Here is a 57,671-nt window from a genome sequence, read left to right as displayed (position 1 = left end):
TTGATTTGCCACAGCAGCTAGAAATGGCAATGGCAAACGCGGCAAAGCATGGTCATCAAGAGCGAGTCACGCCATTCCCAGCGAATATGCTCGATAAACAGCAAACTCTGCCAACGGGCGCGGATGTTTGGTGGATGAGTCAGTTCCTTGATTGTTTCTCGCCAATGGAGATTCTGAGCATATTAAAGCGCGTTCGCTCTCATATGTCAGAAGATGCGACTGTCTATATCCTTGAACTGTTTTGGGATTCACAGAAATACGATGCGGCTTCTTATAGCTTAAACGCGACGTCTCTCTACTTTACCTGCTTGGCCAATGGCAACAGTCGTTTTTACCGCAGTGAAGATTTCTTAGAGATTGTTGAAGAAGCGGGCTTTGAAGTGGTAACGCGTACCGACGATATCGGTCTTGGTCACACGCTTCTAGAATTGAAAGCTGGCGCGCAATAAAAATAACAAACATGGCTTAAATAATGAAAAAACTATCAACTCAAGTGGTGATCATCGGAGCTGGGCCATCAGGGTCTATTGCTGCGTCTTTACTTCATAAAAAAGGCATCGATGTTCGAGTGATTGAAAAGAGCGTATTCCCTCGCTTTTCTATTGGTGAAAGCCTATTACCAGCTTGTATGGAAATGATTGAACAGGCTGGGATGACTGACGCAGTGATCAACGCTAACTTCCAATACAAAGATGGCGCTGCCTTTCGCAAAAATGGTGTTTATACGGCGTTCAATTTTGAAGACAAGTTCTCTTCTGGCCCTGGAACCACGTTTCAGGTTCAGCGAGGTGCCTTTGATAAGGTTTTGGCAGATACGGCTGATGCGCAGGGTGTCTGCATTGATTACCAACATGAGTTAATGGGCATTAATTTCACCGACGACAGCACCATTTTAGATGTACAAGTGCTGGGTGGAGAGCGTTATCAGATAGAAGCTCAATACGTTCTGGATGGCAGTGGTTTTGGTCGAGTGCTACCAAAAATGCTTAACTTGGAAGAGCCGTCATCGCTTCCTCCACGCAAAGCTATTTTTACGCACATTAACGATCATATTGCAGAGGTGGATACCGATCTTGAATATGACCGAAATAAAATTCTTATCTCTGTGCATCCAACCAACCCTGATGTTTGGTATTGGTTGATCCCGTTTAGTAACGGTGTCTCTTCGTTTGGTGTGGTAGGAGAGCCTAAGTTCTTTGAGTCCTATCCAGAAGACAAGATTGCTGCAATTAAACAGCTGGCAGCGGAAGAGCCGGGCTTGGCTGAGATACTGGCAAGCGCCGAGTATCCAAACCCTGCGGGTGAAATTGGTGGCTATTCTGCCAATGTAAAACATTTGGCGACGGATAAGTACGCGTTGCTTGGCAATGCCGGCGAGTTCCTTGACCCGGTGTTCTCGTCAGGCGTGACGATTGCGATGAAGTCGGCACAGTTTGCGGTTGAGTGTGTCGAAAAGCAACTTAACGGTGAGAAGGTAGATTGGGAACGCGATTATGCCGCTCCTTTGATGGTTGGTGTAAACACCTTTAGAACGTATGTTGAGGGGTGGTACTCAGGTACTTTGCAGGATGTGATTTTCTATCAAGATCCAAATCCAAAGATTAAGCAGATGGTGTGCTCAATTCTGGCGGGTTACGCATGGGATCAAGCCAACCCTTATGTGAAAGAGTCTAAGCGCCGATTGGCGACACTGGCTGAGATATGCCGAAACTAGGTAATCGATTTTGTATGTAGCAATACTCTAAATTGCCACGATGGATCGTCATAAATTAAAAACAGCCGCAATGTGCGGCTGTTTTTGTATCTGAAAAATATGGGCGGTCAGCTTAATCGGATTTAAGCCTATTTTAAGTCGATGCTGTTCAATCGTCCCATAAATATAAGTAGATCAATTACGTCTTTGTGAGCATCAAGCAGCGCACGTTTGGTTTGGCTATAAGCTGCAAGTCGGCCGTGCTTTCTGATTGAACATACCTTGGTTTTGTACTTGTAGTCACCATTCTCAGAGAAGACGCGCCACTTAGCGATGTAGCACTCGTCGCGGTGCTCAGGATCACTCTGAGTTGGATTTGGCTTGAATACAATTTTGGGTTCTAAACTATGAGGCAGGCGCGTCATTAGGTAGGGCTCTTTGAGGACTTTGGGCCAAAATTTACCCCAAAGCTGTCTGCCCAGTTCATCTCTTAATTTAATGGTTTTCTTTAGTGCTTTGTCTTCACCCATACGAACAAAACCGACCGACCGATGCAGCACCGTATCTTCGGGAGTATGGATGTGGATCTTAAAAGCGGTTTTACCTTTCGAGATAAAGCGGTAACCGGTAGCACCAATTAGATTATTCTGACTCATAGTTTGCTAAGTGATGATTATGTTATCAATAAGATTACGCCAAATACTGCAAAACCGAAACTAATACCCATGAAAAAAATAAAGCCTTAGCATCTTTGCTAAGGCTTTATTAGAAACTCTGAGACGAGAGTGTCGCTAACTACATGATTTTCTGCATCACATCACCAATTTGAATGCTTCCCGCAAGGCTTGGCTGATCAATCGTGAGTTCCGCTTCGTTTTCGTAAACGCGAGAAACCGTTAGGGTGATGTCGCTTTGAGAAACCTTGTTGCGTGGCAAACCGCGTTGGTCGATAAACGAACCTGTGTGCCACAGTTGCAACTTGTCACCTTGTTGTACGCCATGCATTCGACCTAAATCAATGGTCACAGTGTTACCAAATACCGCTGCCACCTCTGGAAGGGTGATCTTACATGACACTTCCGATTCCAAGTCCAACATAATATTGCGGCTAACACGCAGCATCATACTGCCGTAGGTTGATGCCCAGAAACGAGCACTGCGGGTGTCCACTTCACTGGTCTTAGCAAATGGCCACTTTGCCACTTCACGATAGCTACGGTTGTAAACCTGATGTCCTGTTTTACCATCGAAGACTTGCATCTCTAACGCAAACTGACGATTGATGATGTCGTCTTTCAAAAGCTTGGACTCGATGGTCGCGGTTAAATCGGTAATGTCGCCACCAATGATGTATTGTGCGCCAGTGTCTTGGGCGATCATCTTGATCACCTCTGGTCGACGCTTGTCGATATCGTAATTGGTCGTGCCAACGGAAACAAAGCTGCGAGACTCTTGCGCCAGCTGTCGGTCCACGACATGGCCAAAATCATCACCAATGTTATAGATTCTGCCCATTACAGCTTGCTGAGGGGAGGTCACATCAATGTTGCCGACTAAAAATGTCTTCTTGTATTGGCTCTCATGGCAAGCATTTGCCGAAGGATAGATATCGATCCTTGCGGTGATCATTATATTGCCACTGCGTTTTTTCTCTTTCTCTACCAAGATGTAGCGCACTTCATGATTGGTAAATTGAAACTCTTTCTTGTTTGCGTCGAGGTACGGCGTGAGGTTGGAGATACTACCAATATCAGCACCTGAGAACTGGATCGCTTTATATACCGCGTCTTCCAGAGCATGGACCCTTGCCGTTTCCTCTGACGATACGATGGCTGCGGTACCGGTAACCTCATACCAAGAGGCATGAGCACTGAAGCTTATGGTTATCAGTGAACTTATTGAAAATAAGTAAGAAATTATTTTTTTCATCTATTCGTTACCAGTTGGGTATAAATATTGCTTAACAAATAACTATAAGCTTGAAGCTGACTTAAGTGCGTTTTTCTTAATCTGAACCATTAATGAAAAGCAAAGACTGTTCCAACATTGTAATCCATTGAAAAGAATAATGGTGAGAACATATTGGAACAGGTGGCACTAAAACTATCTGGAGATTAGAGAATGAAAAAATGGCTCGTAGTAATGAGTGTCATGTTACTGACATCATGCGCTTATTCGCCGATCTATAACGGCAAGTCTGAATATTCAGGCAGTCAGTTTATGTTGATGGACAGCCCTCGTCATACCATGGATTTTTTTGTGGAAAGTATGACTGAAGATTTGATCATTTCGAATACAAGTATTTCAGCGAGAACGCCAATAGCAATTACTTCGTTTGTGGACCTGCAGCACATGGACACAACGAACTGGCTAGGCAACTCGGTATCAGAAGGCTTCATTCATCAGTTTCAGCGTCGTGGCTTCAAGGTAGTTGATTTTAAAACTACTGGCTCTATCCAAGTGACTCACCAAGGTGACTTTGCGTTGAGCCGCGATTGGAAAGACTTAGCTCAAGAGCAAGACGTACAGTATGTACTGACAGGCACCATGCTTCGCCAAGAAGGCGGTGTACTAGTAAATGCTCGCGTTGTTGGCATGCAAACTCGAATTGTAGTGGCGACGGCACAAGGCTTCTTACCTGCAGACCGTATTGGCCGTGACCTAGATACTCTCAACAGTATTCGAACTCAAGATGGCGTGATCATTCGTTCCGATCCAACGATCAGTCAGCCTTATACTGTTATTCTTCGCCCTTAGGAGTTCGAGATGAAGAAGTTAATGTTTGTTGTTGCCGCTTTATTGCTTGTTGGCTGTCAGCCATTGCAGAGCATGAGACCTGATGATTTCTTAGTGGCTGTTGGCTATGCGAGTATCAGTGAGCAGAAAGGTCGTAACGACGAAGAGAGACGTATCCGCGCGATGAGAGCCTCTAAGATCGATGCTTATCGTGAGCTTGCTGAACAGGTTTACGGCATGCGAGTAAGCGGTCGAGCAGAACTTGAAGATCAACGGCTTGGTACAGAGCGTACGTCAGGTGCGGTTGATGGTGTTATCCGTGGCGCAGAAGTGGTGCGCAGTTACCCTGTGGGTGATAGCTACGTAACAGAGCTTCAGTTGGATATTCGCAAGATGGATCAGCTACGTAACTACGGTGAAGTTCAGGCAGTACCTGAGAAGAGACAACAAACACTGTTCTAATTTCGGTGTTCGAATTGAATATTCAGTGATATTGGTTGCTACTCGCTTTCCAGATGGCATATCGGCAACCAATAACTAATATGGATGTAAAAGCGGCAAGTATGAAAATACTTGCCGCTTTTTTGTTTATCGATTTTGTCAGGGTGTTCAAAGGCTGATTAGAAATTTTGATAAAGAACAACGACAGAAATAGCCTGAGATACAGACTTAAGTAGGAGTGTTGTTGAAGAGGTAGCTTAACTAGGCTTTTAGGTTGGTTCCCAGCGTGGAAATAGTATGCGTTTGACCACCGGCATTGTAGGTCATGCCAATTTTACCGTGGCTTTGCTGCATCATATTGCTGAGTTTTTTGAAGCTAAGGTGTGCTCGATTCAAGGCTTCGCCATTAACAAGGTTCGCTTGCTGGCAATCGTGCACTATCGACTGGATCTTTGTGACTAACTGAGCAAGTTCAGGATTCTCGGTCAGTTCTGAGATATTGGTATGGGTCGCGATTCGCTGATCGGTTGATCTTAATTGTTCAACAAGGACTACTTTTTCTTTGGCGATTCGCTCAATATCGTTTGATTGTCGGCTCGTAATAGCGGTTTTCTCTGAACTTAGTAATTCAGATAAGGCTTTGGCATTTTGAAGTTGAAAATTAACTAAATCTGCTAGTGCCGCCATAACGTAAACCTATTCATAACCTCGTGTACTTTAAGACAATAACTTCAATGAAAAGTTAGTGTTTTCTTAAAGGCCTTTTAATTCATCTTCGAACTTGATCATGTTGTCAGCCAGTTTCTCTGGATCGACAGTGTATGAACCATTCGCAATTGCTTCTTTGATCGCTGCTACTTTCACAGAATCAAAGCTTGGCTGTGCTGCCATATCTTGGTGGAGCTGACCAATCGCTTTGCCTTGTTGGCTCAGTGAAACCGCATCTTTGCTTGCTGGTGATTTAGTTGATACATCAGAACGTGATGCCTCAGAACTAGAATCAGAGCGTACTGCTGATCGGTTAGTGGTCGTTAGGGTTTGCCCTGAACGAATATTATCAATGCCTGCCATAGTTAAGCCTTTTTCTTCAAAAATGGGAACCTGTACAGTCAATATCGACCAAGGGTTCGAATACTTTAGCAATTTTTAGCTCAATAGTCGAAAAGGGACAAAACACCGCAGCCGTTATATTTGGCGTTAGAGTTGAGGGTGAAATCGCTAACGATACCGTCAATTTAGAAGTAAAGAGTTAAAAGTAAACCGTGACTTCAGACATGCTGGTAACAATCCCTTCAATTATACGCTGTGATTTATCATTTTTCACTCTTACTTGATCACCCATAGAGCCATCGGTAAGCGCAGTTCCTTTGGTGGTAATGGTCATGCCACCTTTTACTGCCTGTATGATAACCTTCTCGTTTCGGCACACGACACAGATATCACCTCTTTCTACAACATCGCCCGGTCTTAGGTTCTTTTTTACCTTAGCGCCGATGACCTGATGTGGAGCTGTGAAACCTTGGCGACGAAACTTGTTAAGAGAAATCATAGCGGTGGTGACATCGTATTGACCGACGATTTCGCCTCTCGCGAGTGAGCGAGTGGTGGTGACAAGAGGCACCGACATCGAAAGGCGCACCGGTACATAAACTCGCCACTCATCAGGAACACATTGCACTAAAACCGTAATACTGCTGCGGGTATTGGTGGTTGTTGAAGCGCTGGTCTCTAAAGGCACTGGGCAGTCTGTCGCTTTGATTCTTGAGTCAACATTTGCTGAATTAACAAAGAGTTCGCCACCTTGTGGCTGCTCAACTGTATCAAGGATATGTTGCTCCGCTGCAGACTGAATCATCTCAATTTGTTCTGGGGTCGCAGCTTGTACAAAAAAACTAAACAATATTGATAAAATGCCGATAAACTTAGCGACAGTTTTAAAAGTAGCTCTACACATTGCTATGGAAAGAGGTGGCAAATTTGTTTTATAATACGTCATTCCGTTTCTCTGGTGGTTCGTAGCCTGCAGTAGACTAACACTTTTTATACAAAAAAGTTTGATATGGAGATGAGCTCATGACGGGTATTCTTGATTCGGTGAATCAGCGTACGCAACTCGTCGGTCAAAACCGATTAGAATTACTAACCTTTCGCCTAATGGGGCGTCAGCGTTACGGCATTAATGTCTTTAAAGTAAAAGAAGTGCTGCAATGCCCTAAGCTGACAAAGATGCCAAACTTGAACCCACTGGTTAAAGGTGTAGCACACATTCGTGGCCAAACGATCTCTGTGATCGACTTGAGCTTAGCGATTGGTGGCCGTCCTACAACGGATATTGAAAAGTGTTTTGTGGTTATCTCTGAGTTTAACCGAACCATTCAAGGTTTCTTGGTAAGTTCAGTTGAGCGCATTATTAACATGCACTGGGAATCGATTCTTCCGCCGCCAGATGGCGCAGGTAGAGCTAACTACCTGACAGCGGTAACCAACATTGATAATGAATTGGTAGAAATTCTTGATGTTGAGAAGATCCTTGCAGAAATTTCTCCTGTTGATGAAACAATGGACAGCAAGATTGCTGAAGATATTGCGAAAGTAGAACAAGAGAAAGAACTGGTTCGCCGCATCTTGATTGCTGATGACTCGACCGTTGCTCGTAAGCAGGTTCAACGTGCTATTGAGTCGATTGGTTTTGAAGTTATCTCGGTGAAGGATGGTAAAGAAGCCTACGAGAAGCTGATACAGATGTCATCAGAAGGCAGTATTTACGATCAGATTTCATTGGTGATTTCTGATATCGAAATGCCAGAAATGGATGGATATACGCTGACTGCTGAGATTCGTCGTCACGCCGAACTTAAAGATTTATACGTAATTTTACACTCATCGTTGAGTGGTGTATTTAACCAAGCGATGGTTGAGCGTGTTGGAGCTAACTCCTTCATCGCTAAATTCAACCCAGATGAGCTTGGTGCAGCTGTAAAAGCTGCGTTAACTAACTAAAAGAGACATTAATGACTGCTATAACAATAAGTGATCAAGAGTATCGCGATTTCAGCCGTTTCTTAGAATCTCAATGTGGCATTGTATTAGGTGACAGCAAGCAGTATTTAGTGCGCAGTCGTCTAAGCCCATTAGTAACGAAGTTTAAGTTAGCTTCTTTGTCTGATTTGTTGAGAGATGTAGTAACAGGTCGAAACCGTGAGCTGCGTGTGGCTGCTGTCGATGCCATGACGACGAACGAGACACTTTGGTTCCGTGATACTTACCCGTTTGCTGTGCTTGCGGATAAGCTTCTACCGGAAATAGCGGCAAATAAACGTCCTATTAAGATTTGGTCTGCGGCAAGCTCTTCAGGCCAAGAAGCATACTCAATGGCAATGACGATTCTTGAAACTCAAGCTCGTAAGCCAGGTATGCTGCCAAATGTATCGATTACCGCAACTGACATCTCAGCAAGTATGTTGGATATGTGCCGTACTGGCGCTTATGACAACCTTGCATTGGGACGTGGACTTTCTCCAGAGCGCCGTCGTACTTTCTTTGAAGATGCGGGCGATGGCCGTATGAAAGTGAAAGATAACGTCAAGCGCATGGTGAACTTCCGCCCTCAGAACCTGATGGACAGCTATGCATTGTTAGGCAAGTTCGACATTATTTTCTGTCGTAACGTGCTGATTTACTTCTCGCCTGATATGAAGTCAAAGGTACTTAACCAGATGGCAAATAGCCTGAACCCTGGTGGGTACTTACTATTGGGCGCGTCTGAATCGTTAACAGGCTTAACCGATCGTTTTGAAATGGTTCGCTGTAATCCAGGCATCATCTACAAATTAAAGTAACGAGCGGCACCGATATTAGGTGTAAGGTTACCGTCTAAATTTAAAACCCAGCCAAGTGCTGGGTTTTCTTTTTCCTGCTTAAGCTATATCTTTAAGTCAGAGTGACATTCCAATTTACTCTATTTTTTGGCTTGTTTATTGCAAGTTTACCCACGAGTAACCTGTAAAAGCATTGATAGACCGCCTTGTTTCAAAAGTTGGTATATATATTGCTTTGGTTATTTCATAACAGTCAGTTCTTGAGTTGAGGTTTACATGGCTATTTCTTTTGACAATGCTTTGGGCATTCACCAGCACACAGTTGGTGTACGTGAGCGTAACGCTGAGGTGCTTTCCACCAATATCGCGCAAGCAAACACGCCTGGGTATAAAGCAAAGGGATTAGACTTTAAGAAATCACTGCAAGCGGCAAGTTCTGGGGCAAGCATTGGTCTTAGCCGTACAGATGGTCGGCACATTTCTGCCTCAACAACGGTGAACGGGGAAACGAAGTATCGCATTCCTACCCAACCTGATACAGGAGATGGCAACACGGTTGATTTGGATTTGGAAAGAAACCTTTTCATGCAAAACCAAATTAGGCATCAAGCCTCTCTCGACTTCTTAGGAAGTAAGTTCAAGAATTTAACTAAAGCGATTAAAGGGGAATAATTAGATGAGTTTATTCAATGTATTCAATGTGACTGGTTCTGCGATGAGTGCTGAATCTGTTCGTCTAAATACGACCTCGAGCAACCTTGCGAACGCGGACAGTGTAAGTAGTTCTGCTGAAGAAACTTACAAGGCTCGTCACGCAGTGTTCGGCGCTGAGTTAAATAAAGCACGCAACAGTGGTCACACTGTGCCTGTGAAAGTATTAGGTATTGTGGAAAGCGATAAGCCGCTAAGCGCGGAGTACAACCCGGATCACCCATTAGCGAACAACGAAGGCTATATCTACAAGCCTAATGTCAACGTTATGGAAGAAATGGCAAACATGATTTCGGCATCACGTGCGTACCAAACAAACGTACAGGTTGCTGACTCGAGTAAACAAATGCTGCTGCGTACGCTGCAGATGGGTCAATAAGGATAAGGAGGTAGCACATGGCTGGAATCAACAACAATGTTGGTCAAAGCGGCTTGTCCTATGTTGACCAGCTGAAGAGTCTTCAAGATGGCGCTAAAAAGCCCGACGAAACAACAGGTAAGCAGGATCTTAAACAAGAAGACTTCTTATCTTTGTTGACTAAGCAACTAGCACAACAAGACCCTTTCAAGCCGGTTAGCAATGACCAGATGATTGCGCAAATGGCTTCATTTGCGACCGTAGATGGCATTGGCAAAATGAATACACAGTTTGAAAGCTTGAATTCATCAATGACCTCTAACCAAGCTCTTCAGGCCTCCTCTTTAGTTGGGCGTGATGTATTGGTTCCTGGTGCGGCAGGTGTAAAACCCGGTGATGGCGGTATGGCGGCAATGGTTAAGCTTCCTCAGGCAATGGACAATGTAATGGTCCGTGTTGAGAACGAAGTTGGCCAATTGGTTCGCACATTTGATATCGGCTCTAAACCATCTGGTGATACACGTGTTGAATGGGACGGAAAAGACGAAGACGGTAACCCATTGCCGGCCGGTAAATACAACGTGAAAGCGTCGGGTTTGCTGGATGGCGAGAACACAGAGTTCCAAGTTTCCAGTTATGCGAACGTGAACAGTGTGCTTCTTGGTAAGGGCGATGGCAACGTACTACTCAATCTGGCTGGTTTCACATCGCCAGTACGACTTGCTGAAGTACTAGAAGTTGGTAAAGCGTAGCTCTTTATTGAGTGACTATGCTAGCTAGATAGATTAGGAGAATAATGGAATGTCATATGTAGCTTTAAGCGGCCTATCCGCTGCACAATTAGACCTGAATACAACCAGTAACAACATTGCGAACGCGAACACATTTGGCTTTAAAGAGTCTCGTGCCGAGTTTGGTGATGTTTACTCAAGCTCGTTGTTCACTAACGCAAAAACGACGGCAGGTGGCGGTGCGCAAGCTAGCCAAGTGGCGCAACAGTTCCACGAAGGTTCAAGTATTTATACGAACAACCCAATGGACTTACGTGTAAGTGGTACAGGTTTCTTTGCAGTATCGAAAGACCGCATGGTGCCAGAGATTAACGAATTAACGCGTAATGGTGCATTTCACCTAAACAAAGACAACTACATGGTTACCGCTAACGATGAGTTTCTTTTAGGTTACGATGTTGATCCAAACTCGGGTGAAGTTCTTTCTTACGCGCCAAAGCCTCTCGACATTCCTGCTGAGTTTGGTAAGCCAAAACAGACAGAAAACATTGAAGTAGGGGTTAACCTTCCTGCAAACGGTGATCTTAAAGACCCGGCTGCATTTAACTTCAAAGATGCTGATACTTATAACCGTGCAACGTCTTCGACGGTATACGATTCTATGGGTCAGTCTTACAAGTTAACGACTTACTACCTCAAAGATCAGACTCAACCAAACACTTGGCAAACGTACTACACCATGTCAGATGAGAACGGTGAAAAGCCGGTCAACATTACTGGTGGTGATGCGACGAATGCACAAGGTCATGTTGGTCACACAATGAAGTTCAACAATGACGGTACGTTAGCAAGCCTAAACAATGGTCAGCCGATTAACTCGGAACCACTGGGTGCTGGCGCGAACCCAATTGACTTGAACGGTGCTGATCCAACTCAAGTGCTTAAGTTTGGTCTAGATTCGTCAACTCAGTTTGCCGCTCCGTTTGAATTGACTAAGTTTGATGAAGATGGCGCGACAACAGGTTTCTTAACAAAAATCGATTTCGATGAGTACGGCAGTGTTCTAGGTACTTATTCAAATGGTGAAAACGTGATGCTTGGCCGTGTAGGCTTGGTTCGTGTACCAAATGAGCAAGGTCTGGATAAGAAAGGCGGTACTCAATGGGATTCTACCAACGACTCTGGTGACAAGATCTGGGGTGAATCGAACAAAGGTTCATTTGGTAGCATCAACAACGGCTCGCTAGAGCAATCGAACATCGATATGACTCAAGAACTGGTTGATTTGATTTCTGCTCAACGTAACTTCCAGGCGAACTCGCGTTCTCTAGAAGTACACAACCAGCTACAACAGAATATTCTTCAGATTCGTTAATCGTTTAAAGCGTTTGAATCATCTGCGAATACCCAATTCAATGTTATTGAATTGGGTATTGTTGTTTGTCTTTTTATTTGCCGCCCCTATTGCCGCCCGGTAATGCCACTGGCAACAATTCTTCCTCAATGATCCTTTGATGATCACCCTTCTTGTTCGTTTTCTATTTAAATTATTGATAAATAACAGTTAAAAATATTGGCACAGTGTTTGCTTTATTAGCCCCAGAAGATGATTTTTGGAGCAAAATTATGGATCGCGCACTGTTTCTTGCCATGAGTGGCGCTAAGCAAAATATGCAAGCTTTGCAGCTACGTGCAAACAACCTTGCCAACGTAAGTACAACGGGTTTCCGTGCTGATTTAGCACAGGCACGTTCAATGCAAGCGTATGGCGAAGGCATGCCTACTCGTGTTTTCAGCATGACAGAGCGTCCGGGTCATAATTTCGCTCAGGGTAGTGTGGTTACTACTGGCCGAGATCTAGACGTTACCATTCAAGGTGATGGTTGGATTTCAGTGATGGACAATACTGGCCGTGAAGGTTTAACACGTAACGGTAACCTAAGGGTTGACCAAAACGGTTTACTAACCAACGCAAGCGGTCACTTAGTGCTTGGTGAAAACGATGCACCAATCACGCTGCCAATCCCAATCAGCAAAGTAGAAATTGGTACAGACGGTACGATTTCGGTGATTCCTCAAGGCGCTCCAGCTGAAGAATTGGCCGTGGTTGATCGTATTAAGCTTGTACGTCCAGACAACCAAAGTTTGTTTAAAGACACGAATGGTCTATTCCGTTCGAAAAACCCAGATCAGGCATACGAAGCAGATGCAGCGGTAACGTTGCTAAAAGGTGCTATCGAAGGCAGTAACGTAAATGCCGTAGGTGAAATGACCAGCCTAATTGACTTACAACGTCAGTTTGAAATGCAGGTCAAAATGATGAGCACAGCAGAGGAAATGGACAAGTCGTCTGATTCACTGCTTCGTATGAGCTAATAGAATTTAAAGGACATTGCTATGCATCCAGCATTATGGGTAAGTAAAACGGGTTTAGACGCCCAACAAACCAATATCTCAACGATTTCGAACAACCTTGCCAACGCCTCAACCATTGGTTTTAAAAAGAGCCGCGCGGTATTTGAAGATCTGTTCTACCAGAATATTAATCAACCGGGTGGTCAATCGTCTCAGAATACTGAGCTGCCAAGTGGTTTGATGCTGGGTGCCGGTTCTAAGGTCGTCGCGACTCAAAAAGTGCACACTCACGGTAACGCACAAACGACATCTAACAGCCTAGACATGATGATTGAAGGCGACGGATTCTTCCAAGTTGAAATGCCAGACGGTGAAACAGGTTACAGCCGCAATGGTCAGTTCACACTGAACGGTGAAGGCGCGATCGTAACGTCGGGCCAAGGTTATCCTCTACAACCAGAAATTGTGATTCCTGAAGACGCGATCTCGGTAACGGTTGGTAACGACGGTGAAGTATCGGTTCGTCTACGTGGCGAGCAAAACAACGTCGTGGTTGGTCAAATTACCATTACTGACTTTGTAAACCCAGGTGGTCTAGAGCCAGTAGGTCAAAACCTTTACTTGCCAACTGGCGCGAGTGGCGACCCACAAGAGGGTGTACCGGGTTTTGATGGCCTGGGTAACATCCGCCAATCGATGCTAGAAACATCGAACGTAAACGTAACCGAAGAGCTGGTAAACATGATTGAAGCTCAGCGTGTATACGAAATGAATTCGAAAGTTATCTCGTCAGTAGACAAGATGATGAGCTTTGTTAACCAACAGCTGTAATTGGTTTATTCGCCGTTTACTTTTTTAATTAATCTATCTGTTTTTGCTAATTGACCCATTTACCACTGCCTGCTGAGAGTATATCGCCATGAAACGTATTTTTTGTTTAGCCCTGTTAGCTTCGATGACTGGTTGTACAGTACTGGATCCAATTGAGACGCCAGCACAAGAGAACGCGACCACAGTGGTTGATGCGGTTGAAGGCGATAAGTCGGCAGAAGAAAGTTCAGGAATTATCGACACGCTTCGTGGGCGAACCGATCCAATTGCTGGTGACCCTGCATGGGCGCCAATCAACCCCAAGCAGAAGCCAGAGCATTATGCAGCGGCAACGGGCTCACTGTTTAATGTGAACCACATTGGCAGCATGTATGACGACTCAAAGCCTCGTGGTATTGGTGACATCATCACTGTAGCGCTAGATGAGAATACTCGAGCGACCAAAAAAGCCAACGCAGACATGTCTAAGTCGAATGATGCATCGATGGAGCCACTGGCTGTTGGTGGTCAAGAGCTGACGATCGATAAGTACAACTTCTCTTACGATCTGAGCAACACCAATACCTTCGCTGGTGATGCATCAGCCAACCAAAGTAACAGCATCAGCGGCTATATCACCGTAGAAGTGATCGAAGTATTAGCCAATGGCAACCTAGTGGTTCGTGGTGAGAAGTGGATGACACTGAACACAGGCGATGAGTATATCCGCCTAAGCGGCACCATCCGTCCTGATGATATTGATTTTGAAAATACCATCGCTTCAAACCGTGTTTCTAACGCACGAATTCAGTACTCGGGCACGGGCGTGCAGAAAGATATGCAAGAGCCTGGATTCTTGGCACGATTCTTTAATGTATCTCTGTAGAGCTTGATAGGACGACGACATACTGACAGCCTCTATCACTGAGCCACATTTAGCTAAGCTATTATAAATTAAAGCAATACAGACAGGTTACTCAATGAAAAAACTGACACTCGTACTATTCGGCATGCTATTTCTTGCCACCAGTGCCCATGCTGCGCGAATCAAAGACGTGGCAAAAGTGGCGGGTGTTCGTAGTAACCAACTTGTAGGTTATGGTTTGGTCACGGGCTTGCCGGGTACTGGTGAGACAACTCCCTTTACCGATCAAACATTTAACGCAATGCTGCAAAATTTTGGCATCCAATTGCCGCCCGGCACTAAGCCAAAAACCAAAAACGTCGCGGCTGTTATTGTGACTGCTGAACTGCCAGCATTCTCTAAGCAAGGCCAAGAAGTTGACGTAACCGTTTCTTCTATCGGTTCAGCAAAAAGCCTTCGTGGTGGTACCTTGCTACAGACCTTCTTGAAAGGTCTAGACGGTCAAGTGTATGCGGTCGCGCAGGGTAACTTGGTGGTAAGTGGCTTTAGTGCACAAGGTAACGACGGTTCTAAGATTGTCGGTAACAACCCTAACGTTGGTATCATCTCTAGCGGTGCGACGGTTGAACAAGAGATCCCAACGCCATTCGGTCGTGGTGACTACATCACCTTCAACCTAATCCAATCAGATTTCACAACGGCTCAGCGTATGGCTGATGCGGTTAATAATTTCCTAGGCCCACAAATGGCTTCAGCGGTAGACGCAACTTCAGTAAAAGTTCGTGCACCGCGTGAAATCAGCCAGCGTGTAGCATTCTTGTCGGCTATCGAAAACATCGAGTTCGACCCTGCTGAAGGCTCTGCAAAAATCATCGTCAACTCTCGTACAGGTACGATTGTGGTTGGTAAGCACGTTCGCCTAAAAGCGGCGGCGGTCACCCACGGTGGTATGACGGTTGCAATTAAAGAAAATCTAAACGTAAGCCAACCGAATGCATTCTCTGGTGGCCAAACGGTAGTGGTCCCTGATTCTGATATCGAAATCACGGAAGGCGATGGTAAGATGTTCAAATTTGAACCTGGCCTAACGCTGGACGATTTGGTACGCGCAGTCAATGAAGTGGGCGCTGCACCTTCTGATTTAATGGCAATCCTTCAAGCACTGAAACAAGCGGGTGCGATTGAAGGCCAATTGATCATTATCTAAGGAATAAAGCATGATTAAGAATAACAATGACATCGGCTTTATTCACGACATCGGTAGTTTAGACCGTCTTCGTCAACAAGCGGTAAACGGTGAAGAAGGCAGCGAGAAAGAAGCATTAACCGCTGCGGCAAAACAGTTTGAATCGATTTTTACCTCGATGTTGTTTAAGTCGATGCGCGATGCGAACTCGAGCTTTAAGTCGGATATGTTGAACAGCCAGAATGAGCAGTTCTATCGTCAGATGCAAGATGACCAAATGGCAAGTGAGTTGAGCGCTTCAGGTTCGTTAGGTCTTGCGGATATGATCGTAGCTCAGCTAAGCGCAGGCCAAGCAAGCGATGCCTCTGAAGAGAAGGTTCGCAGTGAAGGCTTTGATGCTTCATTGCAAAGACCACAATACTCAGGCCGTTCGGAAGAGCGAGCGTCAGACGTTCAATCAGCGCAAGCTATGTCAGCAACAGATATGTCAGCAGCAAAACAGCCAGTATCCTTTGATTCTCCAGAATCGTTTGTGACTTCAATGAAGCCTTACGCTGAAAAAGCGGCAAGTGCGCTTGGTGTGGACTCGTCTCTACTATTGGCACAAGCAGCTCTTGAAACGGGTTGGGGTTCTAAAATGATTAAGAACTCTTTGGGCAACAGTAACAACCTATTCAACATCAAAGCAGACAGAAGTTGGAAGGGTGATAAGGTTGCTACGCAGACGCTTGAGTTCCATGGTAAAACTGCGGTTAAAGAGTCCGCATCTTTCCGTTCTTACTCAAACTTTGAAGATAGCTTTAACGACTATGTGAAGTTCTTGAACGAAAACCCAAGATACGAAACGGCATTGCAGCATCAAGGCAACTCAGAGAATTTCATCAAAGGTATTCACCAAGCAGGTTACGCAACCGACCCTAACTATGCAGACAAGGTCTTGCGAGTGAAAGCCAAGATTGACGAGATGAACTAGCGTTATTGAATGTACTCGGGAGCTTGCCATTGGCAGGCTCTTTTCTTATCTGCCACCTCAAAGTTTGCTGCGAAACCCTTAGTTATCTCCTTACACTTCAATAAATTATTGTCTTTTAGCTCTCTGCTATCCCTATTGGCACATATATTGCTTTTTAAACTAGTAGTTAATCAGTTTATCCTGATTTTGTTAAGTTTTTTGGGGGCATTATGGCGTCGGATCTTCTGAATGTAGGGGCACAAAGTGTTCTTACTGCTCAGAGACAGCTAAACACCACAGGTCATAACATTTCTAACGCCAACACAGAGGGTTATAGCCGCCAATCTGTGATTCAAGGTGTGAATGACCCGCGTCAGTACGGTGGCCAAAGCTACGGTATGGGTGTGCATGTGGAAAATGTTCGCCGCTCTTGGGACCAATTTGCCGTCAACGAACTTAACTTATCGACAACCAATGCCGCCAATAAAGGCGACACAGAAGCGAACCTCGATATGCTGTCGAGTATGCTGTCATCGGTTGCTTCGAAGAAGATTCCAGAAAACCTTAATGAATGGTTTGATTCGGTTAAAACATTAGCCGATACACCGAATGATGTAGGTGCTCGAAAAGTTGTACTAGAAAAGGCTGGACTACTCAGCAAGACGTTAAATGAATTCCATGAAACGGTTCGTCAACAGTCTGATTCTACGAATAAAAAACTAGATATGGGTATCGAGCGAGTTAATCAACTTGCGTACGAGATCCGTGATGTTCAGCGTTTAATGATGCGAACTCCTGGCCCTCATAATGACCTACGAGATCAGCATGAAAAGTTGATTAATGAGCTTTCTGGTTACACCAAAGTTACGGTGACACCACGCTCAAATGCCGAAGGGTTTAATGTCCATATTGGTAATGGCCATACCTTGGTCTCTGGTAGTGAAGCGAGTCAGCTGAAGATGGTTGATGGCTTACCCGATGCACATCAGCGCCGCCTAGCGATTGTTGAAGGTAAGTCTTTAAAACCGATCACCAGCAGTGATATCGACGGAAAAATCGGCGCCATGCTAGACATGCGTGACGAACATATCCCAGCAATCATGGATGAGCTTGGTCGTTTGGCGACCGCGTTTTCATATGAGGTCAATAGTCTTCAAGAACAAGGTTTGGATCTTAACGGCAACGTAGGTAAGGACTTGTTTACCGACGTGAACTCAGAGCTGGTGGCAAAATCTCGTGTCACGGCTAGCGGGCAATCGAAAGCCGATGTTGCGGTATACATTGATGATACTTCTGCCTTAAAAGGCGGTGAGTATGGACTGAAATACGATGGCAGTGATTATGTCGTGACTAAGCCGAACGGTGAGACCGTTAAGATGGCGACCGACTCTAGCGGTAGTGCTTTTTATCTTGATGGCATGCGAGTGGAAGTACGTAACCCTCCTGAACTAGGAGAGAAACTGTTACTGCGTCCAACGCGTAATTTTGCTGCGCAGATTCATATGGAAACCAAAGACCCGAAAGACATTGCTGCGCAAAGTTATGAGGCATCGACCACGTTTGCCAAGGGTACAGCGGGATTTAAAATCCTAGAAGCAGGTCAACTGCGTGAGTTTGAAGTGATTGTCTCACCAAAAGGTGAGCAGTTTGCTGTGACGGATCCGAAGGGTAACATTTTAATGCAGCCTCAACCGTATCCGCCACAAGGGCCAGTGACCATCAACGGTACAACGTTTGAGCTCACACCCGGTGCGGTGGCAAATGATAAGTTTACGGCAAACCTTGTCCCATCAGAAGGTGACAACGGTAACCTGCGTAAGCTACAAGATCTTCAAACAGGAAAGCTGTTGAATGATGGTGAGTCTACGATTTTAGACCTTTACCACAACTTGAATACTAATACAGGCTTGAAGTCTTCAACGGCAAATCGCCTGAGTGATATTGCGACATTAGAAAAACAGTCGGCTCAAGAACGTATTGCTTCTATCTCGGGAGTAAACCTCGATGAAGAAGCGGCAAACATGATGAAATTTCAGCAAGCGTATATGGCTTCTTCACGTATCATGCAAGCAGCCAACGATACGTTTAACACTATTTTGGCTCTGAGATAGGAAGGTATAAATGTTGAATCGTATCTCTAGCTTCCATAATTATCAGTCAGTACAAAACGACTTGCGCCGTCAAGAGAACAAGGTGCATCACAACCAAGCACAACTTGCTTCGGGTAAGAAGTTACAGTCGCCAAGTGATGACCCATTAGCGACGCACTATTTACAGAACATTGGTCAGCAGTCAGAACAGCTTAAACAGTATGTCGATGCGATTACTCTAGTCAGAAACCGTCTTGAGCATCATGAAGTATTGGTTTCTAACACTGAAGGCTTTGCTGATGAAGCAAAACGAACCGTGATGGAAATGATCAACGGTGCGCTTTCTCCGGAAGACCGTTTAGCTAAGAAGCGTGAAATTCAAGAACTGGCGAATAACTTCCTGCATTTAGCCAACTCTCAAGATGAGTCGGGTAACTACACGTTTGCAGGCACTAAGCCGAAAAATCAGCCTTTCTTTCGAGATAACGAAGGGAATGTGACATATCAAGGTGATGACTACCAACGCAAGATGCGTGTGGCAAGCAGCTTTGAAATGGCAATGAATGATCCGGGCAGCAAGATGTTTATGGAAATAGACAACCCGTTCGGTGACTACGAACCTCAGTACGAGCTTGAACCTGCGTCTGAGTTATTGCTCGGGCGTGCGACCAACAGCGATGAAGATGGGTCTACTTATAAAGTGACGTTTGTCGACATGCAGACGGGCAATTTCGCTTATCAGCTTGAAAAAGACGGCGCAGTGGTTGCGGCAGAAGATTTTGATCCTTCGACAGGCATTGTTTATGAAGGGCTGAATATTCAAATCAAAGGCCAAATCACTAAAGGTGATTCGATCACCTTAGAACCACGAGAGATTTTCTCTATCTTTGATACGTTTAAAGAAGCTGCTGAGCAGGCTGAAAACCCGGTATCGGATGCATCAGCAACAGCGAAACTGCACCAAGTAACTGAAGAGTTCCATGCCGCGTTTATTCATTTAACCAAGGCAAGAACCGATGTTGGTGCACGTTTAAGTACGCTGGATATTCAAGAGCAGCAACATGAAGATTTTAAGTTGTCTTTAGCGAAAGCAAAAAGCAACTTTGAAGACTTGGATTACTCGAAAGCGATCATTGAGTTCAATGAAAACTCTCGAGCACTACAAGCTTCTCAGCAAGCGTTTGGCAAAACCAAAGACCTGACCTTGTTTAACTATATTTAATGATCAATCGGTATTTAATGGTGATTTGTCGATCACCATGGCGTTGATTCCTTGCCGTATGTGCTATGCCATACGTGCGAATAACGTCACAGTTTGCCGCTTTTTTGTACGAAGTATGATGTTTCTAAAATAGCGGCAAAAAACGGCAATAAGGAAGGTGAATGTTTTTCACCTTCTAATAGTAGAAAATCATAATTGCGCAGTGTTGTTTGTAAGCTCCTGATTTTTAGATAATTAAAAAATTATTTATATGATATTAAACTTGGCATACAACTTGTATCTGTGTTGGTTATAAATGATTAATACAGATCTTAAACCTTGTATAGGGTTTATCGAGTAATACACGGTCAGTGCTTATCCATATGAGAGTAAAGCTGGCCGCTTCGCAGAAACTTTGCGAACTCATAAGGAGAGCAAAATGGCTATCAATGTAAGCACCAACGTATCTGCTATGACAGCACAGCGTTACCTGAACAAAGCATCTAATGACTTAGCGACTTCTATGGAGCGTTTGTCATCGGGTCACAAGATCAACAGCGCAAAAGATGATGCAGCGGGTTTGCAAATCTCGAACCGCTTGACAGCTCAATCTCGTGGTCTTGATGTAGCAATGCGTAATGCCAATGACGGTATTTCAATTGCTCAAACCGCAGAAGGCGCGATGAACGAATCAACCAACGTATTACAACGTATGCGTGACCTAGCGATTCAATCATCAAACGGCACTAACTCTCCTGCGGAGCGTACGGCACTGAACGAAGAGTCTATGGCACTTCAAGATGAGCTTAACCGTATCGCGGAGACAACGTCTTTTGGTGGCCGTCGTCTATTGAACGGTTCATTTGGTGAAGCATCGTTCCAGATTGGTTCTAATTCTGGTGAAGCGATGATCATGGCTCTGACGAGCATTCGTGCCGATGACTTCCGCATGGGTGGTACAACGTTTGATTCTGAAAACGGCAAAGACAAGAGCTGGGAAGTGCCTGCACAAGCTCGCGATCTTAAGTTCGAATTCAGAACCAAAGCGGGTGAAGACATCGTTTTAGATATCAACACCAAAGCGGGCGATGATATTGAAGAGCTTGCGACTTACATTAATGGTCAGTCTGATCTCGTGAACGCATCGGTTACTGATGATGGTCGCATTCAACTGTTCGTTGCTGAACCTGACCTTGAAGGTGCAATGTCTATCTCTGGTGGTCTAGCGTCTGAGCTAGGTATTAAGAGTGAAGGCCGTGCAACCTCTGTTCAAGATGTTAGCTTAACCAGCGTTGCGGGTTCACAGAACGCAATCAGCGTGATTGATTCTGCAATGAAGTACGTGGATTCACAGCGTGCTGATTTGGGTGCAAAACAGAACCGTCTAAGCCACAGTATTAATAACTTGGCAAACGTACAAGAGAACGTAGACGCTTCAAACAGCCGAATCAAAGATACGGACTTTGCGAAAGAGACGACGCAAATGACCAAATCACAAATTCTGCAACAAGCAGGTACTTCAATACTTGCTCAAGCAAAACAGTTGCCTAACTCTGCGATGTCACTATTGCAATAGTTATTGGTTGAACTTGCTGCTCGTGTTCAGACGTGAGCCATGCAGCAAGGGAAACTGGCAAGCATACTTACTATTGAGTGTTTAGCTCTCTCATCTCTCACCTGCTATCCATTTTTACAGTAAGAATGCAACGGCAAGTCGGAAATGTGTTCATTTCTCGATGATCTCCACACAGGCTCTGACGCGCCAACTAGCCCCGGTTCTCTCAAAGGAAAAGGGGCTTTTTCCTTTCTGTATTTCTTGTTTTTGCTATTTACTTTCCTACGAATTTTCTCGCTCTACCTTTCTCAAATCTCTATTTGACGGTTCTTCTTCACGACAAATAATGTCATCTATTACACAAGATCTGCCTAAGCCAGAGATCTTTGGCGATTGATCATTTCTCCACCTTGAGCCATTTAGACTGCGATTCGTACATTTTTCGAACAGGCTAAGATCTTTTTCCAATTGAAATCTATCGCTGTATTAGAAAATGATGAAAATTAAGTTGTTGATAAGTATTAAATTAATAATTTTTTTGTGGTTTTTTGAAAGTTTTTCTAAAGCTTCTGATTTTCGCGCCGTTATTAAAAGTAACTTTGAGAGAACTACTTGGTTTTCCGAGACGTCGGAAACCGCTATACCGGAAAATCAATTGGAGAAATCACCATGGCAGTGAATGTAAATACAAACGTTTCAGCGATGACAGCGCAACGTTACCTAAACAACGCAAACAGCGCACAACAAACATCAATGGAGCGTCTAGCTTCAGGCTCAAAAATCAACAGCGCAAAAGATGACGCTGCGGGCCTACAAATCTCGAACCGTTTGAACGTTCAGAGCCGCGGCCTTGATGTTGCTGTACGTAACGCGAACGACGGTATCTCAATTGCACAAACTGCTGAAGGTGCAATGAACGAGACAACTAACATCCTGCAACGTATGCGTGATTTGTCTCTACAATCTTCAAACGGCTCAAACTCAAAATCTGAGCGTGTAGCGATTCAAGAAGAAGTAACAGCACTGAACGACGAACTAAACCGTATCGCGGAAACAACGTCTTTTGGTGGTAACAAGCTGCTTAACGGTACTCATGGTACTAAATCATTCCAAATCGGTGCGGACAACGGTGAAGCGGTAATGCTTCAACTGAAAGACATGCGCTCTGATAACGCTCAGATGGGTGGTAAGAGCTACCAAACTGAGAACGCGAAAGATAAAGATTGGAACGTTCAAGCAGGCTCTAACGACCTAAAAATGTCGTTCACTGATAACTTCGGTCAAGCACAAGAAATCGACATCAGCGCAAAAGCGGGTGACGACATCGAAGAGCTAGCAACGTACATCAACGGTCAACAAGACTCTGTTAAAGCGTCTGTAACTGAAGACGGTAAGCTACAAATGTTTACTGGTAACAACAAAGTTGAAGGCGAAGTGGCATTCTCTGGCAGCCTTGCTGGCGAACTAGGCATGCAACCTGGCAAAGACGTAACGGTTGATACTATCGATGTAACATCAGTTGGCGGCGCACAAGAGTCTGTAGCTATTATCGATGCGGCACTTAAGTATGTAGATAGCCACCGTGCTGAGCTAGGTGCTTTCCAAAACCGTTTCGACCACGCTATCAGCAACTTAGACAACATTAACGAGAACGTTAACGCATCTAAGAGCCGTATTAAAGATACCGATTTCGCGAAAGAAACGACTCAGATGACTAAGTCTCAGATCCTTTCTCAAGCTTCAAGCTCGATTCTTGCTCAAGCGAAGCAAGCTCCGAACTCGGCACTTAGCCTACTAGGTTAATCGATTGAAAGGTCACGTTGACTATATGTGTTGATCAGAGGCGTTAACGTTAGGCTTCCACAAATTAGCTCGTGGTGAGAGATGAGCGCTAAACAGACCCAGCTTCGGCTGGGTTTTTTATTGCCTGCAATTTGGAGAAGGGGGGAGTTTTGGTGTTGGTCGTTGATTGGAAAGCGAGATTCCCTATCACGCTCGCTCCTCACTGTAGGGAGTGACGGGAATTGGGAAATGATGGTTTCCTCGCTTACTACATCGAAGCAGTCTTTCGTCACCCCAGAATCGAGTAGAACGAGATATCAGGGATCTCTTCTGACTTTATATTCAACACTACGCTCATTAACTTAAATAATGGGGCAACTTTAGCGAATGTCGCCCTATTAATTGAAGCCCGATCACACTTTCCTTTGTTGTTGAAAAGAATATGAAAAAAAGCGCATTTTTTATTAAAGCTTCTAATTAAGGCGCCGTTAAAGGGATTGAGAGAAATGATATGTACCAATGTAAGGTGAGAGAGACACTGGTGCATAAACAAAATTGACATGTATTTGTGTGAGGTGAGAGTCACATAAGTACATTAAAAAATGCCTAAAGGAGATCAACTATGGCGATTAATGTAAGCACAAATGTGTCTGCAATGACGGCTCAGCGCTACCTAAATAGCGCGGCTGAAGGTACTCAAAAATCAATGGAGCGTTTGTCTTCTGGCTATAAAATCAATAGCGCAAAAGATGATGCTGCAGGCCTACAAATCTCTAACCGCTTAACGTCGCAAAGTCGTGGCCTAGATATGGCTGTGAAAAACGCGAATGACGGTATCTCTATTGCACAGACAGCTGAAGGTGCAATGAATGAGTCAACCAACATTCTGCAACGTATGCGTGACCTTTCTCTTCAATCTTCAAACGGTTCGAACAGCAAATCTGAACGTGTTGCGATCCAAGAAGAAGTCTCTGCTCTAAACACAGAACTTAACCGTATCGCTGAAACGACCTCTTTTGGTGGTAACAAGCTTCTGAACGGTACTTACGGCAGCCAATCTTTCCAAATCGGTGCTGACTCAGGTGAAGCAGTAATGCTATCTATGAGCAACATGCGTACTGACACTCAAGACATGGGTGGTAAGAGCTACGGCGTTACAGAAGGCAAAGATGCTTCTTGGCGTGTAGGTGCGGGTGCTGATTTAACAATCAAATACAACGATAAGTTTGGTGAAGCGCAAGAGCTATCTATCTCTGCTAAAGAAGGCAACGATATCGAAGAGCTAGCAACTTACATCAATGGTCAAAGCCAAGACGTTAAAGCGTCTGTGGGTGAAGGCGGTAAACTGCAACTTTTCGCTTCAAGCCAAAAAGTTGAAGGTGATGTTGAGTTTGGCGGCAGCCTTGCGGGCGAACTAGGTATCGGTGCTGGTAAAGACGTTACCGTTAACGATATCGACGTAACTTCTGTTGCAGGTGCAAACGAAGCAGTATCTATCATTGATGGTGCTCTAAAATCTGTTGATAGCCAACGTGCTTCTCTAGGTGCTTTCCAAAACCGTTTTGACCATGCAATCAGCAACTTAGACAACATCAACGAAAACGTTAATGCGTCTAAGAGCCGTATCAAAGATACCGATTACGCGAAAGAAACAACGGCAATGACGAAGTCTCAAATCCTACAACAGGCGAGTACTTCTATCCTAGCTCAAGCGAAACAATCACCATCAGCAGCTCTAAGCTTATTGGGCTAAACTTACCTCGGTAAGTAGCGGTAAACTCTACTCTGGGTAGAGTTTTACTGTATGGCTCATAAAGGAGGGAGGGAGAGTGTTATGGAAATATCATCCAACGCATCGAACATCCAGCCTTATGGCTCACCTAATGGCATTAAAATTGCAAGCGATGAAGGTAGTAGTGCGTCGAGTCTTTCGCGACTAAAAGAAGCAACATCTTATGACAAGGTAGAGAAATCGAAAGAGCAAGCTACCGAAGCGGCGATTCAATTAGCTCAACATAGACAAGAGTTAAATGATGAAGAGCGAGTCAAAATGGTGGAGAAGGTAAACGAGTTTATCTCCTCTCTCAATAAAGGTGTGGCTTTTAAGGTCGATGAAGAATCTGGGAGAGATGTGGTTACCATTTATGAGACCACAACCGGTGATATTATTCGCCAGATCCCTGATGAAGAAATGCTTGAAATTCTAAGACGCCTAGCAGCCCAAAACTCGAATAGTCGAATATTTGAGGTGAAGGTTTAAGTCGTATTATTGAGGTGATTTAATGAGTTTTGGCCCAATGGGGATTTCGTCTGGCATGGATATCAATTCCATGGTCAGCAAAATTGTTGATTCGGAGCGTGTACCTAAACAGCAACGAATCGACAATGAACGAACGCGAATCGATACCAGCATTAGTGCCTATGGAAGACTCAGAGAATCCCTTGATTCGATGAAAAACCTGATGACAAACTTTCGTCAGGAAAAAGCTTTTGCTGTGCGAACAGTGGAAAGTACCGATGAAGCGCTTGTCTCTGCAACCGCGACTACCGAAGCGATCGCTGGCAAATATGCCATCGATGTGTTGCAGCTTGCCCAAAGCCATAAAGTGGCTTCTGATGTACTGTCAGAGGACATGAAATTTGGCCCAGGTAAGCTGCAGGTTTCGCTTGGTGATGACAGCTTTGACGTGCAAGTTGGCGACAGATCGAGACTTATCGAAGTTGTTCGTGGTATCAACGGTGCAGATAGCAACCCAGGCGTTCGTGCATCTATTATCAACGATGTCGAAGGTCCAAGACTTATTATTGCCTCGAACCAGTCTGGTTCAGATCAGCAGATCAGCATTAATGTTGAGTCAGATGCTGCCAATCCCTTAAAAAAACTCGAATACAAAACGCTTGAAGAACGTGTTAAAGCGCTAGAGAAAGCGCGCGTTGCTGCTCAAGATATTCTAGCTCTAACCCCTGCAGGAAAAGCCGTTGAACTCATCGATGAAGTGATCGCTAGCGATGACCCAAATGCGAATGAAACACTCGATAAAGATGGCAATATCATCCCAGCAGCCCAAACCGATTCTACTTCAGATGTTGACGGAGACTCTAAAAGTCTCAGCTACGGTGAGCAAGCAGCCGCCGACGGCCAAGCCGCCCTAGACGCAGCTCAAGCGGCAAAGTCTGTGATGCCTGAAGATAATATCCCTGGCTGGACTGAAACCGCGTCAGGTACGCTTTTAGATTCTTACTACACACCAGAACTTGAGCTTGATGAAAAAGCGATAGAGAAGGCACCCGATGTGCCGGGGTGGTCAAATGCTGCCTCAGGTACTCTGATCGATTCATACGTGACACCGAAAGAAGCCCAACAAAAGCTTGAGGCGGAACAAGCGCGTATCGAAGAGAAGATTTCACAAGAAAAAGCGGAGTTGGCTGAGAAAGTTCAAAAAGGCGAACTCACCGCAGAGCAAGCCAAGAAAATTGAGCGTGCCAAATTAGAACCCGAAGAGCGCGAGCTCTTAGAGAAGGTCGATAAAGCGCAAGCAGATCTTGAACAAGCACAGCAATCTTTTGATACCTATAGTGGAATGACTGAAGTTCAGGCTGGCCAAGATTCTATGGTTGTCCTAGATGGTGTTGCTCAACTCTCTAGTAATAACAATGTGATTGAAGATGCCATTGAAGGTATTGATATTACGGTGAAAGGAAAAACGCCAAAAGATAAGCCGCCGGCAGAAATTGGTGTGGAGTACGACCGTAATAGTGTTCGCCAAGACATTGAAGCTTTTGTTAATTCTTATAATCAGTTTTACCAAGTGTCTAAAAACTTGGCGGGTGTTGACCCAACGACTGGCCAAAAAGGCCCGCTGTCTGGTGACAGTACCGTGCGTAACGCCGACTCACGATTAAAAGGTGTGTTCTCATCAAGTATCGAAGGTGCGCCAGACAATCTAAAGTCTTTGACTGAATTCGGTATCACCACCACAAGACAAGGCTCGCTAGAAATCAACTACGATATGCTTGACCGTCAACTCAACAATAACTTTGATAAGTTGGGTGAGTTCTTTGGTGGCAACAACGGTTTCGCCAAAAAAGTGGAAGATGCGATTCAAGGTATCACAGGTATCACGGGTTCAATCCGTACTAGAGAAAAGAGCTTGGTCGAGCAAAACTACCGTTTGGTTGATGACCAAAGCGCGCTCGACCGCCGCATGGACAGCCTAGAGAGCCGTACCCACTCTAAGTTCACAGCCATGCAAGATGCGACCAGTAAGATGCAATCTCAGCTGGGCAGTATGATGAATGCGTTGGGCTAATAGATGAATAGCCAGCTACAAGAGCTTTGTGAACTCGATCAACTAATTATCTCTAAACTGGAATTTAGTGAAATTAATGCTGAAGAAATAACGCAGCTTGTCGATAACAGAGAACAGTTATTGCAAAACGTGCTTCAAATAATCGACTCACATCCCGACGTTAAGCAAAGTTCTGAATGGTTTGAAGCCATTACCAGAACCAGAAAATTAGTCGAATTGATGCAGTCTGAGACGAGTCGAGTAGGTAAGACCCTACATAAATACCGTCACGGCGCTAAATCAGTTCAACAATACAAAAAGTTTTTATAGAAGAGGTTTACTATGCGCGGTTCTTTACAGGCATATAAAAAGGTATCAGTGGATAGTCAGCTAACGGCTGCCTCACCGCATAAGATTGTACAAATGCTAATGGCCGGTGCTATCGAGCGTTTGATTCAAGGCAAAGCGGCAATGCAAGCAGGCAACATCCCAGTGAAAGGTGAGCGACTTGGTAAGGCTCTAGATATCATTATTAGCCTACGTAGTTGCTTATCTATGGACGATGGTGGCGATATTGCGAAAAACCTAGATCAACTTTATGAGTTCATGATCACGCAAATTTCTGCGGCAAATCACAAAAATGACCCACAGCCTATTGATGATGTTATCGATATTATTCGCGAAATTAAGAGCGCTTGGGACCAAATTCCGAACGAATATCACAACTTGACGTCCGCTGACGTAGGTATTTAAAGAAAAATTGCAGTTTTAACCAATCTCATATCCCTTAATTGGTTGGTTGCCTTATTTTTTTAATCAAATAAAATAGAAGCCATTAGATAGCCTAATGGCTTTTTTCGTTGCTGATTTCCTAAATTTGTCCACGTAGACCATAATCATTGATACATCTCACTGTTTTATAGACTACGTTGCTCACCGTTTTTCCGCATCGCACCAAAATAAAGGCAATAATTCCTACTTATGCAAGGTTTGGCAAAACTGCTTGTCGTCGACGATAACGCTCAAGAACGTCACAATTTAAGCACAATATTAGAGTTTGTAGGAGAGAGCTGCGAAGTAATCAGCTCTGAACAAGCACGTAAAGTTGACTGGTCACTACAGTGGGCCGGCTGCATTATTGGTACCATTAAAGGTAAAGGCTTCAACGCATTACTGAATGAGAAGCTTGTTCACGCCAATCACATCCCTTTACTGGTGATTGGCAAAAACAATCACCCGGTTGACGAGTTGACTAACTATGTTGGTGAGCTTGAACTTCCTCTTAACTACCCGCAATTAAGTGATGCATTAAGACACTGTAAAGACTTCTTAGGCCGCAAAGGTGTTCAAGTTGTGTCTTCGGCACGCAAGAACACCCTGTTTCGCAGCCTAGTAGGACAAAGTGCTGGCATTCAAGAAGTACGTCACTTAATTGAACAAGTCTCTTCTACGGAAGCGAACGTGCTGATTCTTGGTGAATCTGGTACAGGCAAAGAAGTCGTAGCGCGTAACATTCACTATCACTCTAAACGTCGTTCAGGGCCTTTTGTTCCTGTAAACTGTGGCGCGATTCCACCTGATTTGCTTGAAAGTGAACTGTTTGGTCATGAGAAGGGCGCATTTACTGGGGCGATTACCGCACGTAAAGGCCGTTTTGAATTGGCTGAAGGTGGCACACTGTTTCTTGATGAAATTGGCGATATGCCGATGGCGATGCAAGTTAAGCTGCTACGAGTACTGCAAGAGCGATGCTTTGAGCGTGTAGGTGGCAATAGCACCATACAAGCTGATGTTAGAGTGATTGCGGCAACCCACCGCAACCTTGAAGATATGATCGACGATGATTCGTTCCGTGAAGATCTTTACTACCGCTTAAATGTATTCCCGATTGAAATGCCGGCGCTTCAAGATCGTAAAGAAGATATTCCACTGTTGCTTCAAGAGCTGATGACTCGAATGGAAGCGGAAGGCAGCATGCCTATCTGTTTCACGGCTCGTGCTATCAACTCTTTGATGGAGCATTACTGGCCAGGTAACGTTCGTGAACTAGCGAACCTGGTTGAACGAATGGTTATCTTGTATCCAAACAGCTTGGTTGATGTGAATCACCTGCCAACTAAATATCGATACAGCGATATCCCTGAGTTCCAGCCAGAGTTTAATAGCTTTGGATCTGAAGAGGAGCAAGAGCGTGATGCACTTGCTGACTTATTCTCAGAAGATTTCAGTTTTGATCAGCAAGATGATATTGCCGACAATGCTAATGCGCCTCAAGAGTTACCGCCAGAAGGGGTTAACTTGAAAGAGCTACTCGCGGATATGGAAGTGAATATGATCAATCAAGCGTTGGAAGCGCAGGGCGGCATTGTTGCTCGTGCTGCTGACATGCTTGGAATGCGTAGAACCACTCTGGTTGAAAAAATGCGTAAATATAACTTGCAGCGATAGTGTCCAGTTTTCGATGAAAACGAAAAACTAGCACACACTTTTTAGCTATTTGGTAACTCTAGCTAAGTGAACAGATAAACCATAGTCGAGTTGTTGCTTGCTTAACTATGTGATAAATATAGCAAATAGCCTGACTCGTGTTGTACGTCTCAGGCTGTTTTAGTATTTGAGGCAAATTTTTGACATGCGCGTATCTAACGAACCAGAAAATCAATCACACCTAGATTCTGTTGAACAGCAGGTTGAGCGCTATAAGCAAGTACTCGACGTGATGCCAGCTGGGGTTATCTTGTTAGATACACACGGCGAAGTGAGAGAAGCGAACCCTGAAGCGCATCGTATTCTTGGTGTTGAGTTGGTTGGCGAGAAGTGGTTTTCAGTGATTCAAAGTGCCTTTGACCCAAAAGACGATGACGGTCATGAGATCTCATTGAAGAACGGGCGAAAAGTGCGTTTGGCGATTTCAGCCTCTACCACGGGTCAGCTGATTTTGATTACCGATCTGACCGAGACCCGACTATTGCAGTCTCGCGTGAGTGATCTTCAGCGTTTGTCTTCATTAGGTAGAATGGTGGCCTCGCTTGCCCATCAAGTGCGAACGCCGCTTTCAAGTGCGATGCTGTATGCATCAAACCTTGCCGCGCCAAATCTGCCGCCGGCAACAAAAACGCGTTTTCAATCTAAGCTTATGGATAGATTGCATGACTTAGAGAAGCAAGTGAACGACATGCTGTTGTTTGCCAAAGGTGGTGACAACAAAGTCGTTAAGCCATTTACTGTGGCTGAATTGATCACTGAATTTCACCCTATGGTGGAAGCGGCATTGAAAACTAACCAGATTGATTATTGCCAAGAAGTTGAGGGCGAACAGACTCAAATGTTCGGCAACGCCAATGCTATCGCCTCAGCGTTAAGCAACCTAGTGTTGAACGCGGTTCAAATTGCGGGTAAGGAATCGCAGATCGATGTGTTTTTTAGGCCCGTAAATGGCGAGCTTAAGATATCAGTGCAAGACAGTGGCCCCGGCGTACCGAAAGAGCTTCAAGGTAAAATAATGGAACCCTTCTTTACCACTCGTTCACAAGGTACAGGTCTAGGCTTAGCGGTTGTACAAATGGTATGTCGAGCACATGAAGGCCGACTGGAATTGATATCAGAAGAAGGCGACGGCGCATGCTTTACCATGTGTCTACCGCTTGAAAGAAGTGCTTCTTCTGAAGACTAATAAGTTTTAACTGAATTTACACTGGAGAATCCTATGGCTCAAAGCAAAGTGTTAATCGTCGAAGATGATGAAGGTCTACGCGAAGCCCTTGTCGACACACTCGCGCTTGCTGGCTATGAATGGCTGGAAGCGGATTGTGCGGAAGATGCTCTGGTCAAATTAAAATCGAACTCCGTTGATATTGTCGTATCTGACGTGCAGATGGCGGGCATGGGTGGCTTGGCACTATTGAGAAACATTAAGCAGCATTGGCCAAATTTGCCGGTATTGCTAATGACAGCGTACGCCAACATCGAAGATGCCGTTGCTGCAATGAAAGAGGGCGCTATCGACTATATGGCAAAGCCATTTGCGCCAGAAGTGCTGCTCAACATGGTCAGCCGTTATGCGCCTGTAAAGTCGGATGACAACGGCGACGCTATCGTTGCTGATGAAAAAAGTATCAAGCTAATGATGCTGGCTGATAAAGTTGCGAAAACCGATGCCAACGTCATGGTGTTGGGCCCGAGTGGTTCTGGTAAAGAGGTGATGTCTCGCTACATTCACAATGCTTCTAGCCGAAAAGATGGCCCGTTTGTCGCGATTAACTGCGCGGCGATCCCAGACAACATGTTAGAAGCGACCCTGTTTGGTTATGAAAAAGGCGCATTTACTGGCGCTATTCAAGCTTGCCCGGGGAAATTCGAGCAAGCGCAGGGCGGTACAATTCTGTTGGATGAGATCAGTGAAATGGATCTTAGCCTACAAGCCAAACTACTGCGTGTTTTGCAAGAGCGCGAAGTTGAGCGATTAGGTAGTCGTAAGAGCATCAAATTGGATGTTCGTGTATTAGCGACCAGTAACCGAGACCTTAAACAGTATGTTTCTGAAGGGAATTTCCGTGAGGATTTATACTATCGTTTGAATGTATTCCCAATTTCTTGGCCACCACTGTGTGAGCGAAAAGGTGATATTGAGCCTTTAGCTAAGCACTTAGTTGAGCGTCATTGCACCAAACTTGGTATGCCTGTACCGGTTATGTCAGCGCAAGCGATCAGTAAACTCGTCAATTATCCGTGGCCGGGCAATGTTCGCGAATTAGACAATGTGGTACAGCGTGCGTTAATATTGAGCGAACAAGAGAACATCTCTGGTGAGCACATTCTTCTTGAAGGTGTCGATTGGCAAGACGCAAGCAGCCTACAACAAATCGTTGAAGGCACTGACGTAGCTGCGCCAGAAATCAAGCCGATTGCCGAAGCAAACCCAATCAATAAAATCGCGGCTAGCAGCGAAGGGTTAGGTAATGAGCTTAGAGATCAAGAGTATGCGATCATTCTTGAAACCCTGATTGCATGTAATGGTCGACGCAAAGATATGGCTGAAAAACTGGGTATTAGCCCTCGTACACTGCGTTACAAGTTGGCTAAAATGCGCGATGCTGGAATAGATATCCCAAACTGAGGATAGATTAGTAGTGTCAGCTTTCTGACTAGTGTAATACGATATCTAGTCAATTTAATGTGTGGCACGCTAATTGCTCTGTCAATAATATAGCTAAATAGACAGTCATAATTTTGACTCCTGAGGTAGTAGATGAGAATAGATGGTTTACAAGGCGAAATGCAGGCGATGATGGTCGAAGCTGCCAGCGCGCGTCCCGCAGCAACGGGGCAAGCGGTCGGTGCAGATTTTGGCAACATGCTGACTAATGCCATCAATAATGTGAACTCATTACAAAAGACTTCAGGTGATCTTCAAGCTCGTTTTGATAGTGGCGACCAAAGCGTATCCCTATCGGACGTGATGATTGCTCGTAATAAATCTAGTGTGGCTTTTGAGGCGACGATCCAAATTAGAAATAAATTGGTCGAATCGTACAAAGAGCTGATGAATATGCCGGTATAAGTTGGGTAGTTAAATAGTGGCAGATAATAGTCAAACAACAGATTTAACCGTAAGCGATAGCAACGACCACGCACTGATTGCAGGCTCTGAGCTAGAAGGAGAAGGGCAAAATCCCGATCTAGGTGAACGCAGTTCATCGAAGTTCGATATGGCTGTCGGTGATCTCGATTTACTTCGTCAGGTCGTCTTAGTCCTTTCTATCTCTATCTGTGTAGCGCTGATTGTGATGCTGTTTTTCTGGGTAAAAGAGCCAGAAATGCGTCCATTAGGGGCTTACGAAACAGAAGAATTGATCCCCGTTCTTGATTACTTGGATCTGCAAAAGATCCAGTACACGCTTGAAGGCAATACCATCTCAGTACCGGCGAGTGAGTACAACTCATTAAAGCTTAATATGGTACGAGCGGGTTTGAATAAAGAGCGAAACGCGGGTGATGACATCCTCATGCAAGACATGGGTTTTGGTGTATCACAACGTTTAGAACAAGAACGCCTTAAATTAAGCCGCGAAAGACAACTTGCCAAAGCCATTGAGCAGATGAAACAGGTGCGTAAAGCTCAGGTTTTATTGGCCCTGCCGAAGCAGAGTGTTTTTGTACGTCATAATCAAGAAGCCTCTGCTTCTGTATTCCTAACTCTAAAAACAGGTACTAACCTCAAGCAGCAAGAAGTTGATTCTGTTGTGGATATGGTGGCAAGTGCCGTTCCGGGAATGAAAACCTCACGTATTACGGTGACCGATCAGCATGGCCGATTGTTGAGCTCAGGCTCTCAAGACCCTATGTCAGCGGCGCGTCGTAAAGAACACGAGTTAGAGCGCAATCAAGAACAAGCGCTGCGTGAAAAAATTGACTCCATCCTGATTCCTATTCTTGGGTTTGGTAACTACACCGCTCAGGTTGATATCCAGCTCGATTTCAGTGCTGTGGAGCAAACCAGAAAACGTTTTGATCCGAATACACCGGCGACTCGAAGTGAATACACCTTAGAAGATTACAACAATGGAAATACGGTGGCGGGTATTCCGGGTGCGTTGAGTAACCAGCCTCCAGCGGATGCCTCAATTCCACAAGATGTGGCTCAGATGAAAGACGGCGCGATGACAGGTCAAGGCTCTGTTCACAAAGAAGCGACTCGAAACTTTGAGCTAGACACCACCATCAGTCATGAACGTAAACAGAGCGGCACGGTTAATCGTCAGACGGTTTCTGTTGCGATCAAAGACCGCCAATCCTTGAACCCAGATACGGGTGAAGTGGTTCATACGCCAATCCCGGCGAGCGAAATCAATGCGATTCGCCAAGTACTGATTGGTACGGTGGGCTTTGATGAAACTCGTGGTGATTTGCTCAACGTATTAAGCATGCAGTTTGCACCTCAAGTAACAGATGTTGTTGCTGATGTGCCAATCTGGGAGCATCCAAACTTCAATGATTGGGTTCGTTGGTTTGCAAGTGCCTTGGTTATCATTGTGGTGGTGTTGGTACTTGTTCGCCCTGCAATGAAGAAACTGCTTAACCCAGCAGCAGACAACGATGAACAGATGTACGGACCTGATGGCATGCCAATTGGTGCCGACGGCGAAACCAGCTTAATTGGTGGTGATATTGAAGGTGGTGAGCTGTTTGAATTTGGTTCAAGTATCGACTTACCAAACCTTCATAAAGACGAGGACGTGCTGAAAGCAGTACGTGCACTTGTAGCGAATGAACCAGAGCTAGCAGCTCAAGTAGTTAAGAATTGGATGGTAGATGGCTAACGAAATAGTTCCACAACAAACTGAAGGCGGTGAAGTGCTTGATGTCTCTAGCGTGGATATCGGCTCTATCTCAGGCGATGAGCGCGCTGCGATCTTGTTGCTCAGTTTAAATGAAGAAGATGCTGCTGGTATTATTCGTCACCTAGAGCCAAAGCAGGTTCAGCGTGTGGGTAGTGCGATGGCGCGAGCTACAGACCTATCCCAAGAGAAAGTAGGCGCTGTGCACCGTGCTTTCTTAGATGATATTCAGAAGTACACCAACATTGGTATGGGCAGCGAAGACTTCATGCGTAATGCGTTAGTTGCTGCTCTGGGTGAAGACAAGGCGAATAACCTTGTTGACCAAATCCTTCTCGGCACAGGTTCGAAAGGTTTGGATTCGCTTAAGTGGATGGATCCTCGTCAGGTGGCGAGCATTATCATCAACGAGCACCCTCAAATTCAAACTATTGTGTTGTCGTACCTCGATGCCGATCAATCGGCTGAGATCCTGTCTCAGTTCCCAGAGCGAGTTCGTCTGGATCTGATGATGCGTATTGCCAACCTTGAAGAAGTTCAACCTTCGGCGCTTGCTGAACTGAATGAAATCATGGAGAAACAGTTCGCGGGTCAAGCGGGTGCTCAAGCTGCCAAAATTGGTGGCCTGAAAGCCGCGGCTGAGATCATGAACTACATGGATAACAACGTGGAAGGCGTCTTGATGGATCAAATCCGTGACCAAGACGAAGACATGGCAACACAGATTCAAGATCTGATGTTTGTCTTTGAAAACCTTATTGAAGTTGATGACCAAGGTGTTCAACGACTACTACGTGATGTTCCACAAGATATTCTACAGAAAGCACTTAAAGGTGCAGATGAAGGTCTACGTGAGAAGATCTTCAAGAACATGTCTAAACGTGCTGCCGATATGATGAGAGACGATATTGAGGCGATGCCGCCAGTCAAAGTCTCTGATGTTGAAGCGGCTCAGAAAGAGATTTTGGGTATCGCGAGGAAGATGGCAGACAGTGGCGAAATTATGCTGTCTGGTGGCGCCGACGAGTTCCTTTAATACAGAAATCTCAAAAGCCCCACACTGTTGGGGCTTTTCTTTATCCAATCTCGAACCACAGATTAACTCAGTTTAACTGCTTGAATTCACAATACAGTTAAGCCACTCATAGATAGGTACTGATATGTCAGGTGATAGAAAACGCGGCTTCCTTCGCCCTGAAGAAGATAATACGGTTGCCCAACCTCAGAAATGGGGGCTGCCTGACTACACCTCTGACGTGAGCAAACAAGCCAAAGAAACCGCTTTTAACTACGACCCTAGTTGGATGCCAACGGTTGAAGAAGCCATTGAAGATGAAGAGCTGGTTCTGACTGAAGAGCAAATCGAGCTGATTAAACAAGGCGCTTATCAGGAAGGGCTGCATCAAGGCCAAGAAGCGGGCTTTAAGCAAGGTTATGAAAAAGGTAAAGAAGAAGGTTTTGCCGCAGGTCACGAAGAAGGCAACGAAGCCGGCAAGCTTGAAGGCGTAACCGCGGGTCAAGAGTACATTCAACAGCAGGTGGCCGTCTTCATGGGGCTGGCAAACCAGTTCGCTCAACCATTAGAGTTGATGAACGCTCAGGTGGAGAAGCAATTGGTCGACATGGTGCTTACCATGGTCAAAGAAGTGGTTCATGTTGAAGTGCAAACCAACCCACAAATCATATTAGATACCGTTAAAGAATCGGTAGAGTCGTTGCCGATTTCTGGTCACGCAATCACATTGAAACTCAATCCGGAAGATGTGGCGATCATTCGCTCTGCGTATGGCGAGACTGAATTGGACTGCCGTAATTGGACGCTGGTCGCAGAGCCAGCACTCAACCGTGGTGATGTACAAATTGAAGCGGGTGAGTCGAGCGTTAACTACCGCATGGAAGATCGTGTAAAGAACGTCATTCAAAATTTCTGCGGCGCAAATCGTCACCAAGGTCATGAGTAATGCTTGAGTTAGCGAATCGTCTCAGTCAGTACAAAGTCGAGGGGCTAAAATCGCGACCAATTGCCTCTGGTAAATTAGTACGCGTTGTTGGCTTAACGCTTGAAGCGACCGGCTGTAAAGCGCCAATCGGCAGTTTGTGTTTAGTCGAAACCATGTCTGGTCAGATGGAAGCCGAAGTCGTCGGTTTCTCTGGCGATAACCTATTTTTGATGCCGAGTGAGCAAATCACCGGGATCTTACCTGGCGCTCGCGTCACGCCAATGACTACCGAAAGTGGTATCCCTGTTGGAATGGAACTGCTCGGTCGAGTGATCGACGGCGTAGGTAATCCACTCGACGGTTTAGGTCCAATCTATACAGAGCAACGCGCTTCATTTAATGCGGAGCCAATCAACCCGTTAGCTCGTAAACCGATTTCTGAACCACTCGATGTCGGCTTGAAAGCCATTAATGGTTTGCTAACCGTGGGTAAAGGGCAACGTATCGGTCTGTTTGCTGGCTCTGGTGTCGGTAAATCCGTAACTCTGGGCATGATGACTCGAGGCACAACTGCGCAAGTAGTGGTCGTAGGCCTAATCGGTGAGCGTGGACGAGAAGTTAAAGAATTTATTGAAGAGATTCTTGGTGAAGATGGCCGTAAGCGTTCGGTTGTTGTTGCCGCTCCTGCCGACTCATCACCATTGATGCGCTTAAAAGGCTGTCAAACCGCGTTGGCTGTCGCCGAGTACTTCCGCGACCAAGGCTTAGATGTTCTGCTACTCATGGATTCATTGACCCGTTTTGCTCAAGCTCAGCGTGAAATTGCTCTGTCTGTGGGTGAGCCGCCAGCAACCAAGGGCTATCCGCCATCAGTCTTCGCTAAGCTTCCTGCGCTGGTGGAACGAGCAGGTAACGGCAATGATGAACAAGGTTCTATCACGGCTTTCTTTACCGTGTTAACCGAAGGCGATGACTTACAAGATCCGATTGCGGATGCGTCGCGAGCAATTCTCGATGGTCACGTTGTGTTATCTCGTGAGATGGCCGATGCCGGTCACTACCCAGCGATTGACGTTGAGAAATCCGTCAGTCGTGTTATGCCGCAAATCACCACTGAAGAACATGTCTTGATGTCGAAAGCGGTAAGGCAAGTGCTGTCTATCTGCCGTAAAAACCAAGATTTGGTGTCGATTGGTGCTTACAAGCCAGGAACGGATCCAGCAATCGATAGTGCCTTCACGTTGAAACCAAAACTGGATGAGTACTTGCAGCAGAAGATGAAAGAGACCGTCCCATACGACATGTGCGTCAACATGTTGAAACATGTATTGGGTGGCTAACGGGTGAATAAGGTTAGTCATGGATAACGCATTAGAATTTTTGCTCGATCAAGCCAAAGATCAAGAGAACCAAGCGGTACTTGCGCTCAACAAAGCGAACTCTGAGCTGCAAGGTTACTATGAGCAAGTTGCGCAGATTGAAAAGTATCGACTGGATTATTGTCAGCAGCTCGTTGACCGCGGTAAGGCTGGCTTAACGGCGAGCCAATATGGTCACTTGAATCGCTTCTTAACTCAGTTGGATGAGACATTATCCAAGCAGAGAGAAGCCGAGCACCACTTTAAAAATCAAGTCGACAACTGCCAAAACTACTGGATGGAGTTACGCAAAAAACGTAAATCCTACGAGTGGTTGATGGAGAAAAAGCAGAAAGAGAAAGCAAAGCTGCAAGATCAAAGAGAACAAAAGCAAATGGATGAGTTCTCGACTCTGTTATACAGCCGAAAGAAGATGTGATCCTAAGCCACGAACGACGTAGGCGCTGTTCTTGATATTGTGAGAACCGAACTTATAGGCATGTTTCTTGCTCCGTTTTATATAAAATTGCGCGTTATGCCCACCAAAGGCATGAAAAGCATCCGACTTTCTTTTTGTTGCCTGATTCATGGCAGCAAAGCTAGTAGATAGAGCTTGTATATATGAATGTTAGCCTTTCCTCAAATTCAGCGACCAACAAAACGTCATCGTTGTTGGACTCCGGTTCTGCCTCTTCCAAGGTAGAAGAAACCGGCGACTCTAAAGGTTTCTTTGAGTCCTTTAAAGAAGCGCTTGGCTTTGAAGAAAGTGGCAGTAAAGCCGCAGCAAAAGATACAGAAAGCACTGCGAAACCTGATACTAAACAGACATCTACCGAAGGTGAAGCGTCAGCCGAAGCGAACAAAGGTGATTCCGCTGAATCAAAGGCTACTGACGAAGTGAGCGAAGCGCAAAGCAAGCAAGCAGCTTCAGCAGTAGAAGGCGAGAAAGCTGCTGATAAAACATCAGCAGAGGCTGCGTCTGGATCTGAGGCTCAGCTCAAAGCCAATTCGGGCACTGATAGCACTGTCGCTGATAAGACTGTTGCAGATAAGGCAGATGGTAAAGATGCGCAGGATACGACTAACGAATCTAAAGAACATATTGCTCAATCCCAAACTCAGGGTCCATCAGCGGTAGATGGTGCTACGCAGGCATCGCAAGCCAATGCAGCGATGAGCGAAGGCAATAAATTGCTTGGTCAATTGGATGAGGCAAACAAAACCCTAAATCAAGCGCCAAACGGCAAAGGCTTGCCTCAGCAAGGTCAGGTAGAACAAGCCCAAGGTAATATCACCGGTGCTTCTGTTGCAGGAGTTTCCGTTACGGATAAGGCGACACAACAAGCTAAGGCTGCAAATCAGGAGAAGAGCCTTGAAGTCGATTCTGAAATCGCTGTACTTACCGGAGGTAAGGGTGTTTCTCAGCTAACTGATACTGAAATTCGACAGTTGATGGATAAAGGCGTCACTCCAGAACAAATTGAAGCCAGTATGAGCCGAGAGCTGAGCCAAAAGAATGCAGCTAGTGCGGTTGCTGCCGAGCAGAGCCAAGCATTGTCAGCCGTGGATATTGAACTGGCAAAGCAAGTAGATGCCCATACCAAAGCGCTAAACCAATTGAATGGACAAATCGAATCAGAGCAGTCTGTTGTCGATATCTTGCTTGATAAGCAACAAAGTGGCGCTAAGTTGACGGTTGATGAGCAAGCCGCTTTGGCTAAAGCGACCTCTAACCTAGACCTGTTGAATCAACAGCTCGCTAACGTTCAACAACAAGTAACAGCTTTGCTAAGTCAAGCTCCGGCTGCGAACAGTGCGTCTGGTGAACCCACTGCTATCGATTGGGATAATACGGATTCAAGCGAAACTAAAGCCTTAGCTGCGGCAGCATCAACAGCAGCTGTAGCGACGGCTACACAACAAGTGTCAGCGCAGGCCGCTTCTCAATCAGCAAACAATGCTCTTACGGACAAGGCGGCAATGCTGCACGCCAATAATGCACATGCAGCCCAACAGGCCGCAGCTCAGCAAGCTAATGTGGCTTCACCTCAGCAGCAAGCAACGTTGGATCCAGCTTTAACCGCGCAAGGAATGGCGATGAATGCAACGCCAGCTGCCACAAAAGCAGGCTCGACTGATACGCTTCTTAAAGCGGGCGCCGGTGCAGCAGCACTGTCTGGTTTGGGTAAAGCGGGTGCTAAAGAAGATTCTAAAGATTCGACCTTTGCTCAGCAGATCGCTTCTGCGGCTGGTGCACAAGGTACGGCAACGGTGGGTTCAGCACCTACGCGAGCTGAAATTCAAGCTGCTCAACAAGCGCCCTTACAGCTCACCAAAGAGCTAGCCAATGAGCAAGTGGCTGAAAAAGTACAAATGATGATGTCTAAGAACCTTAAGAACTTGGACATTCGTCTCGACCCACCAGAATTGGGCCAAATGAAAATCCGCATGACCATGAATAATGACGTGGCAAACGTGCACTTTACGGTGAGTAATCAGCAAGCGAGAGATGTGATTGAACAAACCTTACCTCGCTTGAGAGAGATGCTTGCTCAGCAAGGTCTGCAGCTTGCCGATTCGTCTGTTCAACAACAGAACTCCGGTCAGGGACAAGATAGATACAACAATGGTGAGCAACAATCCGGCGCTAACCGCACAAATGATACGCAAGGTGATGAAAACCTTGATAGTGGCAGCAATCTTGAATTGAATGTCGCATCAAAGCGTGATGGAATTAGTTATTATGCCTAATATCAGGCTAAGAACGCTTGGTTAATAGAAAAAAACAGTTAATAAAAAGAACCATCAGTTAATCGCAAGAACAGGAAGTTAGAGTAAGATATGGCCGAAGAACAAGATGCACCTAAAGGGAAGAGCAAGCTCCTTATAATTATTATTGCCGTAGTTGTGTTACTGCTTGGTATAGGTGGTGCGCTGTACTTTTTCTTAGGTTCTGACGATAGCGCCTCTGAATCTCAGTCTCAGCCAGCAACGGCTGTGGTCGCTGCAGAGCCGGTTATGTATGTTAATATTCCTCAGCCCTTCTTGTTTAATGTGACAGGTGACAAAAAAGATCGCCTAGTTCAGATAAAAGCACAGCTCATGGTACGTGGCAGTAAGAATGAAGACCTGGCTCGTTACCACTCTCCACTTGTAGAAAGTACGCTACTGGCCACGTTCGCTTCGGCAACGGTTGATCAATTGCGCTCACCAACAGGCCGCGTGGAACTGCGTAATAAGGCAACAGAAGATATTAAAGCAAGCCTGGCTCAAGCTGTTGGCCAGCCTGTGATTGAAAAAGTGTTATTCACTGACTTCGTAATTCAATAGGTAATTTGTGACCGATTTATTAAGCCAAGACGAAATTGATGCGCTGTTACATGGCGTTGATGATGTTGAAGAAGTTGAAGATGTCTTAGAAACCGAAAATGACAATGCGGTCAATTTCGACTTCTCATCTCAAGATCGAATCGTCCGTGGTCGAATGCCGACCCTTGAACTTATTAACGAGCGCTTCGCACGTCATATGCGTATCAGCTTGTTTAATATGTTACGTAAAACGGCTGAAGTGTCGATCAACGGCGTACAGATGATGAAGTTTGGTGAGTACCAAAACACATTGTATGTACCCACCAGTTTAAACATGGTTCGTTTCCGTCCATTGAAAGGTACGGCACTCATCACCATGGAAGCTCGTCTGGTTTTCATTCTCGTAGAGAACTTTTTTGGCGGTGATGGTCGTTTCCACGCCAAGATTGAAGGTCGTGAATTCACGCCTACTGAAAGACGAATCATTCAGTTACTGCTGAAAATTGTTTTTGAAGATTACAAAGAAGCTTGGTCGCCAGTGATGGGGGTTGAGTTTGAATACTTGGATTCCGAAGTGAACCCAAGTATGGCGAACATTGTGAGCCCAACCGAAGTGATTGTTGTGAGTTCGTTCCACATTGAAGTGGATGGCGGTGGTGGTGACTTCCACGTTGTCATGCCTTACTCCATGGTTGAGCCGATCCGTGAACTGCTTGATGCGGGTGTTCAATCAGACAAGATGGAAACCGATGTTCGTTGGAGTACCGCACTGCGTGATGAGATCATGGATGTGCCCGTCAATTTCCGCGTGAATTTGCTAGAGCAAGATATTTCCCTTCGTGATCTGATGGAGCTGCGCCCTGGTGATGTTATCCCAATGAACATGCCTGAGCACGCAACCATGTTTGTCGAAGAACTGCCGACTTATCGTGTGAAAATGGGCCGTTCTGGTGAGAAGCTTGCAGTACAGATTTCGGAAAAAATTCAAAGACCACATGTGGTTAAAACTGATCTCGCTTTTCTAGGTAAAGACTTATTGTCTGAGCTCGAAAACAGTGATGATGACGACGAATAGTAAAATAGATAAAAGTATAGGAATTGGTAATGGAACCTAGTGAAGATCAAAAGCTAGCAGACGAATGGGCTGCAGCACTTGGTGAAGATCCTTCAGCGCCGTCAATTGATGTTGATGATGTGCTTGCGGCACCACTTGATGAGCTAACCGATTCATCATCTCCGATTTCTGAAGATGAGCGTCGTAAGCTGGATACCATTATGGATATTCCAGTGACTATTTCGATGGAAGTTGGTCGCTCTCAGATCAGTATCCGTAATTTACTTCAGTTGAACCAAGGTTCGGTTGTTGAGCTAGATAGAATTGCTGGTGAGTCACTGGATGTGATGGTAAACGGTACCTTGATTGCTCATGGTGAAGTGGTTGTGGTGAACGACAAGTTTGGTATTCGTTTGACTGACGTTATTAGCCAAACAGAACGAATTAAGAAGCTGCGTTAATGAGCTTTTTGTCTCAAAGACTTGCGGGCTCTTTTCTCGGAATGACAGGTTTGTTACGAGGAATCTTGGGAGTAGGGCTATTAACGGCTCCTTCCATTGCCTTTGCAGCAACACCGCCTTCTCTCGATTTAGCGACCACCTTTGGGTCGCTAATTTTCGTTATAGCCTTCATTTTATTTATTGCTTGGCTACTCAAGCGAATGCAAGTACCTGCGATGTCGAATCAACAAGGTTTGGCGATTGTTAGGCAAATCCCTGTTGGTACTAAAGAGCGTATCGCTATTGTGCAAGCGGGTGATGAACAGTTCTTGGTAGGGATTACCACACAATCGATTCAGCTGATCTCTAAGCTCGATAAACCTCTTACTCAGGAGATGCTGGAAAAAAGTACATTTTCAAGTCAGCTTTCCCAGCTAATAAAAAAAGATGCAAACAAGTAACGGACTTTTGAACTCCTCTTACTTTCACCAAGTCGGAGCTTTCCGAGCGGTGAAAGTGTGGTTGGTTCAGCTTATTCTCCTATGCTCAATCGTATTCAGTGTGTCGGTATTTGCACAAGCTGAAGACGGCACCGTCATTCCTGCGAATACCGCTGGCTCGGAATCGGTCACTATCAGCACGATGGAACAAGACCAAGCCAAATCGACAACCATGACCACGGGCAGCTTGACTGGCAATGGTGGCGGCATACCTGCCTTTACCATGACAACCAATGCCAATGGCGGTGAAGACTACTCGATTAACCTGCAAATTCTCGCGTTAATGACCATGCTTGGCTTCTTGCCGGCGATGGTGATTTTGATGACGTCGTTCACTCGTATTGTAGTCGTGATGTCTATTTTGCGTCAGGCGATGGGTCTACAACAAACACCGTCTAACCAAGTGATTATTGGTATCGCGATATTCTTGACCTTCTTCATCATGTCGCCAGTGATTAATCAAGTTAACGAACAAGCAGTTCAGCCTTATCTTAATGAGCAGATATCGGCGCGACAGGCATTTGATGTTGCCCAAGAACCGATTAAATCCTTCATGCTCAAACAGACTCGAATCAAAGATCTTGAAACCTTTGTTGAGATTTCTGGCGCGGAAGTGACTAACCCTGAAGATGTTTCGATGGCGGTGCTGATTCCAGCATTTATCACCTCAGAATTGAAAACGGCTTTCCAAATCGGCTTTATGCTGTTCTTGCCGTTCCTAATCATCGACTTGGTGGTGGCATCGGTATTGATGGCTATGGGTATGATGATGTTGTCACCGATGATTGTATCGCTGCCGTTTAAGTTGATGCTATTTGTTCTGGTAGATGGCTGGAACTTGATACTCTCCACACTCGCCGGCAGTTTTGCCTTGTAGCTGGGGGAATAATGAATCCTGAAATATTCGTAGAGTTGTTCCAAGACGCCCTTTGGATGGTATTAGTCATGGTTTGCGCCATCATTATTCCTAGCCTGCTGATCGGTTTGGTTGTGGCTGTTTTCCAAGCTGCGACCTCAATCAACGAACAAACACTGAGTTTCCTACCGCGTTTGATCGTAACTTTGTTGGCGTTGATGCTATTCGCACACTGGATGACCCAGATGATGATGGAGTTCTTTTTTGAGCTCATCGAACGCTTGCCGCAAGTTCTGTATTAAACCGATATGGAATACCCAACGAGCCTTGTACTAGAGTGGTTAGCCAATTATTTTTGGCCATACACTCGCATCTCAGCGATGCTGATGGTGATGACGGTAACAGGGGCACGCTTCGTGTCGCCGCGTATTCGTCTGTATTTAGGCTTGGCGATCACTTTTGCGGTGATGCCTGCGATTCCGGCCGTTCCCAAAGAGATTGAACTTCTGTCCTTTCAAGGCTTCCTGACTGTCTTCGAGCAAATTGTGATTGGCGTGGCCATGGGTTTTGTTACCCAGTTCATGATTCAAACCTTTGTTATGCTGGGTCAGATCCTCGGTATGCAATCGAGCTTGGGTTTTGCATCAATGGTCGACCCGGCTAACGGGCAAAATACGCCGGTACTTGGTCAGCTGTTCATGCTGCTAGCGACCATGTTTTTTTTGGCGACCGATGGTCACTTGAAAATGCTGCAGCTGGTGGTGTTTAGTTTTAAGACCTTGCCGATTGGCAGTGGCTCTCTAACCTCTGTGGATTTTCGAGAGCTCGCGTTGTGGCTCGGCATCATGTTCAAAACGGCATTAGCGATGTCATTGTCGGGGATTATTGCGCTGCTAACGATTAACCTTTCTTTTGGTGTAATGACGCGTGCGGCACCTCAATTAAACATCTTTTCTTTGGGTTTTGCATTTGCGCTACTCGTGGGTCTGTTACTTTGTTGGTACATCCTTGGCGGCTTGTATAGTCACTATGAGCTATTCTGGATGCAGGGCGAACAACAGATATGTCGTCTAATCCGGTTAGATTGCTAGGAGACTGAAATGGCAGAGTCAGACGGTCAAGAACGCACAGAAGACGCCACGCCCAAACGCTTGCAACAGGCCAAAGAGAAAGGGCAGGTTGCAAGGTCAAAAGAGCTAGCGTCAGCATCGGTATTAATTGTCGGTGCGATTGCTTTAATGTGGTTTGGCGAATCGATGGCGAAGGCTTTGTTCGAGGCGATGCAACGCCTGTTCTCTTTGAGTCGCGACGAGATCTTTGACACTAACAAACTCCTAGAAATCGCTGGTGGTGCACTGGTGAACCTGCTGTTCCCGCTGTTTTTGATACTGATAACTTTGTTTGTTGCTGCCGTCATCGGCGCTGCGGGTGTCGGTGGGATTAACTTCTCAATGCAAGCGGCGATGCCAAAGGCGTCTAAGCTCAACCCACTCAGTGGTATCAAGCGTATGTTTGGCCTGCAAAGTTGGGTTGAACTGCTCAAGTCTATTCTTAAAGTAGCGCTCGTATCGGGGATGGCGATTTATCTGATTCAAGCCTCTCAGCATGATTTAATGCAGCTGAGCATGGACGTCTATCCACAAAACATCTTCCATGCCTTGGATATCTTGCTCAACTTTATTCTGTTGATCAGTTGTTCTTTGTTGATTGTTGTGGCGATTGATATCCCATTCCAGATTTGGCAACACGCTGATCAGCTGAAGATGACTAAGCAAGAGGTGAAAGACGAATTCAAAGACACCGAGGGTAAGCCTGAGGTGAAAGGTCGAATTCGCATGTTGCAAAGGGAGGCGGCTCAGCGTCGTATGATGGCCGATGTGCCGCAAGCGGACGTGATAGTCACCAACCCAGAGCACTTCTCAGTGGCGCTGCGCTACAAGCAGAATCAAGACAAAGCACCAATTGTGGTTGCTAAAGGTGTCGACCACATGGCGATGAAGATCCGAGAGATTGCGCGTGAAAATGACATCTATATCGTTCCAGCGCCGCCATTGGCGAGGGCGCTTTATCATACCACTGAGCTAGAACAACAAATTCCTGACGGTCTGTTTACAGCAGTTGCACAAGTGCTTGCATATGTTTTCCAGCTTAAACAGTACCGAAAACGAGGTGGTGAGCGACCAAAGCTGCAAGATTCTAATATGCCGATCCCACCTGATTTACGTCATTAGATCAATTGCTTGAGCTCTGCGTGATGAACCCTGATAATAGCGAGCTAGCTAATCTTCCTTTTATAGAGGTGATGGCGATAATTTGACGTGAGATGTTGGTACAGTGTTTGCTGTAGTAGCCTGAACATTATAAGCCCATAGCAAACAGCCCTGACTAAGACCTAATCCACTTGTTCAGAGAGCTACAACATAGCGAAACTGTCTAGATTTATGAAATTCTCCCTGCCTTTTGTGGACAAGCTACCTAAAATCCCTAACCGTGCCATGCCTGCGATTGGTGCACCTGTTATGGTACTTGCAACGCTTGCTATGGTGGTGTTGCCCATTCCAGCTTTCTTGTTGGATATGTTCTTCACCTTCAATATTGCACTGTCTATGGTTGTGCTATTGGTATCGGTTTATACCCGCAGGCCTTTAGATTTCGCTGCATTCCCGACCGTCCTGCTGATTGCGACTCTACTTCGATTGGCCTTGAACGTTGCTTCGACACGTGTGGTATTGCTCCATGGTCACGAAGGTGGCGACGCGGCAGGTAACGTGATTGAAGCCTTCGGTAACGTGGTTATCGGTGGTAACTACGCGGTTGGTTTAGTGGTGTTCTTGATTCTTATGATCATCAACTTCATGGTTGTAACCAAAGGTGCGGGTCGTATCTCGGAAGTAAGCGCGCGTTTCACGTTAGACGCCTTACCGGGTAAACAGATGGCAATCGATGCCGACTTGAACGCAGGTTTGATCGACCAAGACCAAGCGCGTCTGAGACGTTTTGAAGTCACCAAAGAAGCTGACTTCTACGGTTCGATGGACGGTGCTTCTAAGTTTGTTAAAGGCGATGCGATCGCTGGTATCTTAATCTTATTCATCAACATCATTGGTGGCTTGAGCATTGGTATGGCTCAGTTTGATCTTGGTTTTGGTGAAGCAATCGAAATCTACACGCTACTGACTATCGGTGATGGTCTGGTTGCACAAATTCCATCTCTATTACTGTCTATTGCAGCTGCGATGATGGTAACGCGCCAAAATACTGATGAAGATATGGGTGAGCAACTTGTCTTCCAGATGTTCGACAATCCAAAAGCCTTGATGATCACCGCCGCCATCCTTGGCATTATGGGTATTGTTCCGGGTATGCCACATTTCTCGTTCTTGAGCCTTGCCATCGTTGCAGGCGCGGGGGCGTATTACATCGATAAAAAGAACAAGAAGAAGGCGGAAGAGCCTAACCTTCCGGCGACAGTTGAAGCGAATGGAGAAGTAGGCTCTCAGAAGGAGCTCTCTTGGGATGATGTTCAACCTGTCGATATTATTGGTTTAGAAGTGGGTTACCGTTTAATTCCTTTGGTTGATAGAGACCAAGGTGGTGAATTGCTTGAACGCGTTAAAGGTGTGCGTAAAAAGCTGTCTCAAGACTTTGGTTTCTTGATCCCAGCGGTACACATTCGCGATAACCTAGAACTGACACCAAACAGCTACCGTATTACCCTGATGGGTGTTGCTGTGGGTGAAGCTGAGATTAAGCCAGACATGGAGCTCGCGATTAACCCGGGCCAAGTCTATGGCATGATCGATGGCGAGCCGACGATTGACCCTGCCTTTGGCCTTGAAGCGGTTTGGATTCGTGAAGAGCAGCGTGAACACGCACAAGCTCTAGGTTATACCGTTGTAGATTCTTCTACAGTACTGGCGACACACCTTAGCCAGCTGCTAACCAACAACGCATCGCAGCTCATTGGCCACGAAGAAGTTCAGAACTTACTTGAGATGCTCAGCCGCTCAACACCTAAGCTGGTGGAAGGTTTTGTACCGGATCAATTGCAGTTGGGTGTGGTTGTGAAAGTGCTACAGAACCTGCTGAATGAAGCGATTCCAATTCGTGACATTCGAACCATAGTCCAAACTTTGTCGGAGTATTCAGGTAAGAGTCAAGAACCTGACATACTTACTGCGGCGGTTCGCATCTCATTGAAACGATTAATTGTTCAGGAAATCAATGGTATAGAGCCCGAGTTACCAGTGATAACCTTGATTCCTGAGCTGGAACAAATCTTGCATCAAACCATGCAGGCATCCGGCGGAGAATCTGCTGGTATTGAACCTGGTTTAGCCGAACGTTTACAGACCTCTCTCAGCCACGCTACACAAGAGCAAGAGCTGAAAGGTGAGCCCGCGGTACTATTGACCTCTGGCGTGTTGCGTTCGACTCTGGCTAAGTTCGTGAAGAACACGATCCCAAGCTTGCGAGTCTTGTCTTACCAAGAAATACCGGACGAAAAGCAGATACGTATAGTACAAGCTGTTGGTAATTAAGCCGCCTAATTAGAACGGACAATCGAATTGAAAATTAAACGATTTTTTGCAAAAGATATGCGAACGGCTCTGCTCCAAGTTAAAGAAGAACTTGGTTCAGAAGCGGTGATCATGTCTAACAAAAAGGTCGCAGGTGGCGTGGAAATTGTTGCCGCTATTGATGGCGAATCCAGCCCGTCGACAGCGAGCCAGAGATTAAATAAACCTCAGCAGCCTGCACAAAGCCAATATACGCAAATGGCCGCGCCCGCAGCTCCTGCTGGGCGACGTCAACTAGACGATGACAAGGTTAGCCTACAGTCGAATGTTGAAGGTGGACGCTCAATGACTAAGCGCTTTGCGAATATGCTTAAGCAATACAGTCATGGCGCCGATGATGAGCCACAGCATCGTGCAGAAAATGAAGATTCATTGTCAGCATTGCTCAATCGCCAATCAAGCACGGGCCATAAGCCTCATAGTCATCAGACTCAAAGCAATTTGCAGTCTCATGGCCATCAGCAATCTCACGGTAACCAACAGTCTCACGGAAATCTTGATTCTGCATTTGCTCGTGAAACGGGTTTGTCTAAGTTGATTGCTGAAGACCGCAGAGTAGAGCGCCCGACACCTCGCTTGGATCCTACCCGTTATGATCGTGGTCGAGAGAACACTCAGTCCAAAGGTTCTGATACTGAAATGGAAACGATGCGCGAAGAGATGACCTCAATTCGTCGTCTGTTAGAGCATCAAGTTTCTGGGTTGATGTGGCAAGAAGTTGAGCGCCGTGAACCACTGAGAGCCATGCTTATTAAGCGCCTTGAACGTATGGGTGTATCTGCAGAGCTTGCCGATCAAATGGCTTGCTACATTCCTGAAGATACTAAACCTGCACGTGCATGGAAGGCTCTGTTAGCTCTGGTTGCTGACCAAATCTCCGTTACACAAAAAGATATTTTAAAACGCGGCGGTATTGTGGCTCTACTTGGCCCAACCGGCGTGGGTAAAACAACGACTGTTGCAAAGCTAGCTGCACGTGCTGCCATGGAATATGGCGCTGATAACGTCGCACTAGTGACAACTGACACATATCGTATAGGTGCACATGAGCAGTTATCGATCTACGGCCGAATTATGGGTTGTCCTGTAAGAGTTGCTAAAGATTCTAGCGAACTGGCCGATGTAATATATCAGTTACGTAATCGTCGCCTGATTCTGGTCGATACTGCAGGCATGGGACAACGAGATGTTCGCCTATCTGAGCAGTTAGACACATTGATGCAAGAGAGTGGTTCCGTTATCAATAGCTACCTTGTGTTGCCTGCAACCGCGCAACGCAAAGTGCTGCAAGAAACAATTGAACACTTTAGAAGAATCCCGTTGTCGGGATGCATCATGACTAAGCTGGATGAATCCCTAAGTCTAGGTGAATTCATCAGTGTCGTAATACAAAATGCATTACCAGTTGCTTACATAGCAAATGGTCAACGAGTTCCTGAAGATATCGTTATAGCTCAGCCAAAGTACATGATTGCTAAGGCTAATGAGCTATTAGAAAAATCTACAGAGAATGAACCTCATTACTGGAATAGCGATTCTGAAGGGCTCTAGGCGGCGGATAAATATGAATGAAAATATGATACATGACCAAGCTAGCGGCCTCCGTCGCTTAACCAAGCCTTCACTCACAAAAGTTATCGCTGTAACCGGTGGTAAGGGAGGCGTTGGTAAATCTAATGTGACGTTAGGTATGGCTATTTGCATGGCGCGCCAAGGCAAAAAAGTCATGGTGCTAGATGCCGATTTAGGACTAGCGAACGTCGATATCATGCTAGGTATTCGTTCTAAACGAAACCTTGGGCATGTGTTGGCTGGCGAATGTGAACTTAAGGATGCGATTGTCGAAGGGCCGCACGGAATTAAAATTATTCCAGCGACATCGGGCACTCAAAGCATGACTGAACTTTCACACGCACAGCATGCTGGTTTGATTCGCGCATTCGGTTCGCTTGAAGACGAGATGGATATCTTGTTGGTTGATACCGCAGCCGGTATTTCGGACATGGTGATCAGCTTCTCAAGAGCGGCGCAAGACGTGGTTGTCGTGGTATGTGATGAACCTACCTCGATCACGGATGCATATGCTTTGATTAAGCTTTTAAGCAGAGAACACCAAGTTCAGCGATTCAAAGTTGTTGCAAATATGGTCAGAAGCTACCGCGAAGGCCGAGAATTATTTGCAAAGTTGACTTTGGTCACAGAGCGCTTCTTGAATGTGAGCCTCGAACTCGTAGCATGTATTCCTTTAGATGATAAAGTACGTCAATCAGTCAAGAGACAGAAAATCGTAGTCGATGCGTTTCCTCGCTCTCCAGCTGCATTGGCAATCAGCTCTTTGGCTAACAAAGCCTTGACCTGGCCAATACCAAAAACACCGAGCGGACACTTGGAGTTCTTTGTTGAAAGGCTGCTGAATCGTACTGAATTTATAGAGGAACCATTTGGTGAATAAAGCGCTTACTTACGACCAACACGCTAATCACAATAGCCAACAGGCTTTTTTTGAGAAGTACTCTGTGTTGGTTAAACGTATCGCTCATCACTTGTTGGGGCGATTACCGCCTAATGTATTGGTTGATGACTTAATTCAAGCTGGCATGATCGGCTTGATTGAAGCGCAACAAAACTATGATGGTACCAAAGGCGCAAGCTTTGAGACGTATGCTGGTATTCGGATTCGCGGGGCAATGTTGGATGACATTCGCCGTGGGGACTGGGTGCCGAGATCGGTTCATAAGAACAATCGAGAAATCAGCAGTGCAATTGCGGAATTAGAGGGTATCCTCAACCGCGACCCGAGTGATGCCGAAGTGGCAAAACACATGGGGCTCAGTTTAGAGCAGTATCACAGTGCTTTAACTGACATTAATTGCTCAAGACTGGTTGGAATTGAAGATTTAGGCGTCTCAGATGATGTAATATCTCCGAATGAAGACTCTCAAGATAATACGCCTTTTCAAGGGGTTGCTGATGAGTCATTCCGCCAAGCTTTGATCGATTCGATAAAACAACTTCCGGAAAGGGAAGGCCTTGTGCTTTCGCTTTATTACGACGAAGAACTCAATTTAAAAGAGATTGGGGAAGTGTTAGGTGTCAGCGAATCTCGTGTCAGCCAAATACTGAGCCAATCTATGCAGCGTTTACGCACTAAGTTAAGTGCTTGGACACAGAACGACTAACAACACTGATCCTATTCAGTGGAGGCTAATTTGAACAAAAACATGAAAATTCTCATTGTTGATGATTTTTCAACGATGCGCCGAATTGTTAAAAACCTACTTCGCGATTTAGGTTTCAACAACACTCAAGAAGCAGATGATGGCTTGACCGCGTTACCTATGCTGAAAAAAGGCGAATTTGATTTCGTGGTAACTGACTGGAACATGCCAGGCATGCAAGGGATTGACCTGCTTAAACACATTCGCGCAGACGCAGAACTTAAGCACCTTCCAGTGCTTATGATCACAGCTGAAGCGAAGCGTGAGCAGATCATCGAAGCTGCGCAAGCGGGTGTTAATGGTTACATTGTGAAGCCTTTCACTGCTGCAACGCTGAAAGAGAAACTTGATAAGATTTTTGATCGCTTATAAGCATCAATAAATTTAGGCACTTCTAGGTAAACACTGACTGATAAGTTATCTGTTTATCTCGATAGCCTAAGCGCACAAAGTATGCGGAGTAAGGCCGAATTCAGGATGATTTCATTAGAACAAGCAAAAAAATTAGTAGAGCTGCTTGAGAACGATGAGCAGCAAAATGCTGATTCTCTTGTGAGAAGCATTTATGAAGATAACTTTAGTCTTCAAGACAATCCAATGCTTCAAGAAATAGGAAGTCTGACACGCGACCTCCACGACTCTTTGACTCAATTCAATTTCGATGAACGCATCAGCGTTATCGCAAATGACGAAATCCCTGATGCAAGGGATCGCCTTCAGTATGTCATTGATAAAACGGAAGTTGCGGCAAATAAGACGATGGACGCTGTCGATCGCTGTATGCCAATCGCAGACAACCTACACGAGTGTTTACTTCAAGTAAGGCCTCAATGGAATGAACTGATGCATGGCCGCATTGAGCTGGCACAATTTAAAGCTTTATGTCACCGCATTGATGGATTGCTTGTCCAAGTAGAAGGCGACAGTACTGAACTACGCGGACAATTGACTGAAATCTTGATGGCTCAGGATTTCCAAGATTTAACTGGGCAGATAATCAGCAAAGTTATTACCTTGGTGAATGAGGTGGAAGGACGTTTGGTCGAGATTCTCACGGTATTCGGTGCGAATCAAAAAGAGCCAACTCCAGAGTCAGAGAAGAAAGCATCGATTGCGCCTGAAGGTCCAATTATGAACCCAGAAGAGCGCGAAGACGCTGTCGCATCTCAAGATGAAGTCGACGATTTGTTATCCAGTCTTGGATTTTAAAGGTAACGTATGAGCTACGATTTAGACGAAGATATTCTTCAGGACTTTTTAGTCGAAGCAGGAGAGATCCTTGAACTCCTATCAGAACAACTGGTAGAGCTTGAGAATAACCCTGACGACAAAGACCTATTAAATGCTATTTTCCGTGGTTTCCATACAGTAAAAGGTGGTGCTGGTTTCCTAGCATTAACTGAGCTGGTGGATACTTGTCATGGTGCTGAGAATGTGTTCGACATTCTGCGAAACGGCCAACGCAGCGTAACATCAGGTTTGATGGATACCATGCTGCAGGCGCTAGATACAGTCAATGTACAGTTTCGCGCCGTGCAAGATCAGGAACCTTTAGTGCCAGCCGACCAATCTTTATTGGATGAACTTCACCGTCTCTGTAAACCAGAGTCTGCGGATGAAGTGGCACCAGTAGAAGCGCCTGCACCTATTATCCCTGAACCTGTTGTTGCAGCGCCTGAGCCTGTTATTGCTCCGGAACCTACTGCTGAAAGCTCAAACATCAATGCATCTTCAGTCGATGATATCTCTGAAGATGAGTTTGAACGCTTGCTTGATGAGCTTCACGGTAAAGGTGGTTCACCAACAGCGCCTTCTGCACCAACACCGCCGCCAGCACCCGCTGCACCTCAGTCTGTTGCTGACAGTGGTGATATTACTGATGACGAATTTGAAAAGTTATTAGATGAATTGCACGGTGCGGGTAAGAGCCCGACAGCGGCAAGTTCAACGCCTCCTCCACCGCCAACGCCGCCAACGCCGCCAGCAGCACCCGTTTCGGCGATGTCTGAAGGCGATGATCTGATGACTGACGAAGAGTTCGAGAAGTTACTTGACCAACTACATGGCTCAGGTAATGGACCTTCGATTGAAGAATTGGATGCCGCGACTAAGCCAGCAGAAGTTAAGGCAGTAGCACCTCAAGCTGCGCCTAAACCTGCTGCGCCAGTTGCCGTTAAAGCTGAGCCAAAACCGAGCGCTCCAGCAAAAGCTGAAGTTAAAGTGCCGGCTAAGAAGCAACAAGCTGAAGCGACAGTTCGTGTTGATACATCAACACTGGACACCATCATGAACATGGTGGGTGAACTGGTATTGGTGCGTAACCGACTAGTCAGCCTAGGCCTCAACAGCAACGACGAAGAAATGTCGAAAGCTGTCTCTAACTTAGATGTTGTTACTGCAGACCTTCAAGGTGCGGTAATGAAGACTCGTATGCAGCCGATCAAGAAAGTATTTGGTCGCTTCCCACGAGTTGTCCGTGACCTTGCTCGTAGCTTGAAGAAAGACATCGTTCTTGAAATGCGTGGCGAAGAAACGGACCTTGATAAAAACTTAGTAGAAGCACTTGCTGATCCCCTGATTCACTTGGTGAGAAACTCTGTCGATCATGGTATTGAAATGCCAAACGACCGTGTTGCTGCGGGTAAATCACAAACGGGTAAAGTGATTCTGTCTGCCTCTCAAGAAGGTGACCACATTGAACTGGCTATCGTTGATGACGGTGGCGGTATGGACCCTGATAAGCTTCGTGCTATCGCGGTTAAACGTGGCCTGATGGATGAAGATGCAGCGTCTCGCTTATCAAATAAAGAGTGTTTCAACCTGATTTTTGCTCCTGGCTTCTCAAGCAAAGAGCAGATCTCGGATATCTCTGGTCGTGGTGTGGGCATGGACGTTGTGAAAACAGCGATCAACACACTGAACGGCTCTATTGATATTGATTCAGAAATGGGACAGGGCACCAAGATCACCATCAAGGTTCCACTAACCCTAGCGATTCTACCAACCTTGATGGTCGGTGTTGCCGGTCATCCATTTGCATTGCCATTGGCTTCTGTAAACGAGATCTTCCACCTAGATTTAAGCCGCACAAACGTGGTTGATGGCCAGCTGACGATTATCGTTCGCGATAAGTCTATTCCGTTGTTCTACTTGCAAAACTGGCTTGCTCCTAAAGCGGGTATTGTTGAGCTGCGTAAAGGGCACGGCCATGTTGTTATCGTACAACTTGGTAGCCAACGTGTTGGTTTTGTTGTCGATACGCTTATCGGTCAAGAAGAAGTCGTGATCAAGCCGCTTGATAAGCTTCTGCAAGGCACGCCAGGAATGGCAGGTGCGACAATTACAAGTGACGGACACATAGCATTGATTCTAGATGTGCCGGACTTGTTGAAGCAGTACGCAGCTGCGTCAAGAATTTAATTTAAGGATAAATATGGCGATTAAAGTATTAGTCGTTGATGATTCGAGTTTCTTTCGTCGTCGCGTTAGCGAGATCATCAACTCAGAGGCTCGCCTAGAAGTCATTGATGTAGCAGTAAACGGTAAAGAAGCCGTTGAAAAAGCGAAACAGCTAAGACCTGACGTAATCACGATGGATATTGAAATGCCTGTCATGGACGGTATCACTGCCGTTCGTGAAATCATGGCCGCGTCTCCAACGCCTATTTTGATGTTTTCATCGTTAACGCATGATGGAGCGAGAGCAACGTTAGATGCGTTAGATGCAGGTGCTCTCGACTTCCTTCCTAAGAAGTTTGAAGACATTGCACGTAACCGCGACGATGCAGTTGCATTGCTTCAACAGCGTGTGATTCAGATTGCAGCGAAGCGTGCATTTATGCGTCGTGCTCCTATTGCGCCGAGAGCGACTGCGACGACTTCAACATCTACGCTATTGCGCCAGCCGATTTCAACAGCAGCTTCGACTTCGACAGCGAAGCCTGCGGTTGCATCAACGGCGAAATTCAGAGCGTCAGGTAAGAAGTATCAATTAACAGCCATTGGTACTTCGACTGGCGGCCCTGTTGCTCTACAGAAGATTTTGACTCGCATCCCTGCACACTACCCACATCCAATTGTGTTAGTTCAGCATATGCCAGCAACATTCACAGCGGCTTTTGCTAGTCGCTTGAACACCTTGTGTAAGATTGAAGTTCGCGAAGCGCAAGACGGTGATGTGTTAAAACCTGGCGTGGCGTATCTTGCTCCAGGTGGTAAACAGATGATGGTTGATGGCCGCGCAGGGTCTGCACGTCTAAGAATTATCGATGGCGGCGACCGCATGAACTACAAGCCTTGTGTGGATGTCACATTCGGCTCTGCAGCGAAGATCTACGGCGACAAAGTGTTGTCTATGATCCTGACTGGTATGGGCGCAGATGGTCGAGAAGGTTCGCGTATGTTGAAAACTGCGGGCTCGACAATTTGGGCACAAGACGAAGATAGCTGTGTTGTATATGGTATGCCTCAAGCTGTAGCAAAAGCTGGCATTTCTACTGAAGACCTCCCTCTAGACCGTATCGCGGAAAGGATCTTGGTCGAAGTTGGGTTAGCTTAGGTAAATCGAAATGATTGTTTGGAGTGTTGCAAACCAAAAAGGTGGTGTTGGTAAAACGACCACGACCGTGACTCTAGCAGGTTTACTTGCGTTGAAGGGGCACCGTGTTCTGTTGGTTGATACTGACCCACATGCATCACTGACCACCTATCTGGGTTACGATTCAGATACGGTGGAATCGAGCCTGTTTGATCTGTTCCAGCTGCGTGAATTTAACGCGCAGACGGTAAGACCTTTGCTTTTACAAACGGAAGTCGAAGGTATCGATATTATCCCTGCGCATATGTCTTTGGCGACATTAGACCGTGTAATGGGAAATCGAAGCGGCATGGGGTTGATCTTGAAGCGTGCTTTGGCCGCTTTAAAAGATGACTACGACTATGTGTTGATCGATTGCCCGCCAATTCTTGGTGTGATGATGGTCAATGCATTGGCTGCTAGCGATCGTATATTGATTCCGGTACAGACTGAGTTTTTGGCGATGAAGGGCTTAGAGCGCATGATTCGCACTTTGACCATCATGCAGAAGTCTCGCAAAACACCGTTTAAGGTTACGATTGTCCCAACGATGTACGACAAGCGAACCAAAGCCTCACTGCAAACATTAACGCAGCTCAAAGATGATTACCCAAACCAAGTTTGGACGTCTGCTGTGCCGATTGATACCAAGTTTCGAGATGCGAGCCTAAAGCGCTTGCCAGCCTCTCATTTTGCATCGGGTAGCCGTGGTGTATTTGCTTATAAACAGTTGCTTATTTATCTCGAAAGGTTGGCGATAAATGAGCGCGAATAAAGAATCAACATTGGCGCAGCCAAGTCTCTCCAGTGAACAAGCACTGGATGATTATTTTACTGCGCTGTTAGGTGATGAAAGCTTTGAATCTGACGATTTTTTTGTTGACGAGTCGAGCGACGAATCACAATCTGAAGAGCCAGAGCCAGAGCCAG

56 protein-coding genes and 1 pseudogene (1 of these 57 running past the window's edge) are annotated in these 57,671 nt (G+C 45.7%); 52 read left to right on the top strand and 5 right to left on the bottom strand.

The features are described from left to right. Together AB4558_RS15415 and AB4558_RS15410 are read left to right on the top strand one after the other, a co-directional pair. Positions 1–449, top strand: partial view of a methyltransferase gene (locus tag AB4558_RS15415; RefSeq protein ID WP_017062270.1) — the 3' end only. 625 nt of this gene lie to the left of the window's left edge; 449 of the gene's 1,074 nt are visible here — the last part of the coding sequence; its start codon lies off the left edge, out of view; the stop codon is at positions 447–449. 23 nt (positions 450–472) lie between these two features. Beyond that, positions 473–1,714 (top strand): NAD(P)/FAD-dependent oxidoreductase, encoded by a 1,242-nt coding sequence (locus AB4558_RS15410; protein WP_372074552.1) that lies wholly within the window; start codon positions 473–475, stop codon positions 1,712–1,714. Positions 1,715–1,842: 128 nt separating this feature from the next. Here the strand turns inward: AB4558_RS15410 and AB4558_RS15405 are convergent, their stop codons facing one another. Both AB4558_RS15405 and AB4558_RS15400 read right to left on the bottom strand, forming a co-directional pair. Then, the gene (locus AB4558_RS15405; RefSeq protein ID WP_017062268.1) at positions 1,843–2,349 is read right to left on the bottom strand and encodes a hypothetical protein; all 507 of its coding nucleotides are present in this window, start codon (positions 2,347–2,349) and stop codon (positions 1,843–1,845) included. 139 nt (positions 2,350–2,488) lie between these two features. Further along, positions 2,489–3,622, bottom strand: coding sequence for a flagellar assembly protein FlgT (locus tag AB4558_RS15400; protein ID WP_017064138.1), 1,134 nt, complete (start codon positions 3,620–3,622; stop codon positions 2,489–2,491). A gap of 192 nt (positions 3,623–3,814) precedes the next feature. Between AB4558_RS15400 and AB4558_RS15395 the strand changes: the two genes are divergently transcribed. Together AB4558_RS15395 and flgP are read left to right on the top strand one after the other, a co-directional pair. Beyond that, positions 3,815–4,450 carry a FlgO family outer membrane protein gene (locus AB4558_RS15395; RefSeq protein WP_017064137.1) on the top strand — a complete coding sequence of 212 codons (636 nt, stop codon included), beginning with the start codon at positions 3,815–3,817 and terminating at the stop codon, positions 4,448–4,450. A gap of 9 nt (positions 4,451–4,459) precedes the next feature. After that, positions 4,460–4,891, top strand: coding sequence for a flagellar assembly lipoprotein FlgP (gene flgP / locus AB4558_RS15390; protein ID WP_016791311.1), 432 nt, complete (start codon positions 4,460–4,462; stop codon positions 4,889–4,891). Positions 4,892–5,131: 240 nt separating this feature from the next. Here flgP and AB4558_RS15385 read toward each other — a convergent pair whose 3' ends face one another. The 3 genes from AB4558_RS15385 to flgA form a co-directional block, all read right to left on the bottom strand. Continuing rightward, entirely contained in the window at positions 5,132–5,557 is a 426-nt protein-coding gene (locus AB4558_RS15385; RefSeq protein ID WP_372075045.1) for a flagella synthesis protein FlgN, read from the bottom strand. A gap of 66 nt (positions 5,558–5,623) precedes the next feature. After that, positions 5,624–5,941, bottom strand: coding sequence for a flagellar biosynthesis anti-sigma factor FlgM (flgM, locus tag AB4558_RS15380; RefSeq protein WP_017062263.1), 318 nt, complete (start codon positions 5,939–5,941; stop codon positions 5,624–5,626). A gap of 178 nt (positions 5,942–6,119) precedes the next feature. Continuing rightward, complete coding sequence (gene flgA / locus AB4558_RS15375; protein WP_017064135.1) at positions 6,120–6,866, bottom strand: flagellar basal body P-ring formation chaperone FlgA; 747 nt, start codon at positions 6,864–6,866, stop codon at positions 6,120–6,122. A gap of 77 nt (positions 6,867–6,943) precedes the next feature. Between flgA and AB4558_RS15370 the strand changes: the two genes are divergently transcribed. From AB4558_RS15370 to AB4558_RS15135, 48 genes and pseudogenes are all read left to right on the top strand, one after another. Continuing rightward, positions 6,944–7,870 (top strand): chemotaxis protein CheV, encoded by a 927-nt coding sequence (locus AB4558_RS15370; protein WP_017066180.1) that lies wholly within the window; start codon positions 6,944–6,946, stop codon positions 7,868–7,870. 11 nt (positions 7,871–7,881) lie between these two features. Continuing rightward, entirely contained in the window at positions 7,882–8,709 is an 828-nt protein-coding gene (locus tag AB4558_RS15365) for a protein-glutamate O-methyltransferase (protein ID WP_004736174.1), read from the top strand. Positions 8,710–8,964: 255 nt separating this feature from the next. After that, complete coding sequence (gene flgB, locus AB4558_RS15360; RefSeq protein ID WP_004736175.1) at positions 8,965–9,360, top strand: flagellar basal body rod protein FlgB; 396 nt, start codon at positions 8,965–8,967, stop codon at positions 9,358–9,360. 4 nt (positions 9,361–9,364) lie between these two features. Continuing rightward, a complete protein-coding gene (gene flgC, locus AB4558_RS15355; RefSeq protein ID WP_004736176.1) occupies positions 9,365–9,778 on the top strand; it encodes a flagellar basal body rod protein FlgC in 414 nt (137 codons plus the stop codon). Positions 9,779–9,795: 17 nt separating this feature from the next. After that, on the top strand, positions 9,796–10,509 hold the full coding sequence (gene flgD, locus AB4558_RS15350) for a flagellar hook assembly protein FlgD (protein WP_010439286.1): 714 nt from the start codon (positions 9,796–9,798) through the stop codon (positions 10,507–10,509). Positions 10,510–10,558: 49 nt separating this feature from the next. Continuing rightward, positions 10,559–11,863 (top strand): flagellar hook protein FlgE, encoded by a 1,305-nt coding sequence (flgE, locus tag AB4558_RS15345; protein WP_017062260.1) that lies wholly within the window; start codon positions 10,559–10,561, stop codon positions 11,861–11,863. Between the two features lie 251 nt (positions 11,864–12,114). Beyond that, the gene (flgF, locus tag AB4558_RS15340; RefSeq protein ID WP_017056855.1) at positions 12,115–12,864 is read left to right on the top strand and encodes a flagellar basal-body rod protein FlgF; all 750 of its coding nucleotides are present in this window, start codon (positions 12,115–12,117) and stop codon (positions 12,862–12,864) included. Between the two features lie 21 nt (positions 12,865–12,885). Then, a complete protein-coding gene (flgG, locus tag AB4558_RS15335) occupies positions 12,886–13,674 on the top strand; it encodes a flagellar basal-body rod protein FlgG (protein WP_017062259.1) in 789 nt (262 codons plus the stop codon). Between the two features lie 88 nt (positions 13,675–13,762). Next, positions 13,763–14,539: a flagellar basal body L-ring protein FlgH gene (gene flgH / locus AB4558_RS15330; RefSeq protein ID WP_017062258.1), complete on the top strand. Its 777-nt coding sequence runs from the start codon at positions 13,763–13,765 to the stop codon at positions 14,537–14,539. A 94-nt stretch (positions 14,540–14,633) separates the two neighbouring features. Next, a complete protein-coding gene (locus AB4558_RS15325; protein ID WP_017062257.1) occupies positions 14,634–15,725 on the top strand; it encodes a flagellar basal body P-ring protein FlgI in 1,092 nt (363 codons plus the stop codon). 10 nt (positions 15,726–15,735) lie between these two features. Continuing rightward, positions 15,736–16,677, top strand: coding sequence for a flagellar assembly peptidoglycan hydrolase FlgJ (gene flgJ / locus AB4558_RS15320; protein ID WP_059021215.1), 942 nt, complete (start codon positions 15,736–15,738; stop codon positions 16,675–16,677). A 209-nt stretch (positions 16,678–16,886) separates the two neighbouring features. Continuing rightward, positions 16,887–18,767 (top strand): flagellar hook-associated protein FlgK, encoded by a 1,881-nt coding sequence (flgK, locus tag AB4558_RS15315; protein ID WP_081231153.1) that lies wholly within the window; start codon positions 16,887–16,889, stop codon positions 18,765–18,767. Positions 18,768–18,777: 10 nt separating this feature from the next. Further along, the gene (flgL, locus tag AB4558_RS15310; RefSeq protein ID WP_372158907.1) at positions 18,778–19,968 is read left to right on the top strand and encodes a flagellar hook-associated protein FlgL; all 1,191 of its coding nucleotides are present in this window, start codon (positions 18,778–18,780) and stop codon (positions 19,966–19,968) included. Positions 19,969–20,386: 418 nt separating this feature from the next. Next, positions 20,387–21,523: a flagellin gene (locus tag AB4558_RS15305; protein ID WP_086774084.1), complete on the top strand. Its 1,137-nt coding sequence runs from the start codon at positions 20,387–20,389 to the stop codon at positions 21,521–21,523. A gap of 648 nt (positions 21,524–22,171) precedes the next feature. Beyond that, positions 22,172–23,305: a flagellin gene (locus tag AB4558_RS15300; protein WP_048616124.1), complete on the top strand. Its 1,134-nt coding sequence runs from the start codon at positions 22,172–22,174 to the stop codon at positions 23,303–23,305. A gap of 601 nt (positions 23,306–23,906) precedes the next feature. After that, the gene (locus AB4558_RS15295; RefSeq protein WP_017066381.1) at positions 23,907–25,037 is read left to right on the top strand and encodes a flagellin; all 1,131 of its coding nucleotides are present in this window, start codon (positions 23,907–23,909) and stop codon (positions 25,035–25,037) included. Positions 25,038–25,118: 81 nt separating this feature from the next. Then, positions 25,119–25,544 carry a flagellar protein FlaG gene (gene flaG, locus AB4558_RS15290; protein WP_372073059.1) on the top strand — a complete coding sequence of 142 codons (426 nt, stop codon included), beginning with the start codon at positions 25,119–25,121 and terminating at the stop codon, positions 25,542–25,544. 22 nt (positions 25,545–25,566) lie between these two features. Further along, positions 25,567–27,594, top strand: coding sequence for a flagellar filament capping protein FliD (gene fliD, locus AB4558_RS15285; RefSeq protein ID WP_372073057.1), 2,028 nt, complete (start codon positions 25,567–25,569; stop codon positions 27,592–27,594). Positions 27,595–27,597: 3 nt separating this feature from the next. After that, on the top strand, positions 27,598–27,903 hold the full coding sequence (locus tag AB4558_RS15280; protein ID WP_017060688.1) for a flagellar protein FliT: 306 nt from the start codon (positions 27,598–27,600) through the stop codon (positions 27,901–27,903). Positions 27,904–27,915: 12 nt separating this feature from the next. Continuing rightward, positions 27,916–28,326, top strand: a complete 411-nt coding sequence (gene fliS / locus AB4558_RS15275; protein ID WP_004736194.1) for a flagellar export chaperone FliS — start codon at positions 27,916–27,918, stop codon at positions 28,324–28,326. Between the two features lie 228 nt (positions 28,327–28,554). Further along, entirely contained in the window at positions 28,555–30,021 is a 1,467-nt protein-coding gene (locus AB4558_RS15270; protein WP_050653775.1) for a sigma-54 dependent transcriptional regulator, read from the top strand. 184 nt (positions 30,022–30,205) lie between these two features. Continuing rightward, positions 30,206–31,246, top strand: coding sequence for a PAS domain-containing sensor histidine kinase (locus AB4558_RS15265; RefSeq protein ID WP_017060686.1), 1,041 nt, complete (start codon positions 30,206–30,208; stop codon positions 31,244–31,246). 33 nt (positions 31,247–31,279) lie between these two features. Beyond that, the gene (locus AB4558_RS15260; RefSeq protein WP_017064121.1) at positions 31,280–32,689 is read left to right on the top strand and encodes a sigma-54 dependent transcriptional regulator; all 1,410 of its coding nucleotides are present in this window, start codon (positions 31,280–31,282) and stop codon (positions 32,687–32,689) included. A gap of 132 nt (positions 32,690–32,821) precedes the next feature. Next, complete coding sequence (gene fliE / locus AB4558_RS15255; protein ID WP_017060684.1) at positions 32,822–33,133, top strand: flagellar hook-basal body complex protein FliE; 312 nt, start codon at positions 32,822–32,824, stop codon at positions 33,131–33,133. Positions 33,134–33,149: 16 nt separating this feature from the next. Beyond that, positions 33,150–34,892 carry a flagellar basal-body MS-ring/collar protein FliF gene (gene fliF / locus AB4558_RS15250; protein ID WP_372158906.1) on the top strand — a complete coding sequence of 581 codons (1,743 nt, stop codon included), beginning with the start codon at positions 33,150–33,152 and terminating at the stop codon, positions 34,890–34,892. Then, positions 34,885–35,946 (top strand): flagellar motor switch protein FliG, encoded by a 1,062-nt coding sequence (gene fliG, locus AB4558_RS15245; protein WP_017060682.1) that lies wholly within the window; start codon positions 34,885–34,887, stop codon positions 35,944–35,946. The genes fliF and fliG overlap by 8 nt, the downstream gene beginning before the upstream one ends. Before the next feature lie 124 nt (positions 35,947–36,070). Continuing rightward, positions 36,071–36,871, top strand: coding sequence for a flagellar assembly protein FliH (gene fliH / locus AB4558_RS15240; RefSeq protein WP_017060681.1), 801 nt, complete (start codon positions 36,071–36,073; stop codon positions 36,869–36,871). Further along, positions 36,871–38,190 (top strand): flagellar protein export ATPase FliI, encoded by a 1,320-nt coding sequence (gene fliI / locus AB4558_RS15235; protein WP_017060680.1) that lies wholly within the window; start codon positions 36,871–36,873, stop codon positions 38,188–38,190. Before fliH ends, fliI begins: the two co-directional genes overlap by 1 nt. Positions 38,191–38,209: 19 nt before the next feature. Next, positions 38,210–38,647: a flagellar export protein FliJ gene (gene fliJ, locus AB4558_RS15230; RefSeq protein WP_017631772.1), complete on the top strand. Its 438-nt coding sequence runs from the start codon at positions 38,210–38,212 to the stop codon at positions 38,645–38,647. A gap of 182 nt (positions 38,648–38,829) precedes the next feature. Then, a complete protein-coding gene (locus tag AB4558_RS15225) occupies positions 38,830–40,959 on the top strand; it encodes a flagellar hook-length control protein FliK (protein ID WP_372158905.1) in 2,130 nt (709 codons plus the stop codon). Positions 40,960–41,049: 90 nt separating this feature from the next. Next, positions 41,050–41,538 (top strand): flagellar basal body-associated protein FliL, encoded by a 489-nt coding sequence (fliL, locus tag AB4558_RS15220; protein WP_017060677.1) that lies wholly within the window; start codon positions 41,050–41,052, stop codon positions 41,536–41,538. A 7-nt stretch (positions 41,539–41,545) separates the two neighbouring features. Further along, a complete protein-coding gene (gene fliM / locus AB4558_RS15215) occupies positions 41,546–42,592 on the top strand; it encodes a flagellar motor switch protein FliM (protein ID WP_017060676.1) in 1,047 nt (348 codons plus the stop codon). Between the two features lie 29 nt (positions 42,593–42,621). Then, positions 42,622–43,032 (top strand): flagellar motor switch protein FliN, encoded by a 411-nt coding sequence (fliN, locus tag AB4558_RS15210; RefSeq protein WP_004739851.1) that lies wholly within the window; start codon positions 42,622–42,624, stop codon positions 43,030–43,032. Next, entirely contained in the window at positions 43,032–43,472 is a 441-nt protein-coding gene (fliO, locus tag AB4558_RS15205) for a flagellar biosynthetic protein FliO (RefSeq protein ID WP_017060675.1), read from the top strand. Before fliN ends, fliO begins: the two co-directional genes overlap by 1 nt. Next, positions 43,459–44,388: a flagellar type III secretion system pore protein FliP gene (gene fliP / locus AB4558_RS15200; RefSeq protein ID WP_082152280.1), complete on the top strand. Its 930-nt coding sequence runs from the start codon at positions 43,459–43,461 to the stop codon at positions 44,386–44,388. Before fliO ends, fliP begins: the two co-directional genes overlap by 14 nt. 11 nt (positions 44,389–44,399) lie before the next feature. Beyond that, on the top strand, positions 44,400–44,669 hold the full coding sequence (gene fliQ, locus AB4558_RS15195; protein WP_136979583.1) for a flagellar biosynthesis protein FliQ: 270 nt from the start codon (positions 44,400–44,402) through the stop codon (positions 44,667–44,669). A 6-nt stretch (positions 44,670–44,675) separates the two neighbouring features. Next, positions 44,676–45,458 (top strand): flagellar biosynthetic protein FliR, encoded by a 783-nt coding sequence (gene fliR / locus AB4558_RS15190; protein ID WP_017060672.1) that lies wholly within the window; start codon positions 44,676–44,678, stop codon positions 45,456–45,458. Between the two features lie 9 nt (positions 45,459–45,467). Next, a complete protein-coding gene (flhB, locus tag AB4558_RS15185) occupies positions 45,468–46,598 on the top strand; it encodes a flagellar biosynthesis protein FlhB (RefSeq protein ID WP_017064116.1) in 1,131 nt (376 codons plus the stop codon). Positions 46,599–46,808: 210 nt separating this feature from the next. Beyond that, complete coding sequence (gene flhA / locus AB4558_RS15180; RefSeq protein ID WP_017064115.1) at positions 46,809–48,908, top strand: flagellar biosynthesis protein FlhA; 2,100 nt, start codon at positions 46,809–46,811, stop codon at positions 48,906–48,908. Positions 48,909–48,935: 27 nt separating this feature from the next. Continuing rightward, on the top strand, positions 48,936–50,498 hold the full coding sequence (gene flhF / locus AB4558_RS15175; protein WP_029235190.1) for a flagellar biosynthesis protein FlhF: 1,563 nt from the start codon (positions 48,936–48,938) through the stop codon (positions 50,496–50,498). Between the two features lie 13 nt (positions 50,499–50,511). Then, entirely contained in the window at positions 50,512–51,399 is an 888-nt protein-coding gene (locus AB4558_RS15170) for a MinD/ParA family protein (protein ID WP_017060668.1), read from the top strand. Continuing rightward, complete coding sequence (locus AB4558_RS15165; protein WP_017060667.1) at positions 51,392–52,126, top strand: RNA polymerase sigma factor FliA; 735 nt, start codon at positions 51,392–51,394, stop codon at positions 52,124–52,126. The genes AB4558_RS15170 and AB4558_RS15165 overlap by 8 nt, the downstream gene beginning before the upstream one ends. Before the next feature lie 42 nt (positions 52,127–52,168). Next, on the top strand, positions 52,169–52,537 hold the full coding sequence (cheY, locus tag AB4558_RS15160) for a chemotaxis response regulator CheY (protein WP_016767062.1): 369 nt from the start codon (positions 52,169–52,171) through the stop codon (positions 52,535–52,537). Positions 52,538–52,642: 105 nt separating this feature from the next. Beyond that, the gene (locus AB4558_RS15155) at positions 52,643–53,374 is read left to right on the top strand and encodes a protein phosphatase CheZ (RefSeq protein ID WP_017064113.1); all 732 of its coding nucleotides are present in this window, start codon (positions 52,643–52,645) and stop codon (positions 53,372–53,374) included. A gap of 9 nt (positions 53,375–53,383) precedes the next feature. After that, positions 53,384–55,585 (top strand): chemotaxis protein CheA, encoded by a 2,202-nt coding sequence (locus tag AB4558_RS15150; RefSeq protein WP_372158904.1) that lies wholly within the window; start codon positions 53,384–53,386, stop codon positions 55,583–55,585. Between the two features lie 13 nt (positions 55,586–55,598). Beyond that, on the top strand, positions 55,599–56,723 hold the full coding sequence (locus AB4558_RS15145; protein ID WP_102321169.1) for a chemotaxis response regulator protein-glutamate methylesterase: 1,125 nt from the start codon (positions 55,599–55,601) through the stop codon (positions 56,721–56,723). A gap of 10 nt (positions 56,724–56,733) precedes the next feature. Continuing rightward, the gene (locus tag AB4558_RS15140; protein WP_017064111.1) at positions 56,734–57,516 is read left to right on the top strand and encodes a ParA family protein; all 783 of its coding nucleotides are present in this window, start codon (positions 56,734–56,736) and stop codon (positions 57,514–57,516) included. Beyond that, positions 57,503–57,671 (top strand): annotated as a pseudogene (locus tag AB4558_RS15135) (chemotaxis protein CheW); the annotation flags it as partial. The gene AB4558_RS15140 and the pseudogene AB4558_RS15135, both read left to right, overlap by 14 nt.

Source organism: Vibrio sp. 10N.222.51.C5, from assembly GCF_041474575.1.
Taxonomy (GTDB): Bacteria; Pseudomonadota; Gammaproteobacteria; order Enterobacterales; family Vibrionaceae; genus Vibrio; species Vibrio crassostreae_C.
The sequence above is the reverse complement of the archived record's forward strand: the minus strand, read 5'-3'. Positions and strand labels throughout refer to the sequence as shown.

Excerpts from the sequence above, each read along its gene's own strand:
- AB4558_RS15410 (WP_372074552.1), top strand. The coding sequence starts at position 473 with ATGAAAAAACTATCAACTCAAGTGGTGATCATCGGAGCTGGGCCATCA.
- AB4558_RS15405 (WP_017062268.1), bottom strand. The coding sequence starts at position 2,349 with ATGAGTCAGAATAATCTAATTGGTGCTACCGGTTACCGCTTTATCTCG.
- AB4558_RS15400 (WP_017064138.1), bottom strand. The coding sequence starts at position 3,622 with ATGAAAAAAATAATTTCTTACTTATTTTCAATAAGTTCACTGATAACC.
- AB4558_RS15395 (WP_017064137.1), top strand. The coding sequence starts at position 3,815 with ATGAAAAAATGGCTCGTAGTAATGAGTGTCATGTTACTGACATCATGC.
- flgP (WP_016791311.1), top strand. The coding sequence starts at position 4,460 with ATGAAGAAGTTAATGTTTGTTGTTGCCGCTTTATTGCTTGTTGGCTGT.
- AB4558_RS15385 (WP_372075045.1), bottom strand. The coding sequence starts at position 5,557 with ATGGCGGCACTAGCAGATTTAGTTAATTTTCAACTTCAAAATGCCAAA.
- flgM (WP_017062263.1), bottom strand. The coding sequence starts at position 5,941 with ATGGCAGGCATTGATAATATTCGTTCAGGGCAAACCCTAACGACCACT.
- flgA (WP_017064135.1), bottom strand. The coding sequence starts at position 6,866 with ATGACGTATTATAAAACAAATTTGCCACCTCTTTCCATAGCAATGTGT.
- AB4558_RS15370 (WP_017066180.1), top strand. The coding sequence starts at position 6,944 with ATGACGGGTATTCTTGATTCGGTGAATCAGCGTACGCAACTCGTCGGT.
- AB4558_RS15365 (WP_004736174.1), top strand. The coding sequence starts at position 7,882 with ATGACTGCTATAACAATAAGTGATCAAGAGTATCGCGATTTCAGCCGT.
- flgB (WP_004736175.1), top strand. The coding sequence starts at position 8,965 with ATGGCTATTTCTTTTGACAATGCTTTGGGCATTCACCAGCACACAGTT.
- flgC (WP_004736176.1), top strand. The coding sequence starts at position 9,365 with ATGAGTTTATTCAATGTATTCAATGTGACTGGTTCTGCGATGAGTGCT.
- flgD (WP_010439286.1), top strand. The coding sequence starts at position 9,796 with ATGGCTGGAATCAACAACAATGTTGGTCAAAGCGGCTTGTCCTATGTT.
- flgE (WP_017062260.1), top strand. The coding sequence starts at position 10,559 with ATGTCATATGTAGCTTTAAGCGGCCTATCCGCTGCACAATTAGACCTG.
- flgF (WP_017056855.1), top strand. The coding sequence starts at position 12,115 with ATGGATCGCGCACTGTTTCTTGCCATGAGTGGCGCTAAGCAAAATATG.
- flgG (WP_017062259.1), top strand. The coding sequence starts at position 12,886 with ATGCATCCAGCATTATGGGTAAGTAAAACGGGTTTAGACGCCCAACAA.
- flgH (WP_017062258.1), top strand. The coding sequence starts at position 13,763 with ATGAAACGTATTTTTTGTTTAGCCCTGTTAGCTTCGATGACTGGTTGT.
- AB4558_RS15325 (WP_017062257.1), top strand. The coding sequence starts at position 14,634 with ATGAAAAAACTGACACTCGTACTATTCGGCATGCTATTTCTTGCCACC.
- flgJ (WP_059021215.1), top strand. The coding sequence starts at position 15,736 with ATGATTAAGAATAACAATGACATCGGCTTTATTCACGACATCGGTAGT.
- flgK (WP_081231153.1), top strand. The coding sequence starts at position 16,887 with ATGGCGTCGGATCTTCTGAATGTAGGGGCACAAAGTGTTCTTACTGCT.
- flgL (WP_372158907.1), top strand. The coding sequence starts at position 18,778 with ATGTTGAATCGTATCTCTAGCTTCCATAATTATCAGTCAGTACAAAAC.
- AB4558_RS15305 (WP_086774084.1), top strand. The coding sequence starts at position 20,387 with ATGGCTATCAATGTAAGCACCAACGTATCTGCTATGACAGCACAGCGT.
- AB4558_RS15300 (WP_048616124.1), top strand. The coding sequence starts at position 22,172 with ATGGCAGTGAATGTAAATACAAACGTTTCAGCGATGACAGCGCAACGT.
- AB4558_RS15295 (WP_017066381.1), top strand. The coding sequence starts at position 23,907 with ATGGCGATTAATGTAAGCACAAATGTGTCTGCAATGACGGCTCAGCGC.
- flaG (WP_372073059.1), top strand. The coding sequence starts at position 25,119 with ATGGAAATATCATCCAACGCATCGAACATCCAGCCTTATGGCTCACCT.
- fliD (WP_372073057.1), top strand. The coding sequence starts at position 25,567 with ATGAGTTTTGGCCCAATGGGGATTTCGTCTGGCATGGATATCAATTCC.
- AB4558_RS15280 (WP_017060688.1), top strand. The coding sequence starts at position 27,598 with ATGAATAGCCAGCTACAAGAGCTTTGTGAACTCGATCAACTAATTATC.
- fliS (WP_004736194.1), top strand. The coding sequence starts at position 27,916 with ATGCGCGGTTCTTTACAGGCATATAAAAAGGTATCAGTGGATAGTCAG.
- AB4558_RS15270 (WP_050653775.1), top strand. The coding sequence starts at position 28,555 with ATGCAAGGTTTGGCAAAACTGCTTGTCGTCGACGATAACGCTCAAGAA.
- AB4558_RS15265 (WP_017060686.1), top strand. The coding sequence starts at position 30,206 with ATGCGCGTATCTAACGAACCAGAAAATCAATCACACCTAGATTCTGTT.
- AB4558_RS15260 (WP_017064121.1), top strand. The coding sequence starts at position 31,280 with ATGGCTCAAAGCAAAGTGTTAATCGTCGAAGATGATGAAGGTCTACGC.
- fliE (WP_017060684.1), top strand. The coding sequence starts at position 32,822 with ATGAGAATAGATGGTTTACAAGGCGAAATGCAGGCGATGATGGTCGAA.
- fliG (WP_017060682.1), top strand. The coding sequence starts at position 34,885 with ATGGCTAACGAAATAGTTCCACAACAAACTGAAGGCGGTGAAGTGCTT.
- fliH (WP_017060681.1), top strand. The coding sequence starts at position 36,071 with ATGTCAGGTGATAGAAAACGCGGCTTCCTTCGCCCTGAAGAAGATAAT.
- fliI (WP_017060680.1), top strand. The coding sequence starts at position 36,871 with ATGCTTGAGTTAGCGAATCGTCTCAGTCAGTACAAAGTCGAGGGGCTA.
- fliJ (WP_017631772.1), top strand. The coding sequence starts at position 38,210 with ATGGATAACGCATTAGAATTTTTGCTCGATCAAGCCAAAGATCAAGAG.
- AB4558_RS15225 (WP_372158905.1), top strand. The coding sequence starts at position 38,830 with ATGAATGTTAGCCTTTCCTCAAATTCAGCGACCAACAAAACGTCATCG.
- fliL (WP_017060677.1), top strand. The coding sequence starts at position 41,050 with ATGGCCGAAGAACAAGATGCACCTAAAGGGAAGAGCAAGCTCCTTATA.
- fliN (WP_004739851.1), top strand. The coding sequence starts at position 42,622 with ATGGAACCTAGTGAAGATCAAAAGCTAGCAGACGAATGGGCTGCAGCA.
- fliO (WP_017060675.1), top strand. The coding sequence starts at position 43,032 with ATGAGCTTTTTGTCTCAAAGACTTGCGGGCTCTTTTCTCGGAATGACA.
- fliP (WP_082152280.1), top strand. The coding sequence starts at position 43,459 with ATGCAAACAAGTAACGGACTTTTGAACTCCTCTTACTTTCACCAAGTC.
- fliQ (WP_136979583.1), top strand. The coding sequence starts at position 44,400 with ATGAATCCTGAAATATTCGTAGAGTTGTTCCAAGACGCCCTTTGGATG.
- fliR (WP_017060672.1), top strand. The coding sequence starts at position 44,676 with ATGGAATACCCAACGAGCCTTGTACTAGAGTGGTTAGCCAATTATTTT.
- flhB (WP_017064116.1), top strand. The coding sequence starts at position 45,468 with ATGGCAGAGTCAGACGGTCAAGAACGCACAGAAGACGCCACGCCCAAA.
- flhA (WP_017064115.1), top strand. The coding sequence starts at position 46,809 with ATGAAATTCTCCCTGCCTTTTGTGGACAAGCTACCTAAAATCCCTAAC.
- AB4558_RS15170 (WP_017060668.1), top strand. The coding sequence starts at position 50,512 with ATGAATGAAAATATGATACATGACCAAGCTAGCGGCCTCCGTCGCTTA.
- cheY (WP_016767062.1), top strand. The coding sequence starts at position 52,169 with ATGAAAATTCTCATTGTTGATGATTTTTCAACGATGCGCCGAATTGTT.
- AB4558_RS15155 (WP_017064113.1), top strand. The coding sequence starts at position 52,643 with ATGATTTCATTAGAACAAGCAAAAAAATTAGTAGAGCTGCTTGAGAAC.
- AB4558_RS15150 (WP_372158904.1), top strand. The coding sequence starts at position 53,384 with ATGAGCTACGATTTAGACGAAGATATTCTTCAGGACTTTTTAGTCGAA.
- AB4558_RS15145 (WP_102321169.1), top strand. The coding sequence starts at position 55,599 with ATGGCGATTAAAGTATTAGTCGTTGATGATTCGAGTTTCTTTCGTCGT.
- AB4558_RS15140 (WP_017064111.1), top strand. The coding sequence starts at position 56,734 with ATGATTGTTTGGAGTGTTGCAAACCAAAAAGGTGGTGTTGGTAAAACG.